The sequence below is a fragment of the Enterobacter cloacae complex sp. 342H5 genome, assembly GCF_050030905.1.
GTDB classification, from domain to species: Bacteria; Pseudomonadota; Gammaproteobacteria; order Enterobacterales; family Enterobacteriaceae; genus Enterobacter; species Enterobacter intestinihominis.
In genome coordinates this window covers 1-46,161 of sequence record NZ_JBLGVB010000004.1, presented here as the reverse complement: position 1 = coordinate 46,161, position 46,161 = coordinate 1, and the positions used below count along the sequence as shown (strand labels likewise).

The window sequence follows — 46,161 nt, the reverse complement described above, 5'->3', positions numbered from 1 at the left end:
GGCACTGTTGCAAAGTTAGCGATGAGGCAGCCTTTTGTCTTATTCAAAGGCCTTACATTTCAAAAACTCTGCTTACCAGGCGCATTTCGCCCAGGGGATCACCATAATAAAATGCTGAGGCCTGGCCTTTGCGTAGTGCACGCATCACCTCAATACCTTTGATGGTGGCGTAAGCCGTCTTCATGGATTTAAATCCCAGCGTGGCGCCGATTATCCGTTTCAGTTTGCCATGATCGCATTCAATCACGTTGTTCCGGTACTTAATCTGTCGGTGTTCAACGTCAGACGGGCACCGGCCTTCGCGTTTGAGCAGAGCAAGCGCGCGACCATAGGCGGGCGCTTTATCCGTGTTGATGAATCGCGGGATCTGCCACTTCTTCACGTTGTTGAGGATTTTACCCAGAAACCGGTATGCAGCTTTGCTGTTACGACGGGAGGAGAGATAAAAATCGACAGTGCGGCCCCGGCTGTCGACGGCCCGGTACAGATACGCCCAGCGGCCATTGACCTTCACGTAGGTTTCATCCATGTGCCACGGGCAAAGATCGGAAGGGTTACGCCAGTACCAGCGCAGCCGTTTTTCCATTTCAGGCGCATAACGCTGAACCCAGCGGTAAATCGTGGAGTGATCGACATTCACTCCGCGTTCAGCCAGCATCTCCTGCAGCTCACGGTAACTGATGCCGTATTTGCAGTACCAGCGTACGGCCCACAGAATGATGTCACGCTGAAAATGCCGGCCTTTGAATGGGTTCATGTGCAGCTCCATCAGCAAAAGGGGATGATAAGTTTATCACCACCGACTATTTGCAACAGTGCCCCCCGCCCTGCAGGAACGCCTGCGCCAACTGCATCCCTACGAACTCCCGGAGCTGCTCGCGGTCGAAGCCGCGTCCGGCCTGCCCGAATACCTGCAATGGCTGGCCGCCGAGAGCCGACCGGTAAACTGAGCCAATGACCGCATCCACGATCCGCCTGCGCCGCTGGCTGGCCGGGCTCGCCCTGCTGCTTGCGCTGCCCGCGACCTCGGCCGTCGCCCAGGACTTCGAACTGCCGCCGGTCGACGAGGTCTTCGTCCTGTCCGCGCAGGCCACCGCGCCGGACCGCATCGAGGTGCGCTGGCGGATCGCCGACGGCTATTACCTGTACCGGCACCGCACCTCGGTCAAGGCCGATGCCGCCTTCACCGGCGCGACCATGGCGCTGCCGAAGGGCAAGGCCTACCGCGACGAATTCTTCGGCGACGTCGAAACCTACCGCAAGGAATTGCTCGGCACCCTCACCGGCACGCCCGCGGCCGGCGCGAGCGCGACCACCCTGACCGTGAAGTACCAGGGCTGCGCCGATGCCGGCGTGTGCTACCCGCCGCAGACCCGCACCCTGAAGGTCGCGTTGCCGGGCGAAGCGGGCGCTGGCGGCTTCGGCTGTAAGGCGCGCGGGCTGCATGATTATGTCGTCAAGAACGGCTCTGCCGATCATCCCAACGCCGAGGTGAAATTCGCACTGGGTGATGTGGTCAACACCATGATCGGCTGCACTAATGGTGAAACGATCATGCTGTGCCACGACACCTCGCTGCCGCGCCCCTATTCTCTCGGCTTTCGGGTGCAAGGCACCGAGGGGCTGTGGATGGACGTCAACAAGTCGATCTATCTGGAGGGCAAGAGCCCACAGCCGCACCGCTGGGAGCCTGCCGAGGGCTGGTTTGCGAAATACGATCACCCGCTATGGAAACGCTACGCCGATCTGGCGGCAGGGGCCGGGCATGGCGGGATGGACTGGTTCGTGATCCACGCTTTTGTCGAGGCGCTGAAGGCCAAGGCCCCGATGCCAATCGACATTTACGACGCGCTGGCCTGGAGCGCGATCACGCCTCTGTCGGAACAATCGATTGCTGAGGGCAATCGCACGTTAGATTTTCCCGACTTCACCCGAGGGCAGTGGCGCACCCGCAAGCCGATCTTTGCGCTGAACGACGCCTATTGATCGACGCGATTTAGGCCAAGCGCACCGCAAAGGCGAAATTGGTAATCTTGTCGGTATCCTTGACGCCCGGCGCGCTTTCGACGCCGCTGGAGGTATCGACCAGCGGCGCTCCGGTGCGCGCAATCGCCTCGGCAACATTCGTCGGATTTAGCCCGCCTGCCAGCCCCCACGGCAAGGCACCGCGATATCCGGCCAGCAGCGACCAGTCGAACGCCAACCCCATGCCGCCGGGCAGCGCGCCTTTGGGGGTCTTGGCGTCGAACAAGATCAAGTCCGCCGCCCCGGCATAGGCTGCGGCGCGTGCGACATCGCTGGCGCTGGCGACGGGCAGCGCCTTCCACACCGGCTTGCCAAACCGCGCGCGCAACTGGGCCACGCGTTCGGGCGATTCCGAACCGTGCAGCTGCAGCGCGTTCAGCTTGGCTGCCACCAGTGCGTCGGCGATGACAGCATCATCCGCATCGACGAACAAACCGACCATGGCGATCTGGCCAGCTGCGCGCGATGTCAAAGCGCCCGCGACATTCGACGTAACCGCACGGGGCGACGCTGGATAGAACACCAACCCGGCATAGTCCGCCCGCGCCGCGATGGTCGCATCGAGCGCCTCGGGTGTGCTGATCCCGCAAATCTTGATTTTCGCGGGCATGCGGTCAGTCGGGGTTCTGGATCAGCCGCACCAGCGTGCAGTCGGGATCGATCAGGTAGCCGATCCTCAGGCCGCTCGCCTCCAGTTGCGGAGCTTTGAAGCGCGGCCAGCCGGTGCTTTTTTCCTCGGCTCCCGCCGCGTTCACCAATGCCACCATGGCATCGAGATCATCCAACCGCAGGCAACAGCCGAACGAGCTCGTAGCTGGGTCGAGGTCAGGATAGGGGAAGAATTCGAGCTGCAAACCGCCGCGCTGCAGGATCATCCAGCCGCGATCCTTCCAACTCGTCGCAAAGCCCAGCTTCGCATAAAACGCCTCTGTCACATCGAAATCGCGCGATGGCAGATTGGGGGTGACGTGGTCAGCCATGGCTCAGCGCAGCTTGTCGGCCATGCGGGCCGTATGAGTGATTGCGGCGCGGCTATCGGGGGCGGAATGGCTCATCACGATCATGCTGGCCTTGGGGAACGCCGCACCAAACGCGCGCGCTGACGCGGCGTAGTGCTCAGTGTCGGCATCACCGAGATTGCCGAGCGACTTGGCCTTGCTGTCCTTGATCAGGCAGCCACCAAAAGCGATGTCGGTGCCGTCGATCCCAACGGTGATATTGTCACTGGTGTGGCCGGGGCCGGGGTAAAATACCTTGAGCGGGCCAAAGTTGGGCGCGGTTGCTGGTTCGACCCAGCCATTGGCGGCGAAAGTCAGGCTGTGTTGCGCCGCAACCAGCCCCTCTTGCGGGGCAAGCTGGTTCGACAACGCATTGGCATAAGTCGCAATCCCCGCCGCATGCAGCGCGTTCATACCGCCCATCTTGTCCTGATGCGCGTGAGTCACCACCGCCAGCGCGACCGGCAGGTTGATCTCCTGCTTGATCCAGTTGAGGATCTGGGCGGTCTGGTCATCGGTCCAGGCGGTATCGACCACCAGCACGCGGCCGCCATCCCTGACGATCAAACCGTTGGAAGCGACTGCCCCGAAACCCGGCATGTCGAGATAGGAAGTGTGCTGCCAGACATTCGGTGCGAGCTGGCGGAAAACCAGATCGCCAAACCGTTGGTCGCCAGTTTCCATTTGCTGGCCAATCGTCGGGCGGATTTCACCGGGCATGCACCCGCTCAGCATCAATGCAGCGGCTAATGCGGTGCTCAGCTTCGCGACCGGGTGCATAATATTGGGCAATTCCATCAAGTTTTCCTTTTATTCAGCATTAAAAACCCCGCAAATGCGAGGCCTAGTAAATAGATGATCTTAATTTGGTTCACTGTAGCAAAAATATGGGGCGAATTCAAACATGAGGTGCGACAGTTTCAAAAGCCATATGATAATCAACAAGCTGAGCAAATTTCTCTAAGGAAGGTGCGAACAAGTCCCTGATATGAGATCATGTTTGTCATCTGGAGCCATGGAACAGGGTTCATCATGAGTCATCAACTTACCTTCGCCGACAGTGAATTCAGCAGTAAGCGCCGTCAGACCAGAAAAGAGATTTTCTTGTCCCGCATGGAGCAGATTCTGCCATGGCAAAACATGGTGGAAGTCATCGAGCCGTTTTACCCCAAGGCTGGTAATGGCCGGCGACCTTATCCGCTGGAAACCATGCTACGCATTCACTGCATGCAGCATTGGTACAACCTGAGCGATGGCGCGATGGAAGATGCTCTGTACGAAATCGCCTCCATGCGTCTGTTTGCCCGGTTATCCCTGGATAGCGCCTTGCCTGACCGCACCACCATCATGAATTTCCGCCACCTGCTGGAGCAGCATCAACTGGCCCGCCAATTGTTCAAGACCATCAATCGCTGGCTGGCCGAAGCAGGCGTCATGATGACTCAAGGCACCTTGGTCGATGCCACCATCATTGAGGCACCCAGCTCGACCAAGAACAAAGAGCAGCAACGCGATCCGGAGATGCATCAGACCAAGAAAGGCAATCAATGGCACTTTGGCATGAAGGCCCACATTGGTGTCGATGCCAAGAGTGGCCTGACCCACAGCCTAGTCACCACCGCGGCCAACGAGCATGACCTCAATCAGCTGGGTAATCTGCTGCATGGAGAGGAGCAATTTGTCTCAGCCGATGCCGGCTACCAAGGGGCGCCACAGCGCGAGGAGCTGGCCGAGGTGGATGTGGACTGGCTGATCGCCGAGCGCCCCGGCAAGGTAAGAACCTTGAAACAGCATCCACGCAAGAACAAAACGGCCATCAACATCGAATACATGAAAGCCAGCATCCGGGCCAAGGTGGAGCACCCATTTCGCATCATCAAGCGACAGTTCGGCTTCGTGAAAGCCAGATACAAGGGGTTGCTGAAAAACGATAACCAACTGGCGATGTTATTCACGCTGGCCAACCTGTTTCGGGCGGACCAAATGATACGTCAGTGGGAGAGATCTCACTAAAAACTGGGGATAACGCCTTAAATGGCGAAGAAACGGTCTAAATAGGCTGATTCAAGGCATTTACGGGAGAAAAAATCGGCTCAAACATGAAGAAATGAAATGACTGAGTCAGCCGAGAAGAATTTCCCCGCTTATTCGCACCTTCCCTAATGGTGTAAGCCAATCTAACGCCTTTCTAGGACGAGTATTCAGTGACATGGCAACTTGATTTAAATAATGCTGATCTGCCTGATTTAAATCAATCCCTTTAGGTAAATATTGCCTAATTAAACCATTCATATTTTCGCATGTGCCTTTTTGCCAGGGTGAATGTGGGTCACAGAAATATACATCTATGCCTAAATCTTCTTCGAGTATTTTATGTTCTGACATCTCACGTCCACGGTCATAGGTCAACGTTTTACGCAGTTCTGCAGGTAAATATTTCAGAGCTTCAGTTAAAGCCTTGCGCACTGATTCTGCCTTTGCATCAGGTAATGTTGCCAAGATACAGAGCCGTGTATTTCGTTCAATAAGTGTTGCTATCGAACTTTTATTGTCTTTACCTTTAATTAAATCAGCTTCCCAATGACCCGGTATTTTTCTTTCTTGAACTTCGGCTGGGCGCTCATGAATAGTTTTAATATCCTGTAATATAGAATCTTTTTTAGGTTCACCGTTAGCTTTTCGCTTTTTATTTTCATGACGTAGACAGGATAATAAGTCTTTTTTCAACTCACCCTTTGGTAATGCTCGTATCGTTGAATAAATCGTTGTATGGCTTACATTCATTGTTTGATCCAAATCAGGAAATGTCTTTAAACGCTTTGCTATTTGCTGAGGAGACCATAAACAACGGATCGCTTCAACAATAAATTTCCAGAGGATTGAATCGATTTTGAGTTTTCTGTGACCACGTCTACGTCTAGCGAAGGTGTTATCAGAAGCATATCGAGCTTGATAAACGTCATTGATGCTATTTCTTTTAAGCTCACGATAGATCGTACTAGGATGTCTTTTAATGAGTTCAGCAAATTTTCTGGCTGAAAAGCCTTCTTTTCTTGACTCAAGCATTAATGCAGTACGATCTTCAAAGTTAAGATGATGGTATGACAATTTTATATACTCCATAAACCCTTTAAATTAATTAGGTGGTTTATGTCGCACTTCAAGTTTTACTCTGCCAACTTTAAATCAGTGGCTCCACTAACACTCTTCACTTATTTATTTAAAATTTAGCGACGTTAAAAGACAATTAAGTATTTTTAGATAATGGGGTTCTAGGGATTTTCCGTCCAAAAACGACAAAGTGCTCTGGAGGCCGCGCCGTCCGTGGCCTCCAGAGGGGTATTACTTTTCGCTGACGGGTAAATATCCCTCGATTGAGCGCATAAGCTCCTCCAGATCTGGCAATTTTTCGCTCAATTCGAAGTGGTAAGTCCCCTTGAGGTTAATGTTGTGCCAGGCCACAGGGGATGCCTGTTTGACGATATCTATTCTCTTGGTATCTCCTTGGTATTCGAAGCTGGTCAACAGCTGGCTGAGTATCCTGGAGTTGAAGTAAACGATGGCATTGGTGACCAGGCGAGCGCACTCATTCCATAGCTGGATTTCTTCGTCTGAACTGCCCCGGAACTGATCCCCATTGACGCTGCTCACGGCCCGACGCAGTTGGTGATAGGCCTCTCCCCGGTTCAGCGCGCGCTGAACATAGTTTCTTAAACTGGCATCATCGATGTAGCACAGTAGATAATTCGCTTTCACCAGGCGATTGTATTCCGTCAGGGCTTCCAGCAGCGGGTGATTGCGCTTGTACTCCGAGAGCTTTCTCACCAAGGTGGCTTGCGTTGTTTTCCGCTGCTTAAGTGATACTGCAATCCGTTGGATGGTATCCCAGTGCTGCGCAATACGATGGGTATTGATTGGCTTTTTTAAGCACAGCTGAATTCGGTGTTCTTTGTCTTCCTTGACATCAAACATGTCATTGATCACTTTGCCAACCTGGGCATAGCGTGGGGCAAACTGGTATCCGAACAGATCCAGTAACGCGAAGTTCACATGGTTCACCCCATGGGTATCGGTTGAGAGCACATCCGGAATGATGTCTGACGTATTGCTCATCAACAAATCAAAGATGTAGTGCGATTCATGTTCGTTGGCGCCGATCACTCTGGCGTTGATCGCAGCGTGATTGGCGATCAAGGTCATGGCAGAAACACCTTTTTGAGTGCCAAAGTACTTCGACGAATAACGGGTTTTGAAGGTCTCGCGCCGGGCTTCGAACTTTTGACCATCGGCACTGGCGTGGATCACATCTTCCTGGATGTTGTAGTACCGGAAGATGGGTAGCTTGGCTGTCGCGTTATTGATGTTGTCGTTAGCAGCATTCAATGTTTCCAGGCGAAGATAGTTCGCCTGGATAGTGCTGAGCTGATCATAGGTACGATCAGAGATCTGTGCCATGCCGTAAATGCCTTGATTGGTTGCATTGCCGACCAGAATTGCCAACAGGTCATATTCATGGGAACGGCTTCTGGATTGGGAACCCAGCACATGAGCGAAGCAGTCAATGAAACCGGTGTCACGATCAACCATGCGCAGTACATCCGCAATCCCCGTTGTGGGAATTTGCTGGAAGAAGGGATTGTTGACCAGATGATGTTTGCTGGCCGAAGGCAGGCGCCAGAAGCGTTTACCCTGCGGATTACGCAAGATGATATTCCGGTTGTCTTCCTGTTCAAGATATTCGCCGACTTCGTACAAACGGGTATCCAATTCCATGGCCATCTGTTTGATCAGCTTTTCAGGCTCCTCCGCTAATTTTGTAAAATGGCTCTGTTGAAGCAGCGTATATTTGTTTTTTCGCCAATGTTCCCCGTCGATCAGGTCGGCGTCGAGTGCCCGGTATTTAGTGATATCAGGCAGCGTCAGCTGGCCATTCAGGCGATCAGGAATCTGTTGATAGAGGAACCACTCATAACGATCGATCAGGATATTCCCTTCACCATCCAGCAGGAATTCACGTGATTTTTTGGAAAGGAGTCTGGTGTCGGCAGTTTGCAACTGAGCGTCCTGGCCGTTGAGTTCGTTTTGTGTTTTCGCCAAGGCGGCCGCTAAGTGCTGGGTGCCGTCGCAGCCTTCGAAGCGCAGACATAGGAACAACTCTCGCAGCAAACCTTTCCGCAGACTTTCTTTCTCGTCGCAGTACTGCCACATGGCTTCATCGACCGATCGTCGCTGCTCGTTCAGGAAGAGACATACAGATTCCAGATCCCTTTTGGTCAGCAGGCTCAGTGCTTGCTGTCTTACTGTTGCAAACGGTAGTTGCAGATCAATGCTGTCATCAATGAACAGGTGCAGTACTTCAGCTGCCTTGCTGACATTTTTAGCTGCTTTTTGCCAATCCTTAAACACCGCTTCCTGCGCATAATCCTTTGCCTTCTGTTTGGTCTGTCTGACATGATGCACAAAGCCATCGGCAATACGTTCCAGCGCTTGCTGCCATCGCGTTTGAAGATAGCACAATAAATACAGCCATTGGCTGCCTACGGTTTGACGTTTCAGTTTGGCACCGTAGTAGTCGACTTTCTCTGCCAGGTGTTGCAGATTTTTCTGCGACAGTGATAGCGTGCTCAACAGCAGATCCACTTCCGGCATCCAATGCTGGATATGGCGATAGACAATCAGTTCTTTCTCCAACTCGGTTCCGGTGAAGTTACGAGCCGATTGTCGCAACTGTCGGAACGGCAGTGGACCTGTGCCGTTCACGAGCTCCGCCAGTGCTTGCTTAAGACCGCGTGACATTGCACGCTCAAGGTGCGCGGCCATGTGTTCCTGTTCGTCTCCCACCACCTGACTGATGATCTTTTGCAGCGTGCTGTAGGCAGGGATTGCGATCTTCTGCCCCGAACAATATTCATTGGCCGCATCGAAGAGGTGCCTAGGCGCTGTCCAGGCTCTGGCTTGCTGGGATAAGTAATCTCTCAACGCCGCTCCATGGTCTTTGACATTCCAGCGCTGGTAGTTGCAGAGCTGGAAAACACGTTGGTAAATCCGTTCGTTCTCTTTTGGCGTGAGATTAAAGGGTCTACAGCCTGGGCCTGGTAGAACGGTTTGATAAACGTATTTGAGGTCCTGCTTGATCTGATGAAAGCCGGGATTCAGCACCACCGGCTTGGCTTTGAAATAGCCCAGCAGTACCACCAGCATGTAACGCTGGCCCCGATGACGGAGGCTTTTAGCGATCGCCAGTTCCTTATCGTTCAGCGAGAAAAAGAAGCGTTGGTCGGCGGAGGTGAAAGCGGGGGGTCCATATAACTCATCTTGTTCTGCCTCGGACAAGATTTGGACACGTTCTTCGAATGCCATGGATTTAGCCCAAAAAGACTAAATCTTACTCAAACAGAGCCCAAATAGGGATCTCGAAAAAAGTAATACCCCTCTGGAGGCCACAGACGGCGGGGCCTCCAGAGCACTTTGTCGTTTTTGGACGGAAAATCCCTAGAACCCCTCAGTGGGACGAAATGATCCGGACCGCTGGCTCCCTGAAGCTGGGCAAAGTACAGGTTTCAGTGCTGGTCCGTTCATTGCTGAAAAGTGAACGTCCTTCCGGACTGACTCAGGCAATCATTGAAGTGGGGCGCATCAACAAAACGCTGTATCTGCTTAATTATATTGATGATGAAGATTACCGCCGGCGCATTCTGACCCAGCTTAATCGGGGAGAAAGTCGCCATGCCGTTGCCAGAGCCATCTGTCACGGTCAAAAAGGTGAGATAAGAAAACGATATACCGACGGTCAGGAAGATCAACTGGGCACACTGGGGCTGGTCACTAACGCCGTCGTGTTATGGAACACTATTTATATGCAGGCAGCCCTGGATCATCTCCGGGCGCAGGGTGAAACACTGAATGATGAAGATATCGCACGCCTCTCCCCGCTTTGCCACGGACATATCAATATGCTCGGCCATTATTCCTTCACGCTGGCAGAACTGGTGACCAAAGGACATCTGAGACCATTAAAAGAGGCGTCAGAGGCAGAAAACGTTGCTTAACGTGAGTTTTCGTTCCACTGAGCGTCAGACCCCTGTTACCGATGCAAGAACAGGGGAGTTTCATGAAATGCCTGTTTAGGAGTGATTAAAGGTAACTTGTGCGCAGAAGGTCAGGTGTGTGGTGGTTAGTACAGACTAGTGAATGTTGTAACTAAACTATATTTTTATTAAAGGCCGGAGGTGGTGTTCCTCCGGCCTTAATTACGTTTCCGTGTTCATTAGTCGATGAACTGGCGGATCAGTTCCAGAATGGCAATCAGCGCGTTTGCAAGCGCCGCTACCGCCCTCAGAACGATGATTAACAGGTTAATCATCCGTTTTCTCCATAAATGGAGTAAAGACACCGTGGCTTGCTCTTACACTGCCTGTCACCACGGCTTCTCTTCGTCTTGTCAGTTGTAGAGAGTCTCACTCCTGCCAGAGCACAGATAACCAGCACCACCTGTATTACCTGTCAGGACTTTGAACCTGTTCATGCCGCATTTAGCGGAATGCAGGGAGAGACTCACCACAGAGCTAACCCTCTGATTATACGTTTATCTAACGTTCAGGCAAACCGTTAACGCACAGTCACTGCCCGTCATATTGCATAATCAGGCTTCACGGATTATCATACTATTGTCAGTTGTAGAGAGTTTCCCTTCCGGGCTGAGTTACCAGCTCGCACCGGAACCGTAAAAAAGCCGACCTCACCAGTCGGTTTTTTTACGTCTGCGGTTTCCCGCTTCGTTTAAATCTATTTTAAATGAATAAATTGTTCTGCGGCAAACCCAACAACATAAGGACGTTAGGGTTGATGGTTGCCGAAATCGCGGTGCGTTACGTGAATTCTGAGGTTTTGCGAGGGGGATTGGGCGCGAGAATTTACGAGAGAGCGCCGGAACAATGCCGGGATCACAAACCATCACCCGTGAAAGAAATCTTCCGGCATTGCCCGGTCAGGTAGTATGACATTCATTGTCAACGGCCATCAATTTATAAGCTGCTTTGCACTTCATAAAAGATCACCACCAGGGCTGCTAAAACAGTACCGATAGCCAGCACGTTAAAAAGTACGTCCTTCATCTTTACGAACGACATACTGATTTGCGTCCTTTCCCTTTTGTCAGCCTTCTCTATCATCCAGCGTTGGTATGAATCACTGTTACTTTTTCTGTCCATGTTCCCCCCAATTCATCAATGAGCACCAGGCGGCCACCAGGCTTCTTGCCAACAAAGTAACGGCCTCGCGGCAGACGTTCGCCAGTCTTCAGCCGTTCGATCCAGTCCTGAAATGCAGGGCGCGGTTTATAGCTGTAGCGGCCAAAATCAGCTAAAGACTGCGTGACCATGACTGTTTGGCAGCCATGCTTTCTCATATCACGAAACGTATTTTCCAGTGCAGCCAGTGTATTCATTTGCACGTTCTCTCTGCTTTTCCCATGAAGATATTAACGACACTCAAAACTAACACCGTTGGCATGATCACGGCAGCATAGCCGACAGCAACGGCCTGATATATGGTCAATGAGTAGTCGGGCTGTTTATACAATACGACTGAAAAAATGCTCCCCAAACAAGCAAGCAGAGTTAAAAACAAGTAATCGACAAATCTGTTTTTATAGATAACCCATGCAACGATGCAGGGATATGACACCAGGCACAGGATAATCGCATTTGTGGTATGCACGTTTCGCTCCTTGTTATTTAAGGGTTGTCAGCCAGATCAAACAGATTGTTCAGGCTGGAACGGAATTGTTTTACCGATGATACCAGCTCCTGACTCCGCGCTTTTTCCTGCGCCAGTTCACGCCGTAGCTGCGCCATCTCGTCTCTGTTACGCTGAAGCTCAAGGATAGCCGTCATAAAGGTTTTGCTGGCTGATGCCTGTCCGGTCGCTTCCTGCGCCTTTTTAATGGCCTGATCTTCGTCGTCATTCGTTCTGATTGTGTAATGCCCCATGATACCCCTCTTTTGCTGTCATTTTTGCGCTGCCGGCGCGAACCCGGGAAGAAACTTTGCTGGCAAAAAACACTGGCCAACAGATGTGACCGGGAAAATTTGCTGGCAATTAATTTTCGATGAAAGCCAGCTCGCAATCGCCGCATTCAATATTCAGTCCGGCTTTGCCCCACACGGCAGCGCCACACCCGCGACACTGATATTTAACTTTATTTCGTTTTGGCTTGTCCTCAAATGCTGCAACTGACAAATCATTGTCATTGCTCCCGGCCATATCATCTGAATGGCTCCCGTTCTGCGGTGACACTGACGGCAGCAGAGCCATAGAAAGCACCGCTTCTATATCAATCCCGGCCTCAGCATTTTGATGCGCCAGAGCAAGCGTTTCGCGCCATTGCTCTATTACGGCGGTCATATCTTTTTGTTGTTCGACCTGGACAGGGAAGCGATCAAACCAGCTCAAAGCAAATTGCCCCTGGAACAGTTCCAGTGTGACGCGCTGGAAGCGGCCACCAGGGATCGGATAGTCATTAATCTTCTGGCCGACTTTCGCACCACCAGGTCTCCCGGTGGAGGAGGGCATAAGTCCGATACTTTCCATTTTTGCCGCCCACTGCGCATTGTGGTACGTCTTACGCGACGGGTTGCCGTAGTGGTACTGCCACATATGGCACTGCTCATGAACCAGCGTTTGCATGACTTCAATAAGCGGGTACACCGGGAAGTATTCAGGATTGAGGGCGATTTCATCAATCATCCTGCCGCTGCCGTCAGCAGCAACAAAGCGCCTGTAACTGAAATAGCCCATTGTGTTCTTGCCGCGCTGGAACGTAATCAGACAGTCAGGGAGTTCGCCGTCAAAAAGGCGCTGGTTATAGAAATCAAACGCCTGTTGTAGCTCGCTGTAAGCGCGTTCCGTGGCTCTTGTCATGCTGAAGTTCGCTTAGCGGCGTTCCGATATTCCTGTAACTCTGCAACAATAGCAGGGAACACATCAGCGCAACGCTGTGCCAGCTTAACCGCCTTTGAACAAACGCCCATACCATGTGCTCTTTTGAGCGCCTCCAACAAATCTACCAGTTCCTCGTCAGTGATTTTTTCAGTCATCTATTAAGCTTCTCCATTATCTGTATCGTACGATACAGATAATATAAACCACACCTTTGATAGCGGCAATCTTTTTTGCTGGCAATTTCACGCCCAGGGCGGGCATCGAGCGGGTAATATTGCTGGCAAAAATCAACGGCCAAACCGGCTGCAGGAAACTGGTTTGCTGGCAAGCGTGATTTACTGCTGGGCTTGACACCTTGCCATTGTATGACGCTTGTTTTAGTGTCAAATGAACAACCAGCGCGAGAAGAATATAGGAAGCAAAAGCAATGGATATCAAACCTAACTCAGTGATCCACCTGGAGCCAGGCGAAACATTACCCGGCTATACCAATCTGAAACCCGTACCTGATAAGTATTTCGATGAGTTAAAGGCACTCATAAATAAACTCAATACTCAATCCGGTAATATTTACCTCAAGTTAAAACAGATGTACGCCTTTTTGGATCGTTTTAACAAAGAATTTGTGAGCACGTTTACCTCCTGTCAAAAGGGGTGCTCTTCGTGCTGTAAAATGGATGTTCATTTAACCGCGCTTGAGGCAACACATATTGCACAAGCAAGTAAACTTACTGCCAGAGACAACCCGCTTACGACCGGGCATGAGTCAAAATGTCCGTTTTTGTCTGAGAAGGGAACATGCTCAATCTACAATTACCGCCCGCTGTTATGCAGGACATATCATGTACTCACTCCGCCGGAGATGTGTAATGACCTGGATGCACAAGTCATGCAGTATGGTTCTCAAAGCGCGAACATGGGAAATCACATCTACAAAACAATAGCAGAGTGGATCTATTTTCAGACGTATCACTGCACTGGTAAGTTAGAAACCAAAGATATCAGAGACTACTTCCCTTATCCCCGCGAAGATATCCAAAGATTTCTTCACCATAACCCCCCGCGCCCTTTTTGCTAAAAAAAAGCCTCTGACGCAGTGTCAGAGGCTTGTTAGATTACTGTTCGTCACCAGCAGTGCTGGAAGCATCTTTTTTGATGAGAAACTCATCAAGAGAACGGCCAGCTTTTAACGCTTCGTCGATTGGTTTTGGTGTCCGGCCACGACCAGACCAGTATTTCGTTTCGCCGTTTTCATCAAACTGATATTTAGGCGGCGCTTTTGGCAACGTCTTTTTGCGTGTTTTTTGCGCATCTTCGGACAGGCCAAGCAGTTCTTCCGGTGAAAAACCTTCTCCGGCAATCAACTGGAGCAGTTCCTGGCGCTTTCTTTCGCGCTCTGCGCGTTCTGCTGCCTCACGCTCTGCTTCTTCACGACGTTCTTCGATCACGGCGTTAAGCTTTTCCTGCATTTCCAGCAGTTGTTCAAAGCTGGTTTCTCGCGCAAAAACACGAACAGAGCGAATATTCAGGAGTAGCTTTTTTGTTGCGTCAAACGTTTCATTTTCACTCATCGAGTTAATCCTTATTTTTTACTGAACTGAAACCCAAGTTTACCCGTAGTTTTATCCTGCAAAACAATTGCAGCGTCAAACTTTTTCCCGGTTTTATTACTGGTAAAGCCTTTAATCTCTCCGGTTTTACCTTTTTTGATTAATGTCTCAACCTGATTTTGTGTCAGTTTTTTTCCTGACACTTCAGACCAGATTTTAAACTCGCACCCGGAACAGAAAAAGCCTTTAGGCCGGATAATAATTTCTTTACTGCATGAAGGGCAGGGGGCTTCGAGCCGGGACATGGAACCTTCTGATCTGGATTTTGCTTCCATATCCGGTTTGCCGTCTTTGTCCGGGAATGTTGTCTTGCATTCAGGGTAGCAGGAGCATCCCCAGAAAAAGCCATTTTGCCCCTTACGCTTACGCAGGAAACCGTTGTTACAAACCGGGCAGGGCGTGGCATTTGAAGAAATCGAAATTCCGTTCCTGTCCAGCTCGTCGATTAACCCCTGGACGTACTCATCATTTTCCTTAATAAACTCCTCAACTGTCAGCTCTCCGGCTTTGATCTGAGACTGCTTTTCAGCCCACAGAGCGGAGATATCCGGTTTAGTGATTTCAGGAGGCAGTGCAGCGCAAAACTCCTGGCCTTGTTTTGTGGTTTTCCATACCAGCTCCGAATACCCCTTTTCTTTTTCGATGGAGATAAGCCCGGTATTTGCCGCCAGTTTCTCAAGAATACCCGCGCGGGTGGCTTCCGTTCCGATACTGCCACGATCACTGCTGCCCTCGTCTTTCGCTTCCAGCGCCTTTCTGAGAGCCGGATCATCAATGAATTTTGCCGCACTCGTCATGGCGGCCAGTAACGTTGACTCTGTGAAATAGCGAGGTGGTGTAGTCTTTTTCTTGTCCACGTCTGCCGATTCACACAGGCCGCTGTCATTAAATTTCAGCAATGAAAGGTCAAAACCGTCCGTTCCGGCATCTTCGGTTTCGTCCTCGTCATCACTATCCTTACCCAGCGCTTCCCAGCCCTTTTGTACCAGAACGCTCTGTGTGGCCGTAAAGGTATCCCCCTTAATATCAAAGTGGATTTTCGTCTTGTTGCGGATCGCATCCGGGTAGAACAGCCCGATAAAGTAGACGGACACCAGGTTATAAACGTTCCGCTCTTTTTCATTAAGCTGAATACCGGCTCCGCTTTTTGTCGTCGGGATGATGGCGTGGTGCGCCTCAATCTTACTGGCATTAAAGGCTTTGTGTTTCTGGCCTTTATCCATATCTACGATCGCAGACGCCAGTTCGGGTACGGTGGCCGCTATAGCAGTGGCAATATCTCCGGCCTGGTAATAATGCTCATCTGAAAGATAGCGATTGTCAGAACGTGGATAGGTCAGAAGCTTGTGAGTTTCATACAGCCCCTGCATCACATCGAGCGTATCTTTTGCAGAATAACCAAATCGCTTTGCGCAGAGCTGCTGAAGCGTGGAAAGGTTAAGCGGAAGCGGAGGCTTGCTATTTTCCGGCTTTGTCGTCGCGATAGTAACAATAGCATCCTTACCCGTAACACGTCCGGCAATATGCGCGGCCTGAGCTTCGGAGATCAGGCGTTTTTTCTCGTCTATCTGATCGTCGTCTGTTGTCTGATATTTCGCCTTAATCTGATGCCCGTTCATCGACAGACTGGCGAATACATCGTAATAAAAGCTTTCTGTGTGATTCTGGTTCGCCAGCGTGCGCATGTTCACCAGACCAAGAACGGCACTTTGTACCCGGCCAACGTTCAGAACGCCGTCATAGCCCTTCTCACGGCCTTTTAATGTACATCCCCGCGTCATGTTATAGCCAAAACCCTGATCGCACAGGGAACGCGCCAGGGCGCTTAACGTCATACCGCGAAATTTATCGTTAGGTTGTAAATTCGACAGTGATTTTTGCACTGGCGCAAGGTTGAGGTCGGCAACAAGCAGTCGCTGGACGGGTTTCTTGTTTCCGGCATAACCCAGAATCTCATCAACCAGCAAACATCCTTCATCATCGGGGTCGCCTGAATGAACGATGCTGTCGGCTTTATCGATAAGAGACAAAATAATGCGGGTCTGTGCTTCTGATTCAGGCTTGATTTTATATTTTGGCGGATAAACCGCTTTAATGGGTAAATCACTATAACGCCAGTTGGAATATTTGTCGTCATAATCCTGTGGGTCGTAAAGCTCCAGCATATGACCATAACACCAGGTAACGACATCAGAACCGTGTTCAAAATAGCCGTTTTTCTTTTCTGTATTGGGATTTCCGCCCAGTCCTTCAAAAATAGCCTTTGCTAAAGACGGTTTTTCTGCAATAAAAAGTCTCATTAATCAATCCTCAAGGTAACTTGAATAGTCAGGCTGCGCACCATTCTTTTTAAAGATTTCTTCCCTTTCCTCTATGTCTTCTTCTGCCTCCTGCACACTAAGGTCAAGGGTTCCTTTCAAAAAGGCACGCGCATTCTTGATTACATCTACTGTTAATTCGTTTTTTGTTCCGCGAATCATGCCAATAGCAATATTTATTATCTCCTTTATTTCAGCAGGAGTCGTTCTGTCCAGCACCGCGCCAAGTTCTTTAAGGTCAATATTTATATCGTCTGGTAAGTACATTTTGGCACAAGCGGCAGCGGCTTTAGTCCGAAAAGCACCTACAGATATGATTCTGTCAATTCTGCCAGGGCGTTTTCTGATGCGCGGATCAATCCGGTTAGGATAGTTCGTTGAAAAAATAACATATGTCCCGGCAAGATTTCGCGGTGTATCAGCCCCATCAAGAAAACTTAACGTTCCGGCATCAGCCCGATAAAGTTCATCAACCTCTTCAGCTATTATGATAACGGGTATTTTCTTTTGAGCTGCGGCATAGCAAACATCTTTAAAGTAATCATCAGCATAAACAAATACATATTTATCCTGATATTTTGCCCCCAAAGCTTTTGCGATAGTCGTTTTCCCTGTGCCCGGAGGACCAGTAAAAAGCACTTTTCGCATTCCTGACTGACCATAACGGGTGTAGAAATCAATATCCGAAAAGAACTGATTAAAGTCATTCTCCAGCTCATTAAACTTTGGATGAACAGAAAAACGTAAAGCGTTTTCTATTTCTTCCTTCCTTGCCTTACCGTGATAATAAACGCCGTCGTAACACCCGATTTTCCAGATACCTTTACGGGGTAAAGAGCGGTTTAATTTAGCGCGTCCAGCTTCGCAAAGATTATGAAGCATCGACATACTTTTGGTTGTGCCAACTGCGTACTCCATTCTGACTTTAGAGTTAAGAATGAAGCGAATAATATGAACCACTTCATTTTGACCAAGATGAATCCGGTATGCTCCCGAACCATCTTTAAACATAAGCTTTTTAATCCTCCCGGCTTTAGCCATAACAGGGCTACTTCCCGTATGAACGACGGTTGAAGCAACGGGTTCGATATCAAGATTCGAATAAATTTTACGATTCTTTCTGTTTATAAAAATCTCTGCCACTTTAGGATAGTAATCACAATCCTTTACGACAGTACCAAAATTATCTTCACCGTAATATTCTTTATGGAGCCGTAAAGCCTGCTCTACCAGAGTTAATTTACCCATATGCGCACCATGTATATTAAAAACCGTGACGTTGCCTGAAGATTTTCTTCAGGCAGAGGAGGGGTTGGACAAGCGAAGCGCGTCAGTTTTGTTTATGACGCCACTCCCACGGAGGAACGGGATTACTGTCAGCCCACAGGCCGCGCTTCTGTGTCTGAGCTTCCCGTTGCAGAGCCGGTAATGAGTTATCGGTGTTGTACCTGTCATAAACCCATGCAGCCCCTTTTAGCACTTGCTGGCGGTTAGCCTCAGTGCCGTTCGCTGTCACCACTCGTCCCAGGACTCGCCCGTAGCGATCTGTTTGCGTATAAGAGACGGTAACTGATTGCCCTGCCAGCAGGGCTTTAAGTTGATTGGTTGACCAGCGACCAAAGGGTTGTTTTTTTTCCGGTGCATCGATATTTATCAATCGGACTCGAATCGGAACTTCATACACAACAATTTTCGCGGGTAGTGTTTTAACTTCGATGGTATCTCCATCGAGAACGCGAATAACTTTCCCCTGAATCTGAGCAGCACACAATGTAGCTGGCAACAGGGCAACAGCAAAGGAAAGAACATTAAAAAAATGTCTCATTGCTTTCTTCCCTCCCATATTGCTGAGAGTCTTTTAAAAATGGATAAAACGACGACTAAAGCCACTGCGATAACAGCCAACGAAGGAAGTACATAGCTGTATAACTCAACCATGAAATTAATAAACTCAATGAGCGATTGCGGCTTTAAGGAAGCATCCCACAAAACGATAACAAAACGATAAAGCCCATAGACAATTGCCGGAAACCAGACCATAAACAACAAAATTTCAGTAAAAACAGAAGCGACCGATTTGACACTATCGATAATTTCAATTCCGGCAATTCTCACACTTCTTGCATCAGGTACGTTAATAATTTTCATCCTCCCACCCCTGTAAAAAATGTTCGCAAGTTCCAGTCTCAAACCTGAAACTTGCGTATTCACATCAGAATTAAATCAAACAGAATTAAAAGTTTTTCAATCGGCCAAAGCTTGAAATAATTTTACTTACTGTACCTGCATCAGCCGCAGGACATTCATTTAGTTTTTTCTTTCTGGCATCTGCCGTGTGATCGGGTAAAAAACCATGTTTATTCTTTTTCCTGATTGACATAAAACTTTTATACATCGGGTCACATTCTGCCGGACTACTTCCGTCAAGTTTTCCGGCAAGGCATAACACCATTGCACATGGATCGTTCGGGTCGGCCTTTTCCTCAGCATGAGCAGTTCCGGCAGCGAACGCACAAAGCAGCACTGCCGTGGTTACGGTCTTTTTCATATACACCTCATGGATAACGGGCAACTAACGCCCTGCGGTTGTTCAACCCCGGCTCAATAAAATTACAAGAATTTTATTAATCCGGCGTTATCGTGATAAATAAACACTGGTAGTCCGGCAAGAAAAACAGTTCATTTTATAACGATACTGTATGACACCGTTTGCACCGTTCGCCCTCAACCAGTTTTTAGCTGTGAAAAAGTCTGTTCCGTTACTGGTTTCAACAATCACTGAATCAGAATGTGCAACAGAATAAAAAACAGCATCATCGTAAAGGCGGTTTTCAGGCCTGAAATTATGGATAACCTTAACCCACGATGAATTAACCTTGTCTGATTTAATAACTGAGTATGTCGGTTGCCAGTCCATTAATTGTGTATTCACCGTTTCAGGATTCTGTTCCCAGTCAACCTGTGGTGGTTCAGGCGGAGAGGAACAGGCAGAGAGAAAAAGGACACTGACCATTAACATTTTTTTCATAGTAAAACCTCTGACTCCAGCTCACCGACGGAGAGCATTTTTTCTTTAGAAGGATATTTAAGCCCTTTAACACCCAATACTTTTTTAGTCTTATTCAGAGAGGCGGTTAACTCGGTAAGTTTGGGGCTTACCATCATCAGCCTGTCCATAAAATACGGGTCGAGGAAGTAGAGGGCTTTCTCAGCTTTAACCGGGTTTTCACCTTTAAGAATGATAAATTCTTCTTTAAAATCCAGCGTTCCCAGCTCCTGCGGGAGCACAAGGGCGCGCTGCGCCTCACTTTCTGAACTGCTTTTCGACGTTGAGCGTCCGCTTGTCTTGCTTGAACCTGTCGATTTGGTGGTGATATAGCCCAGCTTTTCCGAAATCTTTTTAGCGTCATCTTCTTCACTGACAGCGTAGATAATCCGGCAGGGATGCGCACTCATCAGCGTTTTGGCACCTTCAACACCATAGATTTCATTAAGCTGACTGATATTCTGGTAAATCGTCAGAAGTTTGAGTTTAAACCCGGCAATATAACCCGAACCTTTTTTAATGATTGGCATGTAACCAATAGACGGAAACTCATCCAGGAACATCAGACAGTCATGTTTCAGTGTCGGGTCAAAGTCAGGGTTTTCTCGTAACGTGACTTCCACAACGAAGTTAAAGAACAGGTTGAGGAAGTCATAGGCCAGGGACATATCTTCAGCATTAACGCCAACATAAACAGTGATATCTTCCCGGCGCAACTGGCGAAGGTCGAAATCATTGCCGTCTGTACATTTGCGAACAGTCGGAAGATAAAACAGACTCATTTTCTTACGAAACGAACCATCAATACTCGAACGTTGTTCGTCTTCGGTTTCGTGATACTCCCTGATTTTGGTCAGGGCATCGCGCAGATGATACAGCGCGTTTTCATCAAGTCCTTTTGTTCCCTCCAGGTCTTCTCGCTTACTGAGTATCAGCTCCCGGTCGATGTTGCTGTACAAATCGACTACAGAACCAATTGAGAAAACAGGTTTAAGCCCGAACTCACCAAGCCAGGAGGGGTCGTAGTTAATAAAGAAATGAAGCAATTTTGCCAGCCCCGTCCAGTACTGCCCCGCGAGGTTATTAAAGTGTGCTTCCGCTCCGGTCAGACCGTAAGACGGGAACAGGATCTCAATCAGCTTCAGCAGGTCTTTAGCCCCGCTCTCTTCTTTTAAATCAATATAGAAAAGCGGGTTAAACTGATGCGTTTTACTGTTGAAAGGGTCAAGAAGATAGACCTTATTACCCAGCAGTTTTTCACGTACCTTACTGGTGATTTTCCACAGTTCCTGTTTTGGATCTAATGCAATCAGGGAATGTTTCCTGACCAGCAGGTTTGGAATACCTATTGCAGCCCCTTTACCTGCGCGGGTTCCTGCGCCAAGTGATACAAAATCTGGTGCGGTATACCACAGGTATTTACCTTTATATGCACCTACAAGAATATCAGTATCGTTTTCTTTCTCCCATTTCAGAAGTTTCGATTTTCTTAAATCATTATCACTGGCAAACTTCGCGTCACCATAAAGAGCAACATCCGTTTTATTCAGTTGCCAGATAATAAAAACAGGCACAATGAGAGACGAAACCATACCTGATAAAAGAGAGGGGATTGCGGTTAACCTGATATCTGTCCGTATATTACTCTCTGTTATTATCCGCCACAGCAGCATGGAATCAAAATTCTTCCATATATAAAGCGGCGTTTTTCCGTTCAGGAAGTAAACAGCAACTGAGCCAGTATAATACGTCACAAGACACATAACCAGACCGATAAAAGCCCACTGGCCTTTATCGGGTAGTTTCAGAGACATAATCACTCCTTCAGCTTTTCAAAGTATTCCTGAAAATGAATATCACGATAGTAAATACCCGATGCAAATCGGTTATCTTCCTCATCGATGTACTTAATACTCATAATCACATCGACGTTGCTTAACACCCTCCGCAATATAATGTTATAAGGCAAATTCTGACATTCAGGGTTCATATAGCACCGTTGAACCAGTCCAAGCACAGCATCTTCAGGGGTGCTCTCATGGACGGTTGTAAGGTTCCCTGCATGGCCGGAACTTGAGCCTTTGAGAAAATCCCAGGCTTCCGCGCCGCGAACCTCAGTCATGAGGATTCTGTCCGGGTTCATACGAAAACCAGAACGTAAAAGAGAAGCGGAACTGACAGTGCTACTTTCCCCTTCTGACGGGTAATACAATTTCACATGATTTTTGTGGAACCTGAACTTTGCTTCATCTGTATCTTCAATTGAAATACATCGTAAATGATGGGGTATGTACTGAAGACAGGCATTTGCAAAGGTGGTTTTACCCGCCCCCGTTCCGGCACAAAATACCATCGTTTTACCCTTAACCAGGCATTCAGGGACAAATTGTTCAAAACAATTATCTTTAAACATTGAAGATAATTCATCTTCTTTATCCCTGAATTTCCCCCCTTGATTTAGCCTTGAGTAAAACCCTTGTTTAACAAAGGTATCATGGTCGATAAACACACTGGACGGCTTACGGATTGTAATAGACACCGTTTCCCGTTCCGTTGCCGGGGGAATAACTATTTGTACACGCTCCCCTCCGGGGAGCGTAACAGAACGTAAGGGATATTCTGGCGTAACCGACCCACCATCATGATAATCAGAAATTGCCCCTGCAAATGACATACAATCTTTAAAATCCATTTTTAATTCATGCTGCTGCCATTTCCCACTCACTTTAACAAACAGTTCATCAGGCCGATTTACCGCGATTTCAGTTAAACCATCGACTTCATTAAGCCAGTGGTGGAAGTATTCATCTATTATTTCATAAACAATATGTCTGTTCTCTGCATCCTTCATAATTCACCTTTTCCTTTAAGATCTTCAATAAAACGCATGACTTCTTCGTAATTAAATCGATGCGTTTTGATTTGTTTCAGTGGTTTGGGGAAAGGAACGCCATTTATTGGTATGCCCTTACGAATATGATGGTATATTTCGCTTTCCCTTATTCCTAACAGCATTGAAAACTCTTTGATATCCAGCGTTATCAAATTACCTCCGGGTACCCACCATTTTTAATTTGTAGATGCTGGAGAAATCCAAATCCTGACCAACGATCAGAGTAATGATTTCCCCCTGGTTTTTATAAAGCGTTGGAGGGATATTTACGCTGTTTGCAAACGCTTCGCGTGCTATATCAGCAAAAGCCTGGCGACTGTTAGCTGTATAGTCGGTCTGATTGTCTTTATTACTTTTAGCCGCTCCACTTGCGGCCTGTGCCACATCGGGGATCATGCCAACCATCATCGCGCCCATAAAGCGATCTGCAAAATGTGTGTCAATCCAGCCTGAAGCCCCGGCCTCACCCAGCGCTCCCGCCGCCTGTGTATCAATCAGCGGAATATCAATGAAAGGTTCCTTACGTGTTCTAAGCTTCGTAGCAGCGATAAACACGGCTCCCTGACCATGATTGAACGTGCCCGTTTTATACATCAGATATGCGGCTGTTCCCTTTTCAATTAGCTTTACATTCCTGTTTGCACTGTATACGTCCTCATTAATCGTACAGACCAGCTTGCCAGCCAGATCAGAAATAAATCGTCTGTCCAGCGAGCACTTAATCGCGGTATTTTCAGGAATGAAAAGGTTAGGGTCATAAGGAACGCGCGTAATTTTAGAAAGCTGCGCGGGTTGCCCTGCATTAACAGGCTGAACCTCTGCCTGTTTGTCACTGCCGTCCCCCTCGTTCCTGGTATTGCTGGCCGTTGATGAGCTACCACCGGAATTTGAGGAAGCAGAGCTGCTCCCCCCATAGGCCACATCCAGCGCACGACTGAAGTTTTGTTGTACTTTTTCCGGTGGCGTTTCCGCTTTGCCGCTGCTTTCCTTCCGTTCTTCCGTCTTAGCCGGTTCTTCCCTGGTGTTGAATGGATCAACATCATCGCTGAGTCCTGTCGCGCGTTTTACTGAACCAGTAGATACCGCATTACTGGCAGGCTTATCATCACCGCTGGACATTGCACGAATAATCGACGGGATATAGTAGACAGACACCCCGGCGGCCAGCAGAAGGAAAGCGGCCACAATAATCACCAGCCCCTTACGCGATTTTTTAAGCTTCTCGATACCCAGGCGTTTTACTGATTTACCGTCATCTTCATCTCCCTTATCCGTTTTATCGTTTTGCTCAATTTCTTTCTGATGCCGTTCCCGTAGTGCCTGTTCAATTTCTACAGCGGTCGGGATTTTATTTTCCTGTTCGCTCACTGGATCACCTCTTTCTCAACGTTCGGGGAAACGGTATCTCCTGCCGGAAGACGGACTTTGCCAAAGCCCCGGTTTTCAACCCCAACAACCTGATTTCCCATACGCAAAACAAAGCGCTGGTCTACAGGAACACCAACAACGGTGAAACTACCGCTGTTTTTGACTACCGGGTTAGTCAGCGTTTCCTGTTCGCCGCTCATAACAAAGACGCTGGGGATTTTCTTCAGGGGGCTGAAGCCAAACCAGGTATAGCGGCCATCGTCATACGCATAATCCGGGCTGATTGACTGGCTGCCGTCAGCTACCCGCTTCCAGTAATCCCAGTTCTTGGGCGACTTCGCATTTTCAAGAGAACGGTTGATTGCCTGCTCCTCCTGCCGCTTGTTAAGAGCCTCAATCCGTTTCTTCTCGATTTCGGCTTGCTCCTTCCGGCGTTCCTGCGGGTACTGGTAATTAACAACAAACGCGATCTTATCCGGCTGCCGGAACGTTCGGGCGTTCAGCTCCATGCTGTAATTACGTTTTGTTGTGCGAACAAACAGGTTTGTTCGCCAGCGTTCCAGGTCGTTTTCAGGATCAAGGGCTACACTGACCACCTCTGAAGACTGGTTGCCATTGTCATCGGTACTGTTCTTCTGTACGGTCTGTTTGACGGGCTTCACTTCGAGATACACCAGGTTATCTTCTTTGTTCACTTCCCAGCCCTGGGGAAAGCCGGTTCTGGCACTGATGACCGTTTCATCCTCGTCAAATACCAGTGTGGTTGTATAGCCAACCGCACTGTTTATGACTGTCGTGTTTTGCGGGTTATAACTGACAATCTGATTACGGGGATCAAAACGGCTGGCTGCTGGCGTAACGGCTGCATGGCAGACGTGCGACACCAACAGAAGCGCCACAATTAGCGCTCCTTTATTCATTTTCATAGTTTTCACCCTTTCACTTCTTTATCGCGTACATAGCTCGTTACAACGAATTTAAGCGGGTTATTGTTTCGGTCACCCGATGCCATTTCGACCTGTGGTTCAATACGGTAGGTCAACCGGACGTTCCAGTATTCATAATCATCCTGGCCTGTCGCGACATTTCGAATGGTTAATTTAAACCGGATATATGCTCCCATATCCTTATCATCGCGCCGGGATGACGGACTGATAATCACGGACGGATTATCCTGAACAGATGCGGTTTTTTCCGCTTTATTATAAATAACCTTTGGTGACTGGTTGCCGTTGATTAAAGCGTTGTAATCCGTCGCCACATTCTCAGCGCTGTATAACAGAACATAATCATAATCATGCTGGAGACTGAAATAGTTATACCCTTCACGACGCTTCACATACTGAGTAATGAAGTATTTCGCCAGCGCTTCATTTTCAGAGAGGTTTTCTTTTTTAACAGAAGTCAGTCTTTCAGCAACGCCAGTGACACCATTAATAAGATAAGCTTCGACAACCGTACTCTTTAACGGTAGCGCTCCATTCAGTGCCAGCAGAGACAACACACCTACGGCAATTCCTGCAATACCACCGAATTTATAAATGCGGTTCATTTTCTCCTGCATCAATACATTTTTCTCTTCAAAAGTAGTTGAAGAGTCTGTTACTTCTTTTTTCTTGTTAAAACCGGGAAGTTTTAATCCTGAGAGTTTAAACCCCATTGCGCATTACCTCTGCTGAATTAACAGGTTCGCTTTTTCCGGATACCGGAGGTTGTTTATGTGACGCCTGGCATCCGACAAGGCAAAGCGTCACGATAGCCGTGATAAGTAGTTTCATAATGTGAGAACCTAAATAGAGGAGTGAATATTTACTGCGGAATACTCAGAGTTGACAGATTTAAATAATAAATCGGTTAACCTCCATATTTCTTTTTCGCCGCATCTATCGCAGCCTGGCGAAGCCTCTTAGCGCCAATATTAACGCCCTGCCCGGTCAGATTCCCCAACTTACCGGATACACCAGGAGACTGGTTGAACCCTCCATCCTGACGGCGAACGCCTTTCCATGCGCCAATCCCTGCATTTTTACCCATACCAAGCAGATTACGCCCCATACGGGAAGCGCCGAACACGCCAGCACCAATCCCCATTGCGGCTGCCCCTTGCATCGCGCCTTCAACACCTACCCCTGCGAGCTGGGAAGCATAGGTTTTGGCTTGCCAGATAATCCAGGCCATAAATGCACCTGCAACCCCGGCCTGAGCACCTGTTGATATCAGATTTAATTCATCTGCGTTAGCTATCGAGATTGTCAGAATGCCATTAAGGAACGTCATTCCCGCTTTAATTGCCAGTCCACAAAACAAGAATATGAAGCATGAGCTAAATATTAACTGAAGCCAGCTATTAAACATCTGCCTTAAAAAACCAAATGAAAGACAAATAATAAACAACGGCGCGGTAATAGTAAGTATCTTAATAGTAACTTCGGCGGCGAGATAAACTATTGAAGTTAGCAATAATGCAATTATCCCTCCAGCATATGTTAATAAAGATGCGATTGCCCCATCTGTTTTCACATACTTCGAAGTATCTTTGGACATAAGATATGCAGCTACCTGCTGAACTTTCTCCCAAAGCTCGTCAACCCATTTCCAAGGATCACCTCCTGCAAATGTTTCCTTCAGCCCATCAATGGCCTGAGTTGCACTATCTAACCACCCCCCCATATTTTTGACAAAAACAAGAATTAACCAGAATCGACATAGATTCCATAAAAAATCCTGCACTGCGGTTTTTTGCTTCCCAACTATTGTGGTATAAGCATACCACAATATATAAATGGAAATACCATACTTACCCAACTGAGACGCTATTGAAGAAAAGTTATCTAACTGACCAGTCAAAGACTGGTCAAGAGTTTTAACAATAACGTCATGAGCGGCCTGGAAATACCTAGAAGTTGCCATAGTGGCTCCTTTTAACTTCCATCTTTACCCAATACATTTTTGAATGCATCTTTATAGTCAACATGCTTAGGATGTAATTGCTTATACCTAAACAAACCTTCCTTAGCGTTTTTACAATTTTCGCTATCACTCCCAGACTTTTTGCATTCAGCTACTTTTTTCGTTGCATCGTCTACGTGAGACTGCCACCAGTCTACAGATTTAACCTCTTCACACCCGGTAAGAAAGAATGTAAGCCCCAACGCCGCAACTAATCCATATTTTTTCAAAATGCCCCCTCAGTTCATTTCATAACTCTGCTGCTCAAATGCTGCCTTATAATCAACAACTGGAGTTTCTTTATTAACAGCCCCTAATTGTTTCTCCTGGAAAGCAGCCTGTAACATTTTCTCCTTGTATTCTGCAAGATCGCGCTGCTTATCGCGATACATTTCATACTGAAATTTGAGCTTGTTAAATTTCAGGCTTGCCAGAGATACAGCGTTTGTCGCGTCCTGCGTGGCTTTCGTGTCCTGGGCGTTCTTCACCTGGTCGATAAGGTCGGCCATTTCCTGATTATCTTCACGCAGTTTACTTTCCAGCTTATTGCCGTACTCGATCCCCGCCAGTTGGGACAGGAACGAGGCTTCACAGCCCCGCACCAGGTCGCCCGTATATCCCAGCCCCTTACAGGTGTTTGTCACCTTATAATCGGCCAGTAGTGATCTGGCTTGCTCAGACAGGGTGGCTTCCGGGTTCTTAATGTAATCATCAATGAAGGAGTTCCCCTGGTCGTAAATATTCTCCAGCTCCTTACTGACAGATTGCGCAGACTGCACCAGTCCCTGAACATCACGAATGCCCGTTTTGGTCAGCAGCTCCTGCTTATAGGCATTAATCTGTTTCTGGTAGTGGTTCACGGTGTCCTGCCACTGTTTGAGGCGTTCTGTCCAGCGCTGCGCTTCGACAGCCCATTCAGGGTTTGCATCAATGGCAACGGGAACACCAGCCTGAGCACCAGAAATAACCGTAACAGAGGCGATAAGTGCCGCAACGATATGCTTTTTCATAGGGATTCCTTAAATCAGGTTTGCACGTTCCAGATAGGTATCAAGCCACTCTTCCGGCTTCATACCCTCTTTCCAGATTTCATCGAACAGTTCAAGCTGGGGTTTCGATGCGCTGAGAACCGGTAGGTAATACGCCGCTTTTCCCAAATCCAGTCTTGCGAAAGCCGCAAAATCATCACTTTCCCCCTTCCTCTGTGGGTTTTTGACGACCAGGAACTGACGAGATAACGGGTCAATGGCTTTAATTTTGTCAAAATAAAGTTCTCTCACTTCCAACTCGTCTACGTACTCACTACGTTTCGCTTTGGGGTTCGCCAGATAAATATGTGTTGCGCACTGCTCACGAACGGCAGCCGCGATAGGTGATTTAATTAGTTCATCCGGCGATTGTGTCGCTACGACAAGCACCATATCCAGCTTACGCGCGGTTTTGAGTTTGTTATAAACAAAATCTCTGAACGCTTCGTTGTTAATCCATTGCCAGAACTCATCCATGTAGATAAGGAGTCGGCGGCCATCAGCCAGCATGGTGACACGGTAGATGAGATAGAATGAAGCGGCGCTGGAAAGTACTTTGTTATCCAGAAACTCCGTTCCGTCTATACCGAAAACGTCCAGGTTGTCCACATCAAACGTATCGTCCGGGTTATCAAACACCCAGCCAAATTCCCCTCCCTGCACCCAGGCATTCAGGCGTGCTTTAAGCCCATGCCGCCGGGTTTCAGTATCATCAGGCTCCAGAATGAGTGGTCGCAACTTACTGATCGGATAAGAGCGGTTTGACCTCTGCATCAGGCGCTCAACGGCATCAGAAATCAGGCGGTTCTGGTAATCATCAAGCGGCTCACTGTTAAGCGTACAAAGTAGCCTCACCAGGTCTTTCATAAAGGAAATATTTCGTTTGGTTGGTGGCAAAGCCGCAGGGTTCCAGCCAGTCGGCTCTCCTTCTTTCACCCGAAAGTAAGCACCTCCCATTGAACGTATACCGGGTTCCGCTGCCCGATCTTTGTCGAAAAATACTGTAGTTAACTTCTTTAATTTCCTCTCAGGTGGAAAAGACTCCGGCGTTCCGAACTGCTGGGCGGCGAAAGCCTTAGTCATCATCACTACCGTTTTACCCACGTTTGACGTACCAAGAATTTCGGTATGCCCCAGCGTGGGGTTTTTACCGAAGTAATTTTGATGCTCGGTAGTCATGTGATAGTTCAGGTTATAAATATCATTTCCTGAGCCGCCCAGGGTGATAAGGTTGTTACCCCAGGTATTTCCTTTCTCCTTGCCCGTAAAGAAATTATGGAAGCTTTCCATTTCGGCAAAGTTCAGACTGCTGATAGAACTCAGGCGTGGCCGTAACGTGTAGTTACCAGGTAACTGAGCAAAATACGCTGCGCCAAGACTCAAGGTTGAATAGGTTACGATCAGCCCTAAATCCTCCAGGGTCGTCGTTACAATATTGGTGTCCTTCACCAGACGCTCCGGCGAATCTGCGTAAACAATCAGTGTCTGGTGACTTTTCCCGAAAGAAATATAGCCGCTGGAGACCATATCGAGACCAACTTTCAAATCAGCGAGCAAGGATTTAGCGGCATCATCGGTCATTTCGAGTTTGTCGATCTGATCATCCAGCGCCTTGATTGCAGACTGCTTGTCTATCGGAGTTAAAGAGGAAGTCTGTACATACTCAACCGGGAGATACATCAGTGCATCAAAAATTCCGGCATCCGTTTCCTGAAAGTAGTCCTTGATCTCGATGCAACGAAAGTACCGGGCATGGTCAGAGGCAGTGATTTGTCCAGCATCGTTACCAAAGAACAGGTCTTTACCACCCAGGTATGTATAAAACGGACTATTGGTGACTCTGACTTTCTGCCAGCGCCCGGATAGCAGTTTCTGGAACAGCGTAAGCTGTTCTGAATAAACTATATTATTTTCTTCATATAACCCAAGACGACGGGAATGAAACCGGGAGAGATAGGTGCTCAATCTGCCACATATTTCATTCATATCATTAATGGGTTCTTCGAAGATATTTTTATTACCCTTTTTCCTTGAAAGAAAATGCGTCACTTTATCTTCAGCGCTGAACGGTTTATAGCATACGGTTAAGTATAATTTGTTTTCAAAATACTCAGCCGCCGAAAGCGATTCGTAATAATCGTTCATCACTCTGTTGACGAATGGGATCTTGCTGTCAAATACAGGTCGCACTTCTTTTCTAACCCGAATACGATGCGTATAAAAGGTAACGGGTTTCCCATCAAAACTACGTATCAGCGTATTGAGCTGGTCAGTAAGCAAGGCTAGATCCGCTTCATCTACACATTCAAAATAAGCTCCGTCAATCTGCCAGGTCGCCAGTAGATCATGGTTTCTGGTAACAATGAGGTTATCAGTGATGTGTGATGAATACGGGATTAACTCTTCAAGAGAAGACTGGTCTTTAAGCTTCATAAAATTGTCCACTTTCGATATATCGACTGCGTCGTACGAACTCCCCGCATAATGGACGGCATTGAAGCGCTTGTTTGCCAGAGGATTACCTTTGATTTGCATTCGCAGATAAAGCAGGTCAAAAAAGCGTTCATCTATCTTCGTAACTCGCTTGATGGCATACCAGCCAGGGAGGATGAGGGCATACATAGCCTCATGAATCCAGACACCAAGCAAAACGCAGATAACGCACATTCCAAGAAAGGGGTAGAGCGGAACGCCCAGCCCCCTAATCAAAGCGGGGCGTGTCAGCCCTTTAAAAACGGTACTCATTTTTACGCCCCCTTTTATTACATATTACGCTAACCAGTCAGGCAGATATGGCGCAACAATAAAGATGATAATCCCGATAATTAAAGGCGTAATCCACGCTGCATGCTGGCGTGAGAAGATAGCGATATAACCAATTACCAGCGCAATGATGGTGATTGCTGGCTTACGGATATCCGTCAGAAAATCGATAATCTTCTGCAAGAAGCCAGTTGTTTTAGTGGATACATCATCAGCAAAGGCGGGTTCTGCTACACAAAGCATCAATGCAGCCATAAATACAGAAAGAGTTAAATAACGTTTATTGAGTTTTAACATCGTTTGTTTCCTTTTCATCTAAAACAGTGCCACGCATGGCATATTGGGGATATACGGTAACTTCTTTAGGTTTGATACTCTGTGTTACATTCTCCTTTCTGATTGCATCTTTAACTGAAGGAACCACCCAGTTTTTTTTGTTATCAGGCGGATTAAACCCTATGCGCTGTATATAACTGGTGTTATTAAAATCTGATTCAGGTTTAGTTCCTGTTTCTGGATTGCCGGAATAATAGCAACTCAGGCCACGTAAAATATCGCCACCACGTTTATAACAATCCACCAAAATTTGCTCTGAAACCTTGAGATTTTCGCAGGGGTCAAACATTTTCTCAGCGGTTGTATTGAAGTTTGCAAAATTCGTACTCGTTATTTGCATAAGACCGACTGAGTAACGATGATTTCGTGATTCAATTTGATTTACGATCTGGAGTGCAGCCTCCTTAGTTTTGGGAAAGTAGGACACTACGCCTTTGTCACCGGGCTTACGTTCAACCTTCGGTATTATCTCGGCAATAGCATATGGGTTAAAACCAGATTCAACCCTTGCAACTTCATGCGCAGTATCGGGATGAACGCTGGCCGCGCATTGCAAAGCAAGCGCCGCAAAAGCAGTAGTAGATAACATGATTTTCTCCCGGCCAGAACAGCGCGGAAAGTTTAGACTGAATGGTTAGTCATCGAAGTCGTCATCGTCTTCATCGTCTTCGTTTATCAGCTCCTCAATAGCCTGGCTGGAATATTTTTTTATGAGGTACTGGACAACACCAGAGCTTGAAATACGTCGCCCCCTGCGATAGCCAATCTCCAGAGCAATTTTATCCAGTTCCTCACGAGAAGCTGAGGGCAGGTAGAGTGTATTACGTTGGGGCTTGCGTCTCGTTGCGGTTTTTTTTCGGGTAGCAGTCATTTTTCTTCCGTTTCATTTTGTGGGTTAAGCTTCTCTCTGTGATGTAGTGGATGAAAGCCATACTTCTTTGCTGCGGATTATCCATGAGTAGAATTTCAGCAAAATCGTGTGGAATTGATTTCCTTAAAAGATTTGCCTGAGCTGTTGTATGTGATTGTCTGTACAAAAGCTCCGCCATCACATCTTCTGGTACAGGTAAAGGCTCACCGCCAAATGAGATAAAGCGTTGTACGTAAGGGATAGCAGTTATTGTAGTGGAATGAACCTCTTCAAAATCTGCCTGGATAAAAAGATAACCGGGAAAAAGCGGCAAACGTCTTTCTCGATATGAAATTATCTTATCCGGGCGACGATACCTTTCAGTCTCCATAGGACAGAAGTAAGAGAAGTTCAGGCGTTCGAGATGAGCAAAAACTGCTGCAAATCTCGTAGTGGTGAATTGCAAAACATACCATTCCATAGTTTTTCCTTTCAGGCGCTCTCTCGACTCGGATGACCCCGAATCAGAGAAAAAAAACAAAAGGACAAATTTACATCTCATAAAAACTTTATCAGCTACATGTGCTGCGTTCAACCACACAAGCAGATCTTTAGATCGCATTTACGACACATTTCATTTTGTTTGTGCTTGTATTTTATTTATATCTAGATACATATGCTATTTGATAACAAAAAAGCAGATCGATTGATCACCATGCGCTTATTTTATAGTCAAGTTAACTAAATTTTTTACCGCTAGTTACTTTTTACAAAAACTCTGCTAACAAGATAAATAAATCGATCTTAATCAATAAGTTACCGGAGAGTATGAATTATCCTAAACGAATTCCGATTTTCACTTTCTGTTCGCTTTGAATCATCGACTGTTTTATTTGCGAGAAATTTCTCATCTGGAGTTGCTGTTTCTTAATCATCTCCGCGCTGTTCAGCACCAGCTCTTTACTGGATGAAGAGATTCTGTCTATGCCCTTAACCCCCAGGTTCTCTAGCTGCCACTCATTCCTGTGTGCAGTCTTCCAGCCATGCTGTACACCGTTCTTATCAAGTGCAGGGATTTTCACCTCCTTTTGTCCTAACTTCTTCAGCTTAACAAGATCACCTTTCTTAACGTTCTCGCGAGTGGTTAACTCACCAAAATCAGCCCCCCAATATGTTTTCTCCACGCCCTTGTTCAGTGTCTTAAGCTTTATGAAATGCTGCTTTGGTTTGGTTTTATCGTTCTGATAATGGTCGTAGCCAACATCAACAACCTCATAAACGCCCTTCTGTCGTTTTGGCGCTGTTTTGTGCGCATCTTTAATAGACTGGTTAAGTCCATGCTGCTGCTTATGAGTGGCTTTAACGTCATAGCCCTTCATCTTCAGCTCTTCACAAAAACCTGTACGAATTTCCCGTAAATCTTTTTTCCTGATATCAGCTCGTTTACCGTCATTATCACGAATACGAAAAACGACATGCACGTGTGGATGTTCTTTTTTGTCGTTATGATAGCCAAGCACAAAACGATGATTTGGGTACTTCTTGTTCATCGTTTTCCTGACAGACTCAAGCAGATCTTCAGGTTTTACCTTTGCTGATACAGGCGGTGAAAACACAATATTTTGGGTTACTTTTTTATTTTCCTTACCTTTATCATCGAAAACATTTTGAGGGTCATTAGCACGATCTATCATGTGCTCTTTAGCCTCCTGAATCTCATCACCTTTCCATACCTGACCGCTTTCACTCATCACTGGCAGCTCTGACTCCCGGCTCATATAGTCAATACTGTTTCGAACTCCCTGCCGGGTAATCGCACCTCCTGAGATTTTGACAACAACCTCCTTACTGGCACCCTTGCGGTTGATACGTTCCTGAACGTTGCGTTGATAGTTTTTACCACCATTTTTAACTTTATGGGCGAAAGCAGACTTGCGGCCAGCTTCAGAGGACTTACGCTTAACCCTGAATTCCTTGTCAACATAAACGCCCATGATTACACCTCAACCTTGTTAGAAACAGTTCGCCCTTTGCATAACATAATGTAGTTTTCAAACTCACTTTTGAGACTCATTATCTCTGAACTCAACCGCTCAGCGTCCTGATAGAACCCATCTTTATCAAGTACTCTGGCATTATCATTAACGATAATATAATGAAAGTTTCGCCCTATTTTATCTATTGCATTACGGCAACGATTCATCACCAGAAGTTCCTGATCGAAAAAATCAAGTTCATTTTCAAGTGTCGTCTGGATTCGATAACGACATTCTCTGGATAAATTCCAGCCATGACGATGAGCCGCTTTCTCTATTAAAGTTCTTTGTTTCCCTGTCAAATACATTGTGGTTTTGATAAAATCATCATTGTCTTTTGACACATTAACATCTTCATTTTTAACCTTGCTTTTCAGTAAAGCATTGGCAAGCAGCTTCATTCCTTTTGCCACGGTTAAACCCGGTTCATCTGGATAAAGTGTTTTAAGACAATCAAGTAGATCATCATGTTGGCTTTCTTCAATCCTGAATTGAACTTTTTTCATAAAACTCTCCAACAAGAACCGACTGTAGGTCACCGGGCAAACGTTGCGGAATGGCGTCAGAGACGTCATTTTGCGGCGTTTGCCCTATCCTGCATCGCAGTGAACTACCTCCACACATAAATTGTGCTTCAGCGTCCATCGAAATGCAAAAAATGAAAGGCTATCGTGGCTGTGATCTGGTGCGTCTGCGACCGGAGACAACGGATTCGCGGCTAACTTGGGCGGAAATAAATTCGCTACGCGAATGGCCTGGCAGGGGGCGCGAGCGCTGTTTTACGGAATATACAAAAAAAGCACCTCCCGTAAACGGGAGGGCTTCGGCGATTCAGGAACGGGAATTTTATTCTGCCTCTGGTGTGTCGCCTTCCATGCCCTGCCGGGCATCATGGAGCCAGCGGCGGAGGTTACTCATTCTTTCCCGGTTTGCCCGGCTGGGACTTTTTCCCCTGTTACCGCTTAGTATACTCCAGACTCTTAACCCGGCCTCGTTAGTCCAGTGCAATACAATTTCCCCTTTGCTGTTAAATCCCAGCGAAAACCGGACAGCTCCCCGCCTCTGTTCTGCACTGATAAAATCTAAAAACTCCTGTTTTTTCATAGCACCTCCTGTTTTTCTATCAGTGCTTTTGTTTCTTTCTTTTCCAGGGCTTTTCTGAGTAATGCCATGTACTCAGGAAAAGCAGAGAATGGCATCAAGGGAAAAACCGGACGCCCACCCTTTTCAACAGTCTGTATTGCTGATAACATGCGTTCCGACATTTTATATTCCTCGCGAGGGAATTGAGTGTCACGGTATCAGGTTGCCTCCACAACCTGATACCACCCCTAATTGATTAACTCCGCAGTTCTCTTATCGCTTCATTTTTGGCTTCCTCCAGTTCTTTAAGGGTATATGCGAAATTCTTCCAGTTAATTACTTCGTTTATAACCTCAGATTTACTTAAACCACACTCATTAAACCAAAAGTTAATATTTTTCTTGAGGGAATTTTTCGCCGTCAGTTCCTCGGACAACAATTCACTAACAGACGTGATAACATAACCACGACCGCGATTTTTATCTTCGAAAGAATGAACGACAAGGAAGAGAGTTTCTGAATGGACAAAAGCAGAGCAGGTGATTTTTTCTTTCTTAGTGTTTAAAGCCTGGAAAGTGATAACATACGTGTTCATTTTAGTCTCCCGCCCGTTTGGGCTACTGGATCATGGTAAGGAACTATTCCCGACCTACAAATAAATTATACCATCATATGATGGTAATGCAATTTATTTAGTCACTTTATCCTGATTTTTTTCTCTCTTAACGAGCTGGTAATCTGGATGTTCATCAGCCAGGAGCAAAAGTAATTCATACGTACCAGCGGCTAAACCACGAGACGTTTTACCGGATGTTTCTTTGGCTTGCCAGGCTGATAACGTAAAACCAAACCGTTCAGCGGCTTCCTGCTGCGTAAAGCCAGCTTTAATACGTGCTTGTTTCACCTCTTCAGGTGTTGGCTTAAAACTCATGATTTTGTACCTTCACAATAGTATCTGTATAGAATTTCAATAAAATTGGATCATCAATTTCATCTTTAACGTTCGAGAATTCTTCGTAATAAAATGATTTTTGGAAAACAATCTTTTTAGTTGTTTTTTTATCCGCTTCTTTAGAGCGTACCTTCATCAGTTTTTCAAGTTCAATAAACAAACGTGTTGCATCTTCAGACACAACAATCCTGTATGTTACATTACCTTTGTTTTTCCTGTCGCTCAGGACTTCATTCATTTTTTGCCTCATAGCTGTTTAATAAACCCCGCTACCTTTATGAGCTGATCTACACTCAGGCCACGAATTACCATTTCATATCCGTCGCCCCGTTCTGATACGTTACCATCTAACCCATTCTCAACTTTAAACCCGGTCAATGTCCCATGCCAGCTTTCAAGATGCACTAAACGAGATAGCATTCCTTTCAGGATCAGTTTTTTCTCGCGTTTTTGCTGTAACTGTTGTTCATACTCTCGCGCCATATCTACATTATCTAAAGCATCCGACAGGATTTTCTTTTCAATATCGGCGGCGATTTCTACAGGGTTACGCTCTGGCGATACTGTGCAAGTATGGTAAGGACTTCTCCAGCTGCGACTATCTACGCTTCCAATGATAACTAACCTTCCTTTCTCCATTCGAATATGTATAGAGTAATTTTTAAAATCAGGTGAGGTTAGCTTAATCCTGTACTGGCAATCATCGAGCAGATTTACACGCCAGCCGTTCCCCAGGATTCGACAAACGATTTCAAACACCGGTTTATACCGTTCAAAGAAATTTTTCTGTTCTTTCATCGATTCAGCCTTTTGAACTCAATAAAAAAGCCGTAAATCGAATTACGGCAGTTTTAAGACTATTCATCAAAGTGTCCATCATCACTTGCAGCTTCCTGGGCTTCGCATTCCTGCTGATATGCTTCTTCCTTCGCAAAAAGATGCGCCCATCCTTCTGCGTTTAAGCCACGGTGCAAGACTGAACCATTTTCATTGCATTCTTTGGCTGTAACTTCGATCTCATCCGGGCAAATGTAGGCTCCGTAACTTTCAAAAATGTTTATCAGCTCCGCTTCCGTTATGGTCTTGTTTTTCATCAACGTGTCTCCGAATCAATCTTTGCCATGTTCTAGGGGGCTTTCGCCCCCATTCCGGTTATGCGCTTGCTTCTACACGTGTCCAGCCTGACGCCTTACGTTTACCCGCTGTACCATACATTTCACGAATTTCTTCAATGCTGTGTTCTTTACGGTTCCAGCGGCTTTTGTGTTCTTCAGGACGGTAAAACCATTGTTTTTTCTTAGATGCCCACTTACAGCCCATTTCCTTTAAAATGTCTTTGTGTTCTTTAGTTTCTCCGCTAATCCAGACCCAATTACCAATAACTTCATAGACAATCCCTGTAAGGCCGGAAAGCGTATTCAGAACTTTTTCCAGATCTTCACCGTAGTTGTAACGTGCGTTTTCATCAGTGCTTTGAAACTGATTGATTTTATCAATGTTAGCCATGAGAAAATCAAACGCAGCATTTACTGCTTTCATCAGCTCGGCACCCAATGGATTGCGGTCTGGATGATATTTTAAAGCCGCTTTTTTGTATGCCGCCTTGATGTCCTTTTCAGTCAGATCACCGGATAAACCAAAAACGTTTAATGCTTCCTGAATATTCATTTTTCGCTCCCGCCCGTGTGGGCTTCTGGAATCTGGCAGGGAACCATTCCCAACCAACAAATTCATTATACCATCAAATGATGGTTATGGAATCATTTTTAATGCTTTACATTGTAAAGATTACATAAAGATGTATATTGCTTTACCGCGCATGAAGGGATTTCCGAAAGAGGCGCGAACTGTAGTTACATAATGCGCTGTCGTAACATCGCGCCGGAGACGTTCGCCAGGACTGGCGAACCAACAAGCCCGAATGAGAGCGATAACCCCCCTCACCCCTGCCAGGCCAATTTCTGACTATCAGACGATGTTTAGCCTGTCGCAGTTAGCGCGTGAGCTTGCGAACGGTACGCCGGGTCAGTGTGAAACACTGGCGCGGGGCGCTGTATCTGCGCGTTATGAGATGCGTTAGCAGCGAATTACGGGGCGGGTTGCTGAAACCGATTGATGCCTGACAGCAAAAAATGAATCCGGGCGCCAGCTGCTGCACGAAAATTGCCAGCAAAAAACACTTGGCCATCCTCGCCGGTCGTGAAATTTTGCTGGCATAAGAAATAATCCCCCCGGTATGAGGGGCTTGTCTGAAAGGTTAGTGGTTGGGCTTACTGAGAGTGAACTGTAACCCGGCTACTGCTGCAAGCTGTGCAAGTGTTGTGATGGTCGGGTTTCCGTTCGGGGATAATGCGCGGTAGATACTCTGACGAGCAAGGCCGGATTTTTTGGCCGCCTCTGTTATACCCCCTGATTAGGGATCAGGTTAAAAACGAGCTGTATGACGTTCTAAGCGCATTTTACCCGCTCCGTTGAACCATGACCGGGTTAAAGCGGTTAAAACGCCTCTGAGGGCTTTTGAGAGCATTTAAGAATTGGATCGGAAAAGGATCCCGTCTGGATCTTTTAGAGAGATTACACCGCTCGCCGCAGCCGAACGACAGGGCGAAGCCCGCGAGTGAGCGAGGAAGCGGAATTTCCACGGGGTTTCAATAGAGCACTTACGCGCTAAGGTTAATATTTGCTCAATTTTTGGTGGTGCAGTGCTCAGGGAGGCCAGACGGATCTATCCTCTGGATTTATGCTGAGTTATCCACAGACGCTGTGCATTAAAAGCCTTATATTTTCTTCTTGATCTTAAAAACTTAAAAACTTAGCTCGCTTCAATTACCTGAAAATTATGGAAAAAAATTGCTAAAGGTGAGAGGATTTTTCACGTAAGGTGAGAGGATTTTTCACGTAAGGTGAGAAGATTTTTAAGTTAAGGTAGTTAGATTTTTCACTAAAGATGAGAGGATTTTTCACGTAAGGTGAGAAGATTTTTAACGGTTTCCACAGTTTGACTGAACATCAAGTGAAACATGCGGTTGTTGCTATCTTTAGATATGAAGATCCTCAGATCTTCATATCTAAAGGTGAGAGGTTTTTTAATTAAAGGTTGTATTGTTGTCTTGAATTACAACCTTTGTGGGGTTATGATTTGCCTACATAGGAAAGGTTATATGAGGCTTATCGTGAAGACAGTAACGGGATTAACGAAAGTTAGACATAGAAATGAAGTTGGGGTAACTCTTGCATCCCTTTCCCTTTCAGCAAAAAGAGTGCTTTTTCTGGCTCTTTGCCAGATTGATACAAAGGAAATGTTAGATGATGATATTTTGGAGGTTGATGCTGACTTTTTTTCAAAAGCTACTTCTTTAGATAAATATGCCTCTTATGCAGCTCTGAAAGAGGGAGCTAAAGTTCTTTCTTCAACTACGTTAGTTTTAAACAGAGATGATTTAAAAAATTTGGCTGATGAACTTGGGATACTATCATCTAAGAATAAAATACCTGATCGCTTGGATTTAAACTTAACAGAATTCTGTGCCTATTACGATCATCTTGCAACTGTACGGATAAAATTCACAAATACAGCTAAGCGATATTTTTCTAAGTTGATTGGTTCTGAAAATAGATATACCACTCAGGTATTGAAATCAGTTGTGTTGTTGAACAGTGTAAACTCAACAAACCTTTATCAAGTCATTAGGAAATATTACAGTCAGAATAGTTCAAAAAAATCTTTTGATATATCCGTGGATGATTTAAAAGAGGAAATGGGACTTTATACTATTGAGGAAGGGGAGAAGAAATATAAGTATCCTAAATACTCATTTTTTGTTCGTGATGTTATCAATAAAAGCATTAATGAGATAATTGAGAAAACGGAAATAAATCAGTTATCTTTCTCTGTTGTTGGGAAAAAAGGGAGAATGGCTCACATGCTTAGATTTGAGTTTAGTATAAATGAAAAATCCTCATCCTTTTCGGAAGATGATATGGCATTTTTAGAGGAGTTTGACAAAGTCGTTCCACCAAAAAAGAATAAGTGAGGCAAAACATGGCTAAAATATATGAGTTTCCGCAGGGAGCCGAACGAAGTAAGCTGAAAAAAGAAATCATCCGGGAACGTAAAAAACGATTGCGAGAAACGAACGGTAACCCGGTTATCCGGCACGCTAAATGGTTCTGGTTTTATCTACGTCTTGCTACGGCTGGCGCACTGCATTTAGTCTCTGTTATTTCTCTGGCAGTCCTGGGGGCTTTCAGTAAAGCTATTTTCTGGATTGGTGGAATGCTCTGTGTTGTTACATGGTTCCACCTTGAGCGCCAGTTCTGGACGCCGCAAAATTTCACGATTCCAGTAATCGTAACGCTGTGGGGATTGAGTTTGTTTGCCACTCCCCTGATGGAGCTGCTTAACAAAAAAATGCCGTGGTATCGTCTTCTGGTTCCTGATGCAAAGCACACTAGCACTGAGGCAACCAATGATGATCAGCCGTGAAGCAACAATGTTATCCAGTCGGCTTGCAGTGCTTCTTTCAGCCTTTTATCATCGGTTAATCATAGCGCACGAGGCGAGTTCTTTTCACTGCGATGCAGGATAGGGCAAACGCCGCAAAATGACGTCTCTGACGCCATTCCGCAACGTTTGCCCGGTGACCTACAGTCGGTTCTTGTTGGAGAGAGTTATGAAATATCAGGTTAAAGAGTTTATTAACGAAAAATATTCTAAGGCTGTTAATATTTTAAAGGATAACCTTAAAGAACACTACCATATTTTTTATGGTTTGAGATTAAGTGAGATTCTTTTTCCTGCCAGCGAATACGGCTCTGAAATGTTTTTTCAGGAGTTTGAAGCGATTAACAGTGTAATATTGCCTTTGGTGATTTTTGATTTGATAGACCGAAAGCCGATTATGGTTATCGGCTTCGGTGAAGTATGTGGAGTTGATTCACTTGTTGATTCTGGTATAGAAGTTGTTTCTTTAGACGGTTTAAGCGATCTGCTACTGGTTGAAAAACTGACGCCATTATTTAACTAAACCTCTGGATAACTATCTTTTCAGTTTTCCAGTAAGATTTTTTCTATATCTGAAAGCACTATTTTTTCAATGCTTTCTATATAGTAATGCTCATTAAAACCTGTCATTTCTGTAAATTTTAGCTCTGCATCATCTTTCGAATAAGCAATAACAACTCTGAAATCATTTTCCCACAAATCCCACCTGTATTTGTCTTTTATACGAACCCTGTACAATCCTTTTTGGATAGTGCCATCTTTTTTCTCTTCCTGTACTTTTTTTAATTTTTCATTTTGCACCTGTTGTTCAAGCCATGATTTATTCATAAATCCCCCACGGTTAACGTCTTTAGGCTCGGTTTTTACTTAACGAAATCTTCCGGTTTTACACCTGTTTTTACCTTCATATACTTGCCCTCCCCCCTTAGCTTCGGCTGAAGTTCGGTAAAGTACCATCCGGCAACGGTAATAATGCCTAAAAATACAAAAATAGCAGGCTTCAGAACATCAATAGCTGATACAGCGCATAACTCAATATTGAGATTAGTACAAGTTCCCTCATCAGGTGCATAGAACCCCCATAAGCCTATACCTATAAGGAACATCCCCAATATCGGTTGGATGTATAACAAGTAGATATTAATAAGAGTTTTAATATATCTGAATATGAACATTTTTCTTTCCTTAGGTTTCTTTCTATTTTGGATTTCCAATTCTTAACCAATGTGATGGTTCGACAATCCATTCTCCGCAGTCATAGGCAACGGCCTTATTATGCCTGTTAGCGAACCATACTAACCAGGCTAATAATCGCTGATTGCCGCTGTATTTGGTTTATCTCTAACCATCACAACATATCTCTTTTTCTTAGCCATAACGCTACCCTAATTTTGCAGATTCAAGCAGCCAGTGGTTTTTCAGGTTCTCGTCCAGGTTATCGAATGCGGCCAGCGCTGCCTTTAGAACGGTTGTCTTGCTCTGGCCTGTTCTCTGCGCCTCCGCTTCCAGGATCTCCTCAAAGTACGCTGGCAGTCTGAAGTTCATCAACTTTGGTTTACCCGCTACAGGCGCTCTGGTAGCGCCGGAGATAAAACGCGCGGTTTCTGCGTTTGTTGCTGGTTGCTGAGATTCATCGATGTTCGGGCGGTTTAGTTTTAAAGCCATGAAAATTTCCCCTTGTACGGTATGCATTAATTGTAAATATCATAGTATCTTTATGGTGTATTTACAATGTAAAGATTTCGATGAATATTGTTGATATTTCTATAAAATGCCAATTTCCTGTGCCACAAGTTCAATCTGTGCTTTCGCTGTTGAAAGGCTCGATGCCCGGCTAACGTCATGTACCCCTGCCCCTTCATTACAGGCGCTTTCATACACATCCAGCTCGGATATCCGGGTTTTCAGAGGTTGAATCCAGATGTTGTCCGAACGCAGTAATTTATCCAGATCAATGGCCGCTTTTCTGTGGCGGGGTTTCGCTGAGTTGATTCTGGTGAACAGCACCCACGGTTCCAGAGCTGCGTTAGCTTTCTGAGCGGTGCGGATTTTCTCTGTAACACTGGTCAGTGTTTCGCTTTCGAAATCAGAGGACGGCTTAACCAGTGTCACCACGATATCTGATACTGTCAGGGCGCTACGGAACTCCTGGCTGTCGTGGCCGGGGCAATCGACAATGAGAACTTCACACAGCTTACTAAGGCGCTTAATTTCGTTGCTGACGTTTCCGTAAGCTGCGTGAACCGGGATAGTGAGTAAGCCGTTATCTGTCCGCTTTTCGTTCCAGCTCAACAGATCGTGGTTTTTATCTGTCTTCAGGATAATTACCGACTTACCTTTGTTGACCAGCATTGAGCCTGTGTTAGCCACGTAGGTGCTTTTGCCTACCCCACCTTTATCTGATACGACAAGCAAGATTTTACCCATTTCAGAATCCCTCTCTTTATGTTGTAAAGCTCATGTAAAGATATGAATGTCTTTACATGGTGTGTTTTTCGTAAAGATACTTTTGTCTTTACAGTGTCTTTATAATGCAATGGCTTTACCATGTAAAGCACAAATAAAGATATATTTATCTTTATGGTGTCTTTACATGGTAAATGTTGCTGTGTCTTTATGTGCGCTTTATGGTGTAAATCTTGGTGTGTCTTTACATCATCTTTATGTTGTAAATTTTTAGTGTGACGTTGTCACTATAGGGCTGGGGTCTGTTTGCTGGTTCTTTTTGAGTGTGCCTTCCCTGAACCAACTGAAATGGGTACTGTATGGGTGTGTCTGGTTAACTCAAAATGAACTGGTTCCCTATAATGACTCAAACAGTACCGAAAGGCTTTGTCAGAGCTTACTTACGCGCATCCACGACTGAACAGGATGCAACACGCGCCCTGGACACGATAAATACCTTCGCCATCGAGCGCGGCCTGAGCATCTGTAACTACTACATTGAAAATGAATCAGGTTCTAAGCTTGAACGCCCTGAGTTGTTCCGGCTCCTGAAAGATTGTCAGCAAAACGATATCTTGCTGGTAGAGGATGTGGACAGGCTTTCACGCCTGGTAGGGGAGGACTGGAACACACTGAAGAAAATGATCCGGCAGAAAGATATCCGGGTTGTGGCCGTCAACGTTCCGACAACCTGGCTCGCATCGGGTCACAATGATTTTGACAGCCGAATGTTTTCGGCCATAAACGATATGTTGCTGGATATGCTGGCCGCCGTCGCCAGGCGAGACTATGAACAGCGCCGGGAACGGCAGCAGCAGGGGATCGCCAGGGCGAAAAGGGAAGGGAAGTATAAAGGCCGCCAGGTTAATCAGTCTCGCTATGACGCCATAAACAGGCTGATTGCGAGCGGCAGCTCCTGGAGCCAGATTCAAAAAGTGCTGGGTTGTAGCCGGGCGACTATCAGCAAAGCTGTGAAGCAACAGACCGTTAACAAAATGAACCATGAACCTGAAGGTAGGGAGTAGTTACAACATAATAAACAGTGTGTTGAAGAATAAAACTGATTCTTTATACTGTATATGCATGGGTCTTCCCCGATCATGGTGGGAAGGCTCAGAACGCCATATTCAGCTTTCCGTAGTGGAACATCACCCCCAGTTTAAAGCGCTCCCGGTTTCGGTATCCCCTGGCTTTTATCCTCAGCAGCCTGATCTTGCTGTTAAGTGCCTCCGCATTTCCGTTTGAGACACTGTGTCGCATCGCATTCAGGATCCCGTACAGCCTTTTTCCTATCGTTTTCGCGGCATTTTTCATCATGGGAACGTCACTGTTAGCCGCCAGCGCCAACCATCTCTGCCAGTCACTCCGTCTTTCCTCGCTCCATGGCCTGTTCCAGATATCCTTTGCCAGCTCTTTCAGCGCCCAGCACTGGCTCGTCAGCTTCATCTGTGCACGCAGCCACATCAGCTTTTCCTGCCGGGATTCGGTCATCCACTTATCGCTGTACTGCCACAGGAAGCGGGTTCCTTTTGCCTGGTGTCGGCTTTCAACAGGGAGGTGCGGATGTTCATTCTGACGGGTTTTATCAACTACCTCGCCCAGTTGCTTCGCCACATGGAAGCGGTCAAAGGCGATTTTCTCAACCGCACTGGGTAAGTGGATACGCGCTGCTCTTATATAGCCCGCGTTCATGTCCATTGAGAGCGTTTTGATAGCCAGCAACTGCCCATCAGTGAGCGTGCGAAGATAGCCGGCAAGACTCTCTGTGCCGCGATCATCCGTTAAGGCCAGCGCCCGACCATCGCGATCGGAGATCACCGTTATGTAACGATGTCCTTTTTTAAAGGCGACCTCATCCACATTCATATGACGGGCGGATAATGGCTTTTTTATCCGGGCAAGACCTCGCTTAACTGCCCGGGTCATAATGCCGTCAACCGCATTCCAACTGAGCTTAAGTTGCTTCCTGACAGCATCAACGGTGCTGATTTTCAGCCATGAGAGAACGAACGATTCGAATAGCAACGTATACCGGCTTCCGGGGCCAGCCCACGGAACAGGCAACGTCAGGCAGCCATGCTCCGGACACATAATTCGTGGAACATCGGCTTCAACAATAGTGGTGAACTGGTAGGTATCAAGATGGCGCCATTTACGATGACGGTGATCGTGAACAGAACAGGATTTACCGCAGGTCGGACAGGCTAGCCGGGTGTTTTCAGCGATCTCAATAGTGACAGTAACAGAACCGGCATTTTCATCGAGAGAAAGGGACTTTACCTGCCACGGATCGGACAGGTTGAGAATATGAGCGTAGAGGGACTTTTCGTCCATGGCGGTGACCTCTGGCGATTAAATACACCATTATCATGCCTTCAGCCACCACAACAAGGGAAGACCCATATGCATACAGCTATATTGATCGGAGGTTTTTCATGCCTAGACACTATGAAATTGACTCAGCCTGGCGTGCGAGCATTAAGCGTGAGCCGAACGGTCGTCAGACAGTTACGACAGAAGCCTTTGTCAGCCAGCTTGCGCTGATTAATTTTCACTGGAGTTGTCGCCAAGCAAATCAGTGGATTGAAACCTACGTGACCGTTTTTAAAGACATTTCCACTCAGGAAGGAGAGAACCGGACATTCATGCTTTTTAACCCCAACGGAGGCCGTTAAAAATGGGTTTTCCATCGCCAGCAACCGACTACCAGGAAAACAGGCTGTCACTCGATCAGCACTGTAATACAGGAGCGCCGGGAGTATTCTTTTTTCGAAGTGATACCTACTCTTTCCGGGAAGGGATAAAGCCTGGTGCGCTGCTCATAGTAGATTTTGGGGGCACGCCCGTTGACGGGTCTTTGGTGCTCTGTGTCCTGGAACAAGAATTCAGGATCATGCGATTGCGACTACACCCCAAGCGGTGTCTCCAGGAACTCGATAAGCTGGATAACTTCAGGGCTATACCTGATGACGATGAGGACGGGTTGGAGGTCAGGGGGGTCATTACGCACATTGT

Annotated in this window: 59 protein-coding genes and 2 pseudogenes; 11 read left to right on the top strand and 50 right to left on the bottom strand. The window is 46.6% G+C overall.

All coding sequences use genetic code 11. From position 1 onward, the window contains the following. Positions 1–52: 52 nt before the first annotated feature. Complete coding sequence (locus ACQG03_RS23555) at positions 53–757, bottom strand: IS6-like element IS26 family transposase (RefSeq protein WP_001067855.1); 705 nt, start codon at positions 755–757, stop codon at positions 53–55. Positions 758–815: 58 nt separating this feature from the next. On the opposite strand from ACQG03_RS23555, the gene cutA reads away from it, so the two are divergent. Both cutA and ACQG03_RS23545 read left to right on the top strand, forming a co-directional pair. After that, complete coding sequence (gene cutA, locus ACQG03_RS23550; protein ID WP_023408307.1) at positions 816–950, top strand: divalent cation tolerance protein CutA; 135 nt, start codon at positions 816–818, stop codon at positions 948–950. A gap of 4 nt (positions 951–954) precedes the next feature. Continuing rightward, complete coding sequence (locus ACQG03_RS23545; protein ID WP_004201169.1) at positions 955–1,986, top strand: protein-disulfide reductase DsbD domain-containing protein; 1,032 nt, start codon at positions 955–957, stop codon at positions 1,984–1,986. A 10-nt stretch (positions 1,987–1,996) separates the two neighbouring features. On the opposite strand, the gene ACQG03_RS23540 is transcribed toward ACQG03_RS23545, so the two are convergent. The 3 genes from ACQG03_RS23540 to ACQG03_RS23530 are packed head-to-tail and all read right to left on the bottom strand — an operon-like array spanning position 1,997 to position 3,821. Continuing rightward, complete coding sequence (locus ACQG03_RS23540) at positions 1,997–2,635, bottom strand: phosphoribosylanthranilate isomerase (protein WP_004201168.1); 639 nt, start codon at positions 2,633–2,635, stop codon at positions 1,997–1,999. Between the two features lie 4 nt (positions 2,636–2,639). Next, positions 2,640–3,005: a bleomycin binding protein Ble-MBL gene (ble, locus tag ACQG03_RS23535; RefSeq protein WP_004201167.1), complete on the bottom strand. Its 366-nt coding sequence runs from the start codon at positions 3,003–3,005 to the stop codon at positions 2,640–2,642. Positions 3,006–3,008: 3 nt separating this feature from the next. Then, positions 3,009–3,821, bottom strand: coding sequence for a subclass B1 metallo-beta-lactamase NDM-7 (locus ACQG03_RS23530; protein ID WP_032495622.1), 813 nt, complete (start codon positions 3,819–3,821; stop codon positions 3,009–3,011). Between the two features lie 234 nt (positions 3,822–4,055). On the opposite strand from ACQG03_RS23530, the gene ACQG03_RS23525 reads away from it, so the two are divergent. After that, positions 4,056–5,036, top strand: a complete 981-nt coding sequence (locus tag ACQG03_RS23525; RefSeq protein ID WP_000019402.1) for an IS5-like element IS5 family transposase — start codon at positions 4,056–4,058, stop codon at positions 5,034–5,036. 108 nt (positions 5,037–5,144) lie between these two features. Here the strand turns inward: ACQG03_RS23525 and ACQG03_RS23520 are convergent, their stop codons facing one another. Together ACQG03_RS23520 and ACQG03_RS23515 are read right to left on the bottom strand one after the other, a co-directional pair. Then, positions 5,145–6,146 (bottom strand): IS30 family transposase, encoded by a 1,002-nt coding sequence (locus ACQG03_RS23520; protein WP_023408311.1) that lies wholly within the window; start codon positions 6,144–6,146, stop codon positions 5,145–5,147. Between the two features lie 219 nt (positions 6,147–6,365). Further along, positions 6,366–9,383 carry a Tn3-like element IS3000 family transposase gene (locus ACQG03_RS23515; protein WP_004199413.1) on the bottom strand — a complete coding sequence of 1,006 codons (3,018 nt, stop codon included), beginning with the start codon at positions 9,381–9,383 and terminating at the stop codon, positions 6,366–6,368. Positions 9,384–9,526: 143 nt separating this feature from the next. Here ACQG03_RS23515 and ACQG03_RS23510 point away from each other — a divergent pair. Further along, positions 9,527–10,039, top strand: a pseudogene (locus ACQG03_RS23510) (Tn3 family transposase); the annotation flags it as partial. Positions 10,040–10,290: 251 nt separating this feature from the next. On the opposite strand, the gene dqlB reads toward ACQG03_RS23510, so the two are convergent. The 7 genes from dqlB to ACQG03_RS23475 all read right to left on the bottom strand — a co-directional run bounded on the left by dqlB (position 10,291) and on the right by ACQG03_RS23475 (position 13,403). Next, a complete protein-coding gene (dqlB, locus tag ACQG03_RS23505; RefSeq protein WP_000609145.1) occupies positions 10,291–10,386 on the bottom strand; it encodes a DinQ-like type I toxin DqlB in 96 nt (31 codons plus the stop codon). Positions 10,387–11,190: 804 nt separating this feature from the next. Beyond that, entirely contained in the window at positions 11,191–11,469 is a 279-nt protein-coding gene (locus tag ACQG03_RS23500) for a hypothetical protein (RefSeq protein ID WP_001093608.1), read from the bottom strand. Further along, positions 11,466–11,741 (bottom strand): hypothetical protein, encoded by a 276-nt coding sequence (locus ACQG03_RS23495; RefSeq protein WP_000557557.1) that lies wholly within the window; start codon positions 11,739–11,741, stop codon positions 11,466–11,468. Before ACQG03_RS23495 ends, ACQG03_RS23500 begins: the two co-directional genes overlap by 4 nt. 17 nt (positions 11,742–11,758) lie before the next feature. Beyond that, positions 11,759–12,013 carry a hypothetical protein gene (locus ACQG03_RS23490; RefSeq protein ID WP_000510385.1) on the bottom strand — a complete coding sequence of 85 codons (255 nt, stop codon included), beginning with the start codon at positions 12,011–12,013 and terminating at the stop codon, positions 11,759–11,761. A gap of 109 nt (positions 12,014–12,122) precedes the next feature. Then, positions 12,123–12,944, bottom strand: a complete 822-nt coding sequence (locus ACQG03_RS23485) for a SprT-like domain-containing protein (RefSeq protein WP_000196235.1) — start codon at positions 12,942–12,944, stop codon at positions 12,123–12,125. After that, positions 12,941–13,120, bottom strand: coding sequence for a hypothetical protein (locus tag ACQG03_RS23480; RefSeq protein WP_023408316.1), 180 nt, complete (start codon positions 13,118–13,120; stop codon positions 12,941–12,943). The genes ACQG03_RS23485 and ACQG03_RS23480 overlap by 4 nt, the downstream gene beginning before the upstream one ends. 16 nt (positions 13,121–13,136) lie before the next feature. Then, positions 13,137–13,403 carry a hypothetical protein gene (locus tag ACQG03_RS23475; RefSeq protein WP_032072053.1) on the bottom strand — a complete coding sequence of 89 codons (267 nt, stop codon included), beginning with the start codon at positions 13,401–13,403 and terminating at the stop codon, positions 13,137–13,139. Between ACQG03_RS23475 and ACQG03_RS23470 the strand changes: the two genes are divergently transcribed. Continuing rightward, entirely contained in the window at positions 13,393–14,043 is a 651-nt protein-coding gene (locus ACQG03_RS23470; RefSeq protein ID WP_000351937.1) for a YkgJ family cysteine cluster protein, read from the top strand. The genes ACQG03_RS23475 and ACQG03_RS23470 overlap by 11 nt on opposite strands. A 37-nt stretch (positions 14,044–14,080) precedes the next feature. Here the strand turns inward: ACQG03_RS23470 and ACQG03_RS23465 are convergent, their stop codons facing one another. From ACQG03_RS23465 to ACQG03_RS23310, 32 genes and pseudogenes are all read right to left on the bottom strand, one after another. Then, positions 14,081–14,536: an H-NS family nucleoid-associated regulatory protein gene (locus ACQG03_RS23465; RefSeq protein ID WP_001293458.1), complete on the bottom strand. Its 456-nt coding sequence runs from the start codon at positions 14,534–14,536 to the stop codon at positions 14,081–14,083. An 11-nt stretch (positions 14,537–14,547) separates the two neighbouring features. Continuing rightward, on the bottom strand, positions 14,548–16,875 hold the full coding sequence (topB, locus tag ACQG03_RS23460; RefSeq protein WP_004199098.1) for a type IA DNA topoisomerase: 2,328 nt from the start codon (positions 16,873–16,875) through the stop codon (positions 14,548–14,550). A gap of 3 nt (positions 16,876–16,878) precedes the next feature. After that, entirely contained in the window at positions 16,879–18,141 is a 1,263-nt protein-coding gene (locus ACQG03_RS23455; RefSeq protein ID WP_000517490.1) for an AAA family ATPase, read from the bottom strand. A gap of 82 nt (positions 18,142–18,223) precedes the next feature. Then, complete coding sequence (locus ACQG03_RS23450; RefSeq protein ID WP_001215543.1) at positions 18,224–18,718, bottom strand: thermonuclease family protein; 495 nt, start codon at positions 18,716–18,718, stop codon at positions 18,224–18,226. Further along, complete coding sequence (locus ACQG03_RS23445; protein WP_004208538.1) at positions 18,715–19,041, bottom strand: hypothetical protein; 327 nt, start codon at positions 19,039–19,041, stop codon at positions 18,715–18,717. The genes ACQG03_RS23450 and ACQG03_RS23445 overlap by 4 nt, the downstream gene beginning before the upstream one ends. Before the next feature lie 85 nt (positions 19,042–19,126). Further along, the gene (locus ACQG03_RS23440) at positions 19,127–19,441 is read right to left on the bottom strand and encodes a TrbM/KikA/MpfK family conjugal transfer protein (RefSeq protein WP_000754496.1); all 315 of its coding nucleotides are present in this window, start codon (positions 19,439–19,441) and stop codon (positions 19,127–19,129) included. 87 nt (positions 19,442–19,528) lie between these two features. Next, positions 19,529–19,921, bottom strand: a complete 393-nt coding sequence (locus tag ACQG03_RS23435; protein ID WP_000738524.1) for a cag pathogenicity island Cag12 family protein — start codon at positions 19,919–19,921, stop codon at positions 19,529–19,531. Continuing rightward, on the bottom strand, positions 19,918–21,753 hold the full coding sequence (locus ACQG03_RS23430) for a type IV secretory system conjugative DNA transfer family protein (RefSeq protein WP_000053822.1): 1,836 nt from the start codon (positions 21,751–21,753) through the stop codon (positions 19,918–19,920). Before ACQG03_RS23430 ends, ACQG03_RS23435 begins: the two co-directional genes overlap by 4 nt. A gap of 2 nt (positions 21,754–21,755) precedes the next feature. Further along, on the bottom strand, positions 21,756–22,790 hold the full coding sequence (virB11, locus tag ACQG03_RS23425) for a P-type DNA transfer ATPase VirB11 (protein ID WP_000650512.1): 1,035 nt from the start codon (positions 22,788–22,790) through the stop codon (positions 21,756–21,758). Beyond that, positions 22,787–22,984: a DNA-binding protein gene (locus ACQG03_RS23420; protein WP_000629109.1), complete on the bottom strand. Its 198-nt coding sequence runs from the start codon at positions 22,982–22,984 to the stop codon at positions 22,787–22,789. Before ACQG03_RS23420 ends, virB11 begins: the two co-directional genes overlap by 4 nt. A gap of 1 nt (position 22,985) precedes the next feature. Beyond that, positions 22,986–24,200, bottom strand: coding sequence for a VirB10/TraB/TrbI family type IV secretion system protein (gene virB10, locus ACQG03_RS23415; protein WP_001295060.1), 1,215 nt, complete (start codon positions 24,198–24,200; stop codon positions 22,986–22,988). Beyond that, positions 24,197–25,126, bottom strand: coding sequence for a TrbG/VirB9 family P-type conjugative transfer protein (locus tag ACQG03_RS23410; RefSeq protein ID WP_000783386.1), 930 nt, complete (start codon positions 25,124–25,126; stop codon positions 24,197–24,199). The genes virB10 and ACQG03_RS23410 overlap by 4 nt, the downstream gene beginning before the upstream one ends. 5 nt (positions 25,127–25,131) lie before the next feature. Then, the gene (locus ACQG03_RS23405) at positions 25,132–25,860 is read right to left on the bottom strand and encodes a virB8 family protein (RefSeq protein ID WP_004199085.1); all 729 of its coding nucleotides are present in this window, start codon (positions 25,858–25,860) and stop codon (positions 25,132–25,134) included. A 194-nt stretch (positions 25,861–26,054) separates the two neighbouring features. Beyond that, positions 26,055–27,110 (bottom strand): type IV secretion system protein, encoded by a 1,056-nt coding sequence (locus ACQG03_RS23400; RefSeq protein WP_000235886.1) that lies wholly within the window; start codon positions 27,108–27,110, stop codon positions 26,055–26,057. Between the two features lie 11 nt (positions 27,111–27,121). Further along, positions 27,122–27,379: an EexN family lipoprotein gene (locus ACQG03_RS23395; RefSeq protein WP_000759841.1), complete on the bottom strand. Its 258-nt coding sequence runs from the start codon at positions 27,377–27,379 to the stop codon at positions 27,122–27,124. Positions 27,380–27,388: 9 nt separating this feature from the next. Then, the gene (locus tag ACQG03_RS23390) at positions 27,389–28,159 is read right to left on the bottom strand and encodes a type IV secretion system protein (RefSeq protein ID WP_000716326.1); all 771 of its coding nucleotides are present in this window, start codon (positions 28,157–28,159) and stop codon (positions 27,389–27,391) included. Between the two features lie 9 nt (positions 28,160–28,168). Then, a complete protein-coding gene (locus ACQG03_RS23385; protein WP_015060057.1) occupies positions 28,169–30,922 on the bottom strand; it encodes a VirB3 family type IV secretion system protein in 2,754 nt (917 codons plus the stop codon). A 24-nt stretch (positions 30,923–30,946) separates the two neighbouring features. Further along, positions 30,947–31,237: a TrbC/VirB2 family protein gene (locus ACQG03_RS23380; RefSeq protein WP_000916156.1), complete on the bottom strand. Its 291-nt coding sequence runs from the start codon at positions 31,235–31,237 to the stop codon at positions 30,947–30,949. Continuing rightward, positions 31,221–31,865 carry a lytic transglycosylase domain-containing protein gene (locus tag ACQG03_RS23375; RefSeq protein ID WP_000953538.1) on the bottom strand — a complete coding sequence of 215 codons (645 nt, stop codon included), beginning with the start codon at positions 31,863–31,865 and terminating at the stop codon, positions 31,221–31,223. The genes ACQG03_RS23380 and ACQG03_RS23375 overlap by 17 nt, the downstream gene beginning before the upstream one ends. 45 nt (positions 31,866–31,910) lie before the next feature. Beyond that, positions 31,911–32,147: a hypothetical protein gene (locus tag ACQG03_RS23370; protein ID WP_001348696.1), complete on the bottom strand. Its 237-nt coding sequence runs from the start codon at positions 32,145–32,147 to the stop codon at positions 31,911–31,913. Further along, positions 32,098–32,607, bottom strand: coding sequence for a transcription termination/antitermination NusG family protein (locus tag ACQG03_RS23365; protein WP_000455437.1), 510 nt, complete (start codon positions 32,605–32,607; stop codon positions 32,098–32,100). The genes ACQG03_RS23370 and ACQG03_RS23365 overlap by 50 nt, the downstream gene beginning before the upstream one ends. A gap of 352 nt (positions 32,608–32,959) precedes the next feature. Then, positions 32,960–34,120: a MobP1 family relaxase gene (gene mobP1, locus ACQG03_RS23360; protein ID WP_004199101.1), complete on the bottom strand. Its 1,161-nt coding sequence runs from the start codon at positions 34,118–34,120 to the stop codon at positions 32,960–32,962. A 2-nt stretch (positions 34,121–34,122) separates the two neighbouring features. Continuing rightward, the gene (gene ddp1, locus ACQG03_RS23355) at positions 34,123–34,668 is read right to left on the bottom strand and encodes a DNA distortion polypeptide 1 (protein WP_001348698.1); all 546 of its coding nucleotides are present in this window, start codon (positions 34,666–34,668) and stop codon (positions 34,123–34,125) included. Positions 34,669–35,008: 340 nt separating this feature from the next. Further along, the gene (locus ACQG03_RS23350) at positions 35,009–35,266 is read right to left on the bottom strand and encodes a hypothetical protein (protein WP_004199355.1); all 258 of its coding nucleotides are present in this window, start codon (positions 35,264–35,266) and stop codon (positions 35,009–35,011) included. Then, positions 35,263–35,427 carry a hypothetical protein gene (locus ACQG03_RS23345; protein WP_000004083.1) on the bottom strand — a complete coding sequence of 55 codons (165 nt, stop codon included), beginning with the start codon at positions 35,425–35,427 and terminating at the stop codon, positions 35,263–35,265. Before ACQG03_RS23345 ends, ACQG03_RS23350 begins: the two co-directional genes overlap by 4 nt. Before the next feature lie 74 nt (positions 35,428–35,501). Continuing rightward, on the bottom strand, positions 35,502–35,840 hold the full coding sequence (locus ACQG03_RS23340; protein ID WP_426726170.1) for a hypothetical protein: 339 nt from the start codon (positions 35,838–35,840) through the stop codon (positions 35,502–35,504). A gap of 93 nt (positions 35,841–35,933) precedes the next feature. Next, positions 35,934–36,176, bottom strand: coding sequence for a hypothetical protein (locus ACQG03_RS23335; protein ID WP_000008707.1), 243 nt, complete (start codon positions 36,174–36,176; stop codon positions 35,934–35,936). Next, on the bottom strand, positions 36,166–36,435 hold the full coding sequence (locus ACQG03_RS23330; RefSeq protein ID WP_001006717.1) for a hypothetical protein: 270 nt from the start codon (positions 36,433–36,435) through the stop codon (positions 36,166–36,168). The genes ACQG03_RS23335 and ACQG03_RS23330 overlap by 11 nt, the downstream gene beginning before the upstream one ends. Positions 36,436–36,443: 8 nt before the next feature. Continuing rightward, positions 36,444–36,995 carry a hypothetical protein gene (locus ACQG03_RS23325; protein ID WP_000662998.1) on the bottom strand — a complete coding sequence of 184 codons (552 nt, stop codon included), beginning with the start codon at positions 36,993–36,995 and terminating at the stop codon, positions 36,444–36,446. Between the two features lie 59 nt (positions 36,996–37,054). Continuing rightward, the gene (locus ACQG03_RS23320; RefSeq protein WP_000792381.1) at positions 37,055–37,291 is read right to left on the bottom strand and encodes a hypothetical protein; all 237 of its coding nucleotides are present in this window, start codon (positions 37,289–37,291) and stop codon (positions 37,055–37,057) included. A gap of 58 nt (positions 37,292–37,349) precedes the next feature. Continuing rightward, positions 37,350–37,865, bottom strand: a complete 516-nt coding sequence (locus ACQG03_RS23315; protein WP_001025390.1) for a DnaJ domain-containing protein — start codon at positions 37,863–37,865, stop codon at positions 37,350–37,352. 589 nt (positions 37,866–38,454) lie between these two features. Beyond that, positions 38,455–38,607, bottom strand: a pseudogene (locus ACQG03_RS23310) (DNA-binding protein); the annotation flags it as partial. Between the two features lie 610 nt (positions 38,608–39,217). On the opposite strand from ACQG03_RS23310, the gene ACQG03_RS23305 reads away from it, so the two are divergent. The 3 genes from ACQG03_RS23305 to ddp1 (ACQG03_RS23295) all read left to right on the top strand — a co-directional run bounded on the left by ACQG03_RS23305 (position 39,218) and on the right by ddp1 (ACQG03_RS23295) (position 41,224). Continuing rightward, entirely contained in the window at positions 39,218–40,231 is a 1,014-nt protein-coding gene (locus tag ACQG03_RS23305) for a replication initiation protein (protein WP_001348704.1), read from the top strand. Between the two features lie 8 nt (positions 40,232–40,239). After that, positions 40,240–40,683: a hypothetical protein gene (locus ACQG03_RS23300; RefSeq protein WP_001074369.1), complete on the top strand. Its 444-nt coding sequence runs from the start codon at positions 40,240–40,242 to the stop codon at positions 40,681–40,683. Positions 40,684–40,870: 187 nt separating this feature from the next. Beyond that, a complete protein-coding gene (gene ddp1, locus ACQG03_RS23295; RefSeq protein ID WP_000877224.1) occupies positions 40,871–41,224 on the top strand; it encodes a DNA distortion polypeptide 3 in 354 nt (117 codons plus the stop codon). 20 nt (positions 41,225–41,244) lie between these two features. On the opposite strand, the gene ACQG03_RS23290 is transcribed toward ddp1 (ACQG03_RS23295), so the two are convergent. The 4 genes from ACQG03_RS23290 to ACQG03_RS23275 form a co-directional block, all read right to left on the bottom strand. After that, the gene (locus ACQG03_RS23290) at positions 41,245–41,529 is read right to left on the bottom strand and encodes a hypothetical protein (protein ID WP_001043731.1); all 285 of its coding nucleotides are present in this window, start codon (positions 41,527–41,529) and stop codon (positions 41,245–41,247) included. Between the two features lie 35 nt (positions 41,530–41,564). After that, positions 41,565–41,876: a hypothetical protein gene (locus tag ACQG03_RS23285; RefSeq protein ID WP_000469598.1), complete on the bottom strand. Its 312-nt coding sequence runs from the start codon at positions 41,874–41,876 to the stop codon at positions 41,565–41,567. 205 nt (positions 41,877–42,081) lie between these two features. Beyond that, positions 42,082–42,366 carry a hypothetical protein gene (locus ACQG03_RS23280; RefSeq protein WP_001185481.1) on the bottom strand — a complete coding sequence of 95 codons (285 nt, stop codon included), beginning with the start codon at positions 42,364–42,366 and terminating at the stop codon, positions 42,082–42,084. A 99-nt stretch (positions 42,367–42,465) separates the two neighbouring features. Further along, the gene (locus ACQG03_RS23275) at positions 42,466–43,128 is read right to left on the bottom strand and encodes a division plane positioning ATPase MipZ (protein WP_000516402.1); all 663 of its coding nucleotides are present in this window, start codon (positions 43,126–43,128) and stop codon (positions 42,466–42,468) included. Positions 43,129–43,508: 380 nt separating this feature from the next. Between ACQG03_RS23275 and ACQG03_RS23270 the strand changes: the two genes are divergently transcribed. After that, entirely contained in the window at positions 43,509–44,171 is a 663-nt protein-coding gene (locus tag ACQG03_RS23270) for a recombinase family protein (RefSeq protein WP_001549893.1), read from the top strand. 88 nt (positions 44,172–44,259) lie between these two features. On the opposite strand, the gene ACQG03_RS23265 is transcribed toward ACQG03_RS23270, so the two are convergent. Further along, complete coding sequence (locus ACQG03_RS23265; RefSeq protein WP_417645277.1) at positions 44,260–45,480, bottom strand: ISL3-like element ISKox3 family transposase; 1,221 nt, start codon at positions 45,478–45,480, stop codon at positions 44,260–44,262. 101 nt (positions 45,481–45,581) lie between these two features. Between ACQG03_RS23265 and ACQG03_RS23260 the strand changes: the two genes are divergently transcribed. Continuing rightward, on the top strand, positions 45,582–45,821 hold the full coding sequence (locus ACQG03_RS23260; protein WP_001549892.1) for a hypothetical protein: 240 nt from the start codon (positions 45,582–45,584) through the stop codon (positions 45,819–45,821). Between the two features lie 2 nt (positions 45,822–45,823). Beyond that, on the top strand, positions 45,824–46,161 hold a 338-nt coding region (locus ACQG03_RS23255; RefSeq protein WP_032428144.1), incomplete at its 3' end, for a S24 family peptidase.

Coding starts and splice junctions, on each gene's coding strand:
- ACQG03_RS23555 (WP_001067855.1), bottom strand. CDS start 757: ATGAACCCATTCAAAGGCCGGCATTTTCAGCGTGACATCATTCTGTGG.
- ACQG03_RS23545 (WP_004201169.1), top strand. CDS start 955: ATGACCGCATCCACGATCCGCCTGCGCCGCTGGCTGGCCGGGCTCGCC.
- ACQG03_RS23540 (WP_004201168.1), bottom strand. CDS start 2,635: ATGCCCGCGAAAATCAAGATTTGCGGGATCAGCACACCCGAGGCGCTC.
- ble (WP_004201167.1), bottom strand. CDS start 3,005: ATGGCTGACCACGTCACCCCCAATCTGCCATCGCGCGATTTCGATGTG.
- ACQG03_RS23530 (WP_032495622.1), bottom strand. CDS start 3,821: ATGGAATTGCCCAATATTATGCACCCGGTCGCGAAGCTGAGCACCGCA.
- ACQG03_RS23525 (WP_000019402.1), top strand. CDS start 4,056: ATGAGTCATCAACTTACCTTCGCCGACAGTGAATTCAGCAGTAAGCGC.
- ACQG03_RS23520 (WP_023408311.1), bottom strand. CDS start 6,146: ATGGAGTATATAAAATTGTCATACCATCATCTTAACTTTGAAGATCGT.
- ACQG03_RS23515 (WP_004199413.1), bottom strand. CDS start 9,383: ATGGCATTCGAAGAACGTGTCCAAATCTTGTCCGAGGCAGAACAAGAT.
- dqlB (WP_000609145.1), bottom strand. CDS start 10,386: ATGATTAACCTGTTAATCATCGTTCTGAGGGCGGTAGCGGCGCTTGCA.
- ACQG03_RS23500 (WP_001093608.1), bottom strand. CDS start 11,469: ATGAATACACTGGCTGCACTGGAAAATACGTTTCGTGATATGAGAAAG.
- ACQG03_RS23490 (WP_000510385.1), bottom strand. CDS start 12,013: ATGGGGCATTACACAATCAGAACGAATGACGACGAAGATCAGGCCATT.
- ACQG03_RS23485 (WP_000196235.1), bottom strand. CDS start 12,944: ATGACAAGAGCCACGGAACGCGCTTACAGCGAGCTACAACAGGCGTTT.
- ACQG03_RS23480 (WP_023408316.1), bottom strand. CDS start 13,120: ATGACTGAAAAAATCACTGACGAGGAACTGGTAGATTTGTTGGAGGCG.
- ACQG03_RS23470 (WP_000351937.1), top strand. CDS start 13,393: ATGGATATCAAACCTAACTCAGTGATCCACCTGGAGCCAGGCGAAACA.
- ACQG03_RS23465 (WP_001293458.1), bottom strand. CDS start 14,536: ATGAGTGAAAATGAAACGTTTGACGCAACAAAAAAGCTACTCCTGAAT.
- topB (WP_004199098.1), bottom strand. CDS start 16,875: ATGAGACTTTTTATTGCAGAAAAACCGTCTTTAGCAAAGGCTATTTTT.
- ACQG03_RS23455 (WP_000517490.1), bottom strand. CDS start 18,141: ATGGGTAAATTAACTCTGGTAGAGCAGGCTTTACGGCTCCATAAAGAA.
- ACQG03_RS23450 (WP_001215543.1), bottom strand. CDS start 18,718: ATGAGACATTTTTTTAATGTTCTTTCCTTTGCTGTTGCCCTGTTGCCA.
- ACQG03_RS23445 (WP_004208538.1), bottom strand. CDS start 19,041: ATGAAAATTATTAACGTACCTGATGCAAGAAGTGTGAGAATTGCCGGA.
- ACQG03_RS23440 (WP_000754496.1), bottom strand. CDS start 19,441: ATGAAAAAGACCGTAACCACGGCAGTGCTGCTTTGTGCGTTCGCTGCC.
- ACQG03_RS23435 (WP_000738524.1), bottom strand. CDS start 19,921: ATGAAAAAAATGTTAATGGTCAGTGTCCTTTTTCTCTCTGCCTGTTCC.
- ACQG03_RS23430 (WP_000053822.1), bottom strand. CDS start 21,753: ATGTCTCTGAAACTACCCGATAAAGGCCAGTGGGCTTTTATCGGTCTG.
- virB11 (WP_000650512.1), bottom strand. CDS start 22,790: ATGAAGGATGCAGAGAACAGACATATTGTTTATGAAATAATAGATGAA.
- ACQG03_RS23410 (WP_000783386.1), bottom strand. CDS start 25,126: ATGAAAATGAATAAAGGAGCGCTAATTGTGGCGCTTCTGTTGGTGTCG.
- ACQG03_RS23405 (WP_004199085.1), bottom strand. CDS start 25,860: ATGGGGTTTAAACTCTCAGGATTAAAACTTCCCGGTTTTAACAAGAAA.
- ACQG03_RS23400 (WP_000235886.1), bottom strand. CDS start 27,110: ATGGCAACTTCTAGGTATTTCCAGGCCGCTCATGACGTTATTGTTAAA.
- ACQG03_RS23390 (WP_000716326.1), bottom strand. CDS start 28,159: ATGAAAAAGCATATCGTTGCGGCACTTATCGCCTCTGTTACGGTTATT.
- ACQG03_RS23385 (WP_015060057.1), bottom strand. CDS start 30,922: ATGAGTACCGTTTTTAAAGGGCTGACACGCCCCGCTTTGATTAGGGGG.
- ACQG03_RS23380 (WP_000916156.1), bottom strand. CDS start 31,237: ATGTTAAAACTCAATAAACGTTATTTAACTCTTTCTGTATTTATGGCT.
- ACQG03_RS23375 (WP_000953538.1), bottom strand. CDS start 31,865: ATGTTATCTACTACTGCTTTTGCGGCGCTTGCTTTGCAATGCGCGGCC.
- ACQG03_RS23370 (WP_001348696.1), bottom strand. CDS start 32,147: ATGACTGCTACCCGAAAAAAAACCGCAACGAGACGCAAGCCCCAACGT.
- ACQG03_RS23365 (WP_000455437.1), bottom strand. CDS start 32,607: ATGGAATGGTATGTTTTGCAATTCACCACTACGAGATTTGCAGCAGTT.
- mobP1 (WP_004199101.1), bottom strand. CDS start 34,120: ATGGGCGTTTATGTTGACAAGGAATTCAGGGTTAAGCGTAAGTCCTCT.
- ddp1 (WP_001348698.1), bottom strand. CDS start 34,668: ATGAAAAAAGTTCAATTCAGGATTGAAGAAAGCCAACATGATGATCTA.
- ACQG03_RS23350 (WP_004199355.1), bottom strand. CDS start 35,266: ATGAAAAAACAGGAGTTTTTAGATTTTATCAGTGCAGAACAGAGGCGG.
- ACQG03_RS23345 (WP_000004083.1), bottom strand. CDS start 35,427: ATGTCGGAACGCATGTTATCAGCAATACAGACTGTTGAAAAGGGTGGG.
- ACQG03_RS23340 (WP_426726170.1), bottom strand. CDS start 35,840: ATGAACACGTATGTTATCACTTTCCAGGCTTTAAACACTAAGAAAGAA.
- ACQG03_RS23335 (WP_000008707.1), bottom strand. CDS start 36,176: ATGAGTTTTAAGCCAACACCTGAAGAGGTGAAACAAGCACGTATTAAA.
- ACQG03_RS23330 (WP_001006717.1), bottom strand. CDS start 36,435: ATGAATGAAGTCCTGAGCGACAGGAAAAACAAAGGTAATGTAACATAC.
- ACQG03_RS23325 (WP_000662998.1), bottom strand. CDS start 36,995: ATGAAAGAACAGAAAAATTTCTTTGAACGGTATAAACCGGTGTTTGAA.
- ACQG03_RS23320 (WP_000792381.1), bottom strand. CDS start 37,291: ATGAAAAACAAGACCATAACGGAAGCGGAGCTGATAAACATTTTTGAA.
- ACQG03_RS23315 (WP_001025390.1), bottom strand. CDS start 37,865: ATGAATATTCAGGAAGCATTAAACGTTTTTGGTTTATCCGGTGATCTG.
- ACQG03_RS23305 (WP_001348704.1), top strand. CDS start 39,218: ATGCGGTTGTTGCTATCTTTAGATATGAAGATCCTCAGATCTTCATAT.
- ACQG03_RS23300 (WP_001074369.1), top strand. CDS start 40,240: ATGGCTAAAATATATGAGTTTCCGCAGGGAGCCGAACGAAGTAAGCTG.
- ddp1 (WP_000877224.1), top strand. CDS start 40,871: ATGAAATATCAGGTTAAAGAGTTTATTAACGAAAAATATTCTAAGGCT.
- ACQG03_RS23290 (WP_001043731.1), bottom strand. CDS start 41,529: ATGAATAAATCATGGCTTGAACAACAGGTGCAAAATGAAAAATTAAAA.
- ACQG03_RS23285 (WP_000469598.1), bottom strand. CDS start 41,876: ATGTTCATATTCAGATATATTAAAACTCTTATTAATATCTACTTGTTA.
- ACQG03_RS23280 (WP_001185481.1), bottom strand. CDS start 42,366: ATGGCTTTAAAACTAAACCGCCCGAACATCGATGAATCTCAGCAACCA.
- ACQG03_RS23275 (WP_000516402.1), bottom strand. CDS start 43,128: ATGGGTAAAATCTTGCTTGTCGTATCAGATAAAGGTGGGGTAGGCAAA.
- ACQG03_RS23270 (WP_001549893.1), top strand. CDS start 43,509: ATGACTCAAACAGTACCGAAAGGCTTTGTCAGAGCTTACTTACGCGCA.
- ACQG03_RS23265 (WP_417645277.1), bottom strand. CDS start 45,480: ATGGACGAAAAGTCCCTCTACGCTCATATTCTCAACCTGTCCGATCCG.
- ACQG03_RS23260 (WP_001549892.1), top strand. CDS start 45,582: ATGCCTAGACACTATGAAATTGACTCAGCCTGGCGTGCGAGCATTAAG.